This is a genomic window from Rhizobium sp. AN68, assembly GCF_030758035.1.
In the GTDB taxonomy this organism is placed as follows: domain Bacteria; phylum Pseudomonadota; class Alphaproteobacteria; order Rhizobiales; family Rhizobiaceae; genus Agrobacterium; species Agrobacterium tumefaciens.
Genome location: NZ_JARWMI010000001.1, coordinates 1 through 57,671, shown reverse-complemented (window position 1 = coordinate 57,671; position 57,671 = coordinate 1). Strand labels below are relative to the sequence as shown.

Here is a 57,671-nt window from a genome sequence, read left to right as displayed (position 1 = left end):
AAGATCAAAAGTCTGGTGATTATCGCGGCACCGCGCACACTGGGCGAGATGCGCAAGGGCTACCATAAGTCGTTGTCGGACGTTCTTATTGGAGAACTGGATAAAGATCTGACTGGCCATTCTGTGCAGGATATCGAGAAAGCACTCACTATCGCTTAAATCCTGCATAAACGGCGTGATCGGCCCCGCCATCCCCGGCGGGGTTTTTGCTTAGCGGTCGTTGGGAATGTAGCGAATCGGCAACAATGTAGTGTTTCCAAATTTCGCTAGTTTGTTCCTGACAGGAACGACGCCGCGACTTTTTGCTTACGTCTTATTTTAGGAGATGGCGGGACTGATCTGAATAGCCGGTACGGAGGCGCAAAGCTGACGTCACTCCCGAATTGGCCCAAAGGGGAAAAGAAAGTGGCATGCACTCCGACCGTGAGGGCGACGAGACCACAATTGCCCAGCTGCGTCTGAGCGAGGGAACAAACCGGACGAAATCTCCGTTGCTCGTCATAATTGTTTATTTGGAGGCGTGTCATGAAACTCAAGCTGGCTCTGAGCGTGATCCTGGGCGTTACCTTCACGGCAGCAGTCGCGGAAGCGCGGACTCAATGGCATCTTTACGGTACGGTTCCGGTGACGGGTGACTACGTACGTGAGATCGCCTATCGGTCAGCATTCGACAGATGCAGTTTTGAATCTTACCCATCATACCACCCCGTCGGAATTTATGCAGGTGCGTATGGCTCTCCCGAAATGCGCAGATGCATGTACCGTATGGGTTTCATCTTGGAAAATGGTGAGCCTCTCGCATACCCCGTGAGGAAGGCGACCTCCCTGTTAAGGTAATAAGACGCCAAAATATGTAAGATCGAAGCGTCTGACAGCCACCGTTTCAATTACGATTAACTTGATACGTTTACGGCCCCGGTTCCTCATCAAAGAGGAGCCATTTTGGTTTTCTGAGTGACTCGCGTATTGAAATCCGGCTTCCGAATATCGACTTTCAGGATAACCTGGAGGTCGAAATGATCTACATTGTCATCGCGTTATGCGCGCTCGTCACAGCATTCTTTGCTTGCCGGTATTATGCCGCCAAGATTCTGCTTGTCGAACACGATATTGACAAAGCTATCGCACGGAAATTTGAGTCGAGTGGGAAGGCTATTGAGCTCGCGAAACTTCGAGAAGAAAACGCAGTGATGCGAAACCTTTTGCTCGACCTTCTGGAAAACGAAGTGGCTTTTCCGGTGCAGCAGGCAACGGTATCAGTCGACGACTTATTCAGGATGAAAGCAACCAAGATCCAAAGGTATCGCGAGATACTGGCCGAATCCCGGCACGTCTTGCAGCAGCGTGAGGCCAGTCGCGTTTCCGGGCTCTCCAGCTCACTTAAGAGTACCGAGCGCAGGATGTAAGGTTCAACACACACTCAGCGAAAAATAGCAAGAAACCGAGCAACGGGGATGACGGAAAAGCCGACGGCAATTCTTCTTGCGGCAGAGCGTCTCCTGTCGGCCCGAAGGAGACATTGAGATGCGGAACCGGTCGGCCCGCATCCCATAATCGCTGAATGCGTCTCACCAACTCTTTTGCACAAGTTCGCCTGATGGAGCGCAAGCGTAGAACCCTGCTGTCGGTCCATATGCGTGCGTCGTTGCTAGAGCGAATGCGGGGCGTGCGCCATCTTCAGGTGAGTGCCCCGGTCCGTTGCCTGTCATATCAGTCGATGTCAGGCCGGGGTCTACCGCATTCACTTTGATCCCTTCCCGATCAAGCTCCTTCGCAAGCTTGACGGTCAACATGTTCAGTGCAGTCTTTGAGGCGCAGTATCCGCCAAAACCGACCGTCCATGTTTCGCTCCGCATGTCCAAGGCATCCGTCAACGAACTGAGGCCGCTGCTCATCATTACGATCCGGGCCGCCTTCGATTTGCGCAACAACGGCAAAAAGGCTTGAGTGACGCGCATCACCCCGAAAACGTTAGTGTTGAACATTTGCTGAATCTCGTCAATTGACTCCTCGGCAAGAGAGGGAGGCGAACCAAACATGAGCCCGGCGTTGTTGACCAAAACGTCGAGATGCCCGACTTCACTCTCGATAGTTTTGGCGGCACTGGACGCGCTCGCATCGTCCGTAACATCGAGTTGCACTGCACGGGCGTCAACCCCGTTTTCTCTCAGTTCGAAAGCTGCCATCTCACCCCGTGACATATCTCGGCACCCCAGCCAGACCGTGTGTCCGGCTGCGCCAAGCTGCCGTGCGATGGCGAGGCCAATACCCTTGTTTGCTCCTGTGACGAGTGCAGTGGGCGGTGTGTGGGTCATGATGACGTCCCTGATCATTTCGATGTCAGAGACATACTACGATATTCGTAATATTCAACCTTCGTATTTTGCGATCTGTTGGGTAATCCTCAGAAATTCGGTTTGGTCAACGGTATCAAGCGCCCGCAGCATCGCTTTGCAGGAGGCTCGATATCCATCGATATAGCCTGCGACCACTTGCTGCCCCTTGTCCGTGATTGTCAGAGCCACCGACCTGCGGTTTGCCTCTGGCCGCTGCCGTTCAATCATCTCCCGACGGACCAGCCGGTCGGCCGAAGACGACATTGTCGTCAGCGCGACCTGAAGATGCCGGGCTACATCCCCCAGATTACACTCGGGATGCTCATCAATGAAAAGAAGCGCCTGAATGTCGAGGGGGTTGAGCGAGTTTTGCATGACTGCCGCTGCCTCCGCGACCTTGAAACGACGGGTAAAGCGCTCAAAGGCGGTAGCGAGTTTTTCGATTTGTTCGGGCGTAGGTTCTGTCATTCCTGGAATTAAGCATTTCTGCTCGGAGGACGTAAGCCATATACCTTAGAACAGGCATTCCTTGAATTTATGCGATGACCGCTTTTGGCGCTTCCGCGCCAAGTCGGCCGTTGGCCCATAGCAGATGTTGACAGAGGTGTTTCGCCACACTGTACTGGCTGCCATCGCAGATGAATGCAGCCACAAGGTTAGCCAGATGCAAATTAGGAATGCCTCGAAAGAGGATGCGCTCCGGTGCGTGGAGCTTGTCGAAGCAAGACGCAAAGAATACGAGAACTACGAGCCGCGCTTTTGGAAGAAAGCCGCTAACTCAGCTGCTTCGACTCTTTCATGGTTTGAAAAACTGTTCTCTGATGAGCACAACGTGTCTCTTGTCGCCGTTGAGAACACACTGATCGTCGGTTTTCTTATCGCGCGAGAGTTTCCAACTCCGCAAGTATACGATCCGGGTGGGGCGACCGCTTTGATCGATGACTTCTGCGTTGCTGCTAAAGATCGTTGGCACGATGCGGGTGCAGCATTGTTACAGCGCGCAAAATCGGAGCTAAATCGGCGGGGGTTCGCACAATTTGTGGTAGTTGGCGCTCAACGGGATGCCGCCAAAACTGCGTTATTGAGCCAAGCCAACCTTTCATTAGCTTCGACATGGTGGACATCAGAAGTGTAGCATTTCCCGAAATTGCGGGCATTCCTTAACTCCAACGGCACCCAGCCACAAGTTGGACTCTCCGTTGCCGGAACGGCCGCTTCTGGTGCACTCTCGCCAAATTGGCCGCCGCCCCGAGCGGCCTCAAACCTCATCGTTTAAAGAACAGGTTCGAAAACACAGTTGACCACGCCAACGTTTGCCACGAACTTGCAAAGCTCAGACATGGACGGAGTTATGTGATGGTGCGGTCGGTCATCGAGTTGCGGAACGTCGCCGGCACTGAGGCAGCGATGGGTTGGGCTGGCGGCCATACGGTGGTCATCGATCGGCCGGAAGGCAAGGCCGGGGGATTGGGTCTCGGTTTCAATGGCGGCCAAATGCTCGCTCTAGCAATAGGAGGCTGCTACTGTAATGACCTACGCTATGTCGCCCATGAACGTGGCGTGAAAATCGAACAAATTGCCGTAACAGTGACACTTGACCTAGAGGGTGTACCGCTGGTCGCCACCAAAGCCGTGCTATCTGTAAAGTGCGAGACATCGGACGGCTCCGATCCGAAAGCCTTGATCGATCATGCGTGGTCGGTGTGCACAGTCGCCAACTCCCTCAATCGCGGGATCCCGACGATAATACAGGTCGCATGACCGTTTTTGGCGCTTTTCAGCCTTTTCGCGGTACCTGCTACAGATTGAGTTGAGGCCGAAACATCTTCGCTGTCGTCCTACGGTCAATCGTCCCCACTAGACTTTGAGTCCGTCTCGGATGGCGTGGGCAAGATGTGAGGCACCGCTGCGAGAATGACCAAGACGATCGCGGTCGATAAGACGGCCGTCACCTCCATTCCCAGGCCGGCAATTACACCAATCGCGGCTGTCGCCCAGATACTGGCCGCTGTGGTGAGCCCTTCTACCTCCCGCTGCGCCGAGCGGATTATGATAGCACCCGCGCCGAGGAAGCCTATTCCTTGAACGACACCCTGCAGTACCCGTGACAGATCGCCGATCTGCATGCCGCTCTGCAGTGGACCTAAAACGAAAAGTGCAGCACCTACGGCAACCAACATGTGAGTCCGCAAGCCAGCACTTCTGCCCTTGCTCTCGCGTTCGAACCCGAGAACCCCACCGAGTACCGCCGCGATCACAAGGCGCACAGTGATGCGAGTTATGACCGACGCATCTGGAACATCAGAGAATTCTTTGACTAACGTCCCCCAAACTTCGTCTCCCACGGTCGCATCCTTATGTCGTTCGCAAATTTGGCATGTAAACGAGGTGCCATACAAACGCTGCGTTGGCAACTTCACTGCCGCCATCGTCACCCGTGAGGGTAACTTTCGTGCCGATAGGGGGAATAACAGCCGTCTCGCACCGTCAATTGCCGCGGGATGCCTTCCCCCAACCGTCCAGCGGAGCGATTGCTCGTGCGAGCGCAAGCAGCAAGCACCGGGATGTAAAGCCATGTCTGCATTTAGGTACGGGCAAACACGGTGTCTGTGACTGGAATGAAGGCGCGAAGCGGAAGACGACCTTCGGCCCGGAGAGGAAGTCGAGCTCGGTCCTGAACGTCCATTGACAACTGACCCTGTTTGGAGTGGCAAATAATCGCTACTTTATGGGCTCAATTTGGAAAGCGTCCGATAAGATGGAACAATCGCAATACAGCACCGCGTCCCGTTTGCCGACAGTAGAAGAGTACCTGCATCTTCGTTCTGTCGCCGGGCTAAGTGCGTTTTCGCCAGAGGCTGCCCGGTTAGGGCTAACGGGTACGGTTTACTCGGTCGTTGTCATGCATCGAGGCGCGGCAATCGGGATGGGGCGATTGATCGGCGATGGAGGCTGCTTTTTCCAGGTTGTCGACATCGCTGTTCATCCCGACCATCAGGGACGAGGACTGGGGAAAACCATCATGCAGACAATCATGTCGTATGTCTCGCGAAAGCTGCCCGTCTCGGCCTATGTCAGTCTGATCGCCGACGTTCCGGCGAACAAACTCTACGAAAAATTTGGCTTCAAAGAAACTGCTCCGCGATCGCTGGGAATGGCATATCGGGTTACTTCGGCTGAACCTTGAAACGAGCTTGCAAGACGGCCGCAATTGGCGCACAGGTGACGTTTTACGCCGCTGCGAAGCGTTGCCTGCTTTCAGGCGCGTCCCATGATGGCCTCTGTGACCGACACGAAGGCGCTTTGCCGACTGGGCGGAGCCGACCCCATTACCGCCGTTCACTATGCGGGCTGACTTCCCGGAAGCAATCATCGCGGGGGGGCCTTAGCTGTAAAGGTAACGACGCATGCAATAGAGCAGCGTTGCCATTTCCGCGTTCTCGCGCAAGTCGATCGCGCGCCTGAAGAGGAACCGATGGGTCGCCTCGTCGACGCCATTGGTTAGCTCGCATTCAAAGGTGAACCGATGCGTCTGTGAGGATCGGCTGGTTTAGCGAACGAAAGCTTCCGTGAACTTAATGCGGGCCAACGACCGATTGAAGCTGCTTTGCCAGCTTGCCAGACCCGATCCCATTCTGGCCGTTTGGCGCCAGAACGCCAACGCCCAAAAGCCGCCGCGAGCAGCTAATCCAAAAGCTTGCCTTGCGCTCCGTCCTTATGCCGCGCTCGCAGCTTCCCCAAGATCTCGTGTGAGAAACATGACGGTCGCCAAATCGAACGTTCCTCTGGGAAACTCTCCCAGATTGTGCCACTCGACACGAGCATCGGCGGGCGTGCCCTGGAAAGTGGCCTCAGTATTGGCCGAGAGGGCCGAAGCGCTGTAGGGAATTAAGATCCTCTGCCTCATTTTCGTGGTTTGCTCTGGGCCGGCGGTGAGCCGAACTTGCGGGAATAGGCGCGGGAAAATGCGGCGGCGCTGCCGAAGCCGACCCCGGCGGCGACCGATTTGACACTTCGTCCGGCGCGCAGTTCTGCTCGTCCAAGCGCCAGGCGCCAGCTATTCATGTAGGCGATAGGCGACTGGGCAACGGTTTGCGTGAAGGTGGAAATGAATTGTCCGCGCGACATATCCGCTATGGCGGCAAGGTCCGCAATCCGCCAATTTCGCGCCGGATTGTCATGTATGGCCACAAGGCTGGGATGCAGTGCGGGGTGCGCCAGACCCGCCAGTAATCCCGCATCGACCGTGCCGATCGCTATTGCCTTGCGGATCGCAAGCACGACGATGATCTCGCATAGACGCGCCTCGATAGTACCGCCACCACAGCGGGCGACCTCGACTTCGGCCACCATCAGTTGAGACAAACCGCGCAATTCCGGTTCGTTGGCCAGTGAAAGGCACAATTCGTCTGGCAGTGCACCGACCAACGGATTGGCACTACCGCCAAAATCCACTGTGGCGCCAGCGCATATAACTGCGCCATCCGGCAGCGACGCCGTGGATCTGGCGCGATAAAGCAGATGGGTCGGTTCACCTGCGCCATGGACATTGATGATCAGGAGGTTAGCGGCTTCAGCACAATCGCAACGTGATGCGCCAAGATGAAAGGCTTTCAGGAAAGCCGTCAACCGATCATGTTTTCGCCCGGAATCTGAACTTTCAGTCATGTATTTCCTCCCTTTCCTGATCGCAAATCTTGTATCCTCCTTGAGCGAAGCACGCCAGCACGTCTAAACAGACAAGAGACAGCATGACACAGGATTCTGCAGCCAAATTTGACGCCTCCCGCGCAGGGGAATACGCACGACAGAGCAGGATAGCGCTGGCAGGATATGACGCCTGCCACGAGCTTTCCGCCTGCATGCTGTCTGCAGCTCTGGGCGAAGGAACGGCGGCACGTGTGCTGGTTGTCGGGGCCGGCGGTACGGCGGGCGAAATCATCGCCGCCGCTCGGCTGGAACCGCAATGGTCCTTTGTCGCCGTCGATCCTTCAGCACCGATGCTCAACCTCGCACGCGATCATCTGGTCAGGGCCGAAGTGTCTGACCGGGTGGAGACCGTCCTCGGTACCGTCTCCGATCTGGATAGAGCTCCATCGTTTGACGCTGCAATCATGATCGGCGTGCTGCACCATTTGCCAGGGAACGCCGCAAAGCAGGATGTTCTGGCGCAGATTGCAATGCGGCTGTATCCTGACGCGCCCCTGATTGTGGCGGGGAATTATCGGGCATATGCGTCTCAGCCCCTGCTCATGGCAGCCTGGGCAGCACGCTGGCGTATGAACGGCGCCGGGCCTGAAGAGGTCCAGACCAAAATGGGCAAGATTCTGCAGGGCGCGGAGCCACCCCGATCGGAAGACGAGGTCATTTCGTTGCTGGAGGGCGTTGGTTTCAACGAACCGCTTCGGTTTTTTGCAAGCCTGTTTTGGGGAGCATGGCTTGCCCGACACGTGGGGAACGCTAAGTGAGCGCCATAATCTGCTCCATTTGCAGACAGTTTGGATCAAAGAGACAAGTTCACTCTAAGCCATCCGGTATTGGCAAATTGTCAGCCGGAACCCTGATGGCTCAACGTAACGCCGGGGCGAAAAACGCCGTATGAGCACACTCGCGCAGCTAGAGGATAGCTTTCAGGCCTTGAGCGACAACGCGAGCGACTTGAACGAAGGCGTATATCCGGAAAAGGCCGATGCGCCGAAATACACGACCCCGCTCGGCTCGGTGCCCTTGGCTCATATGATAAAAATCGGCGAGGCTGCATGCAACCTCGCCGTATCTGGCCGTTGACCTGCGCGTTCTATTTACGCGTAAAATTCGGGAGCCTTCTTGAAGTTCGCCCAGGCGTCAGGGTCATGGCCGGTGACGACTGTCGCATCGTGCTTTTCGGCATAGGTGCGGAGCTTCTGAACAGAACGGACCGTGTCAACGGTCGAGGCAAGGAAGCCAGGCAAAGCCTTCTCTTCCCAGTGGTCCAGTGTGTAGGCAGCATCGATCGTCAGGAGAAGCGGTTTGCTGTTTGGCAGGCGCACCAGGAAGGACTGGTGGCCGGGCGCGTGACCGGGCGTGAAGATCGTGGTGAGCGTGCCGTCGCCGTAAACGTCGTAATAATCGTCCTGCGTACCGTTGAGGAACTGCCACTTCAGACCCGGCTTGTCGAAGTCCTTGCGGATATAGCCGCCGCCAGCAAACCAGTCGGGCGTAAAGGCATACTCATATTCAGAGCGCTGCACGATGTGGGTTGCGTTGGGGAAGCGACCGATGGCGCCGGTATGATCGAGATGCAGGTGCGACTGCACAACATATTTGACATCGGCCGGATCGAAACCAAGCGCCTTGATCTGGTCAACGCAGCCCTGGTCCTTGTCCAGCACTGGCCAATAGACATCGCAGATGCCGCCCCAATGGCCACGCGGATCCGTTGCAACTTCAATCGCGTTGCCGCCGTCGATCACGGTGTGCCCGGCCGGATGGGTAATCAGGAAAAACGGAACGGGGATCTCATAGTCCGCACCGTTCCCCTGGTTCATCTTGATGTTGTGTACCTTGCATTTCAGCGTACCCGACTGAAGCATGTAAAGTCTGATATCGGTCACTCGTTTTCCTCCCTTGGAACTGAAGATATCGCTGTAAGAAATGGGTCAGAACGCCTCGCGGTAGAGCGCAAGCGCATCCTCTTCGCGGACTTCGACCGGATTATTGACCAACAGACGGCTCTGTTTCATTGCGTCGGACGCAAGCATGGCGAGCGTGTTGTCCGTCACGCCGACATCGCGCAGACGCCGCGGCGCGCCGCTTTCGTCCATCAGCGTTTCCATATGCTGAACGAACGCATCCGAACGGGTTGCCGCATCCCCTTCACCCGGAACACCCAGCACGTCGGCAAGCTCCGCATAAAGCGACGCTGCAGCCTTCGCGTTAAAGCGTAAAACCGGCCCCAGCATCAGGGCATTGGAAAGCCCGTGTGGCACGTGATAATGGCCGCCCAGCGGATAAGCGAGCGCGTGGACGGCGGCCACCGGTGAGTTGGCGAAAGCCTGACCTGCCAATGTCGCACCCAAAAGCATGCCTTCACGGGCTTTCCGGTCGGCCCCGTTCCTGCAGGCGGCGATCAGGTTTGCACCGAGCAGCCGCAGTGCCTCGCGCGCCAGAGCATCTGATAGCGGGTTCTTCTTGTGTTTGCTGGTGTAAGCCTCGATGGCATGCACCATGGCATCGATACCGGTGGCAGCCGTATGGAGCTGCGGCAGTCCCACCGTCAGTTCAGCATCCAGAAGAACGAAATCAGCGTAAAGCTGCGGGGAAACGACCCCCATCTTGGTGGTTTCGCCCGTGGTGATGATCGAGATGTTTGTGACTTCCGAACCTGTACCGGCCGTGGTCGGCACCAGCACGAGCGGCAGGCGTGATCCCTTTACGTTGCCGATCCCGTACATGTCGGCAAGCGTCTGGTCGGAGACCAGAAGGACAGCCACGAGCTTGGCGATATCGAGCGATGAGCCCCCGCCAAGACCGATGACGATATCGACGCCGATCTGCCTTGCGGACTCGACGCAGTCGGCAACGATATGCTCTGGCGGATCAGCAACGACCTTGTCGAAGATCGTGACGTTAAAGCCGCTGGCCGCAAGGGCGTCAGCAATCGGCTTGATGAGGCCGGCCTTGATGAGACCTGCATCGGTAATCAGCAGCGCCTTGCGCGCCTGAAACCTGCCGGAAAGAATCTCTCCGAGGCGATGGGCGCCACCCCAGGCAACCTGCATGGAGGGAACGGTGCGGAATTCGAAAGGGTTGATGGTCATCTGATCCTCCCAGCGTGATCTCAGCCGATGGCCGAGCACAGGTATTTGATTTCAAGATATTCATCGATGCCGTAGTGCGAGCCTTCGCGGCCCAAGCCGGACTGCTTCACGCCACCGAATGGTGCGACTTCGTTGGAGATGAGGCCTGTATTGTGGCCCACCATGCCGTATTCGAGCGCTTCTGCGACACGCCATGTCCGGCGGACATTCTCGGTGTAGAAATAGGCCGCCAGACCAAATTCGGTGTCGTTCGCCATGGCGACCGCTTCGTCTTCCGTCCCGAACCGAAAGAGCGGGGCGACGGGTCCAAAGGTCTCCTCACGGGCAACCTTCATGGCCTGGGTTGCACCAGTCAGAACCGTTGGTTCGTAGAATGTGCCTCCAAGAGCATGACGCTTTCCACCGATGACGATCTTTGCTCCTTGCCAAGGGCATCAGCAACGTGATCCTCGACCTTTGCCACGGCCTCCTGGTCGATCAGTGGACCTATCAGAACACCAGGTTCCGTGCCCTCACCGACGGACAGGCTTTCGACCCTTTTGACCAGCTTTTCCGCGAATGCGTCGTAAACACCATCCTGGACATAGATCCGGTTGGAGCACACGCAGGTCTGTCCGGCATTGCGGTATTTCGACACGATCGCGCCCTCAACGGCCGCATCCAGATCGGCATCATCAAAGACGATGAAAGGCGCATTGCCACCAAGTTCCAGCGACAGTTTCTTGATCGTCGGGGCCGATTGCGCCATCAGCAGACGACCGACTTCAGTCGATCCGGTAAAGGAGATCTTTCGCACCGTGTCGCTTTCGGTAAACACCTTGCCGATATCGCGTGCGGCGCCCGTCACCACCTGGAAGACACCGGCGGGAACGCCCGCTTCTTCGGCGAGAACACCCAGAGCAAGTGCGGTGAGAGGGGTCTGCTCAGCCGGTTTGACGATCATCGCGCAGCCTGCGGCAAGTGCCGGGGCCGCCTTGCGGGTGATCATCGCGGCCGGGAAGTTCCATGGCGTGATCGCGGCGCAGACGCCGATCGGCTGCTTCAGGATGGTAATGCGCTTGTCCGTGGTCGGCGAAGGAATGGTATCGCCATAAACACGTTTGGCTTCCTCCGCGAACCATTCCACGAAAGATGCCGCATAAAGGGCTTCGCCCTTTGCTTCCGCAAACGGCTTTCCCTGCTCGGCAGTCATCAACGCACCAAGATCGTCAGCGTTCGCCACCATGAGATCAAACCATCGACGCAATATGGCAGCGCGGTCCTTCGCAGCACGGCGGCTCCACTCGGAAAATGCCTTGCCTGCTGACTCGACTGCAGCTTCAACCTCATCTGCCGACAATGAAGGAACGTGACCGATGATCATCGAGTTGGCGGGATTTTCCACCGCAATCGTCTTGCCATCCGCGGCTTTCAGCCAGCGACCATTCACCAGGCAGGCATCACGCAACAGCGCCGCATTTTTTAGCTTGATCATCGACCTCTCCCGCATTAGAGTTCAACTAATTGAACTTGAATCATTAGAGTGAACTATGGGCCAAAGGGGCCAAGTGTGTCAAGGAAGGTGCATGGCTGAAGATCAACAATCGTCGCAAATATCAGACACTGTACCAGCACTCAGACGCGCCGTGCGTATTCTGGATCTTGTGGCAGGTTCCCCGCGGGACCTTACAGCCGCCGAGCTGACACGCATTCTGGATTTGCCCAAAAGCAGCGCGCATGGCTTGCTTGCGGTGATGACTGAGCTTGATCTTCTGGCGCGATCTGCCGATGGAACCCTGCGTATTGGACCCCACTCGCTCAGATGGGCAAATGGTTTTCTGTCGCACCTCGATATCGTATCGACATTCAACGACCATCTCGCCCAGCGCCACGACCTCGATCCCTACACGGTGACCCTCACCGTCCGCGAGGGTGGCGAAGTCGTTTACATCGGCTGTCGCAACTCGGCTCAGCCGCTTGGACACACGTTCCGGATCGGTATGCGTCTGCCGGCGCCATTTACGGCCACCGGGAAGATTCTCCTGTCCGATCTGGGGCCTGGTGAATTGAGGATGCTGTTCTCTCAGTTTCCACAGCCTCTGACATCAAGGAGTGTTGCTGGCCTTTCGCAGCTTGAAGAGGAACTGGCTCTGACGCGCGCTCGCGGCTACTCCATCGACGATGGTCAGATCCGCGAAGGTATGCTTTGCATTGGGGCTGCCATACGCGATTACTCGGGAGCCGCATCTGCCGGCATTGCAATCAGTCTGATCCGCAGCGAAGCCAGCGACGAAAAAATCGCTAGCCTTGGTGAGGAGCTTCGCACCACTGCCAACGCGCTTTCTGAAAAGCTTGGGTACCGATCGCAGAAAGACTAGTCGTAACCTGTAGGGGTATGGTCGATGCCGACGAGCCCAGCTTTGCTGTAGGGGCCAGTGCACCAATACCCCAGGTAACCCGCGTGCAGAGTACGGCTGCGCCGGGCGCACTCCGGATCAAAAACAAAAAAATACATCGTTGATGTATTGAGCGCCAAGGGAAAAGACCTCGGTCCGGAGATGCGCCATCCACCGCGTTGCCTGATACCCAACTGGGACGAAGCCGAACAAAGGGTTGTCAACATAGGTCATTGCCCTCCGGTACGGTGCGAAAACCTCGTGCGTGTCTCCACGAACTTGCCAATAATTTCTCGGCAATTGCAGTGCCAGAAGGCAGATGTACGTTCCCGACCCGGGGAAACCTGGCAAGAGTGGAAACGACGCTTATCGTTAGATCGAGGAACTAGAGACGACTCCTTCGGAGCGTGTCCTAGGTGTCTCGCCGGACCGTATGAGGCGGCGTCTGTAAGCTCGGGACCTGTTGCAGCCGATATCTCGGCAAACGCAGTTGAACTGGCTAATATCCGGTCATCTCCAGATAACCTTGTCCCGATGTGCTTCCATCAAACTCTATTGGCCCCTCCCAGTAGGGGGTTGACGTCGCCATCCAGGCTTTCTCGTTCAGGGGCTTCGTTTTTATGTCGAGGCCACGGCTGGGTATCTTCACGCTCCATTCCACCGGAACGCTCTTGCCGTTGATATCCGCGGTTCGCAACGGACTGAGCAAAACGTCGTCCGGATCGACGGGAGACGCCCTGCCATCGGCGGAAATCCAGTTGGCGGAGATGTAGCCGCTTTTGTCGTCACGCAGACGGAAGGCCATGAGTTTTTCGCCGGATGCGAGGTGAAGGGAAAACCAGTCCCATCCCGTCTGGCTCGAGGCTAGCGGTTGCGACGACCATTCCCGATCGAGCCACGCCTCGCCCGTTACCTCATGAGTTTCACCATCAAGAAAGACGCTGCCGCTGACACTGTAGAATGGCTGGGAGTAATAATAGCTTGCTTGGCCCTCTGCCGATTTAACCGAGTAGCCGTTGTCCCCCTGACGCACCAAAGGCCCGTGGGCCTGAAGTTTCAGACGATATCGGAAGCTCTCGCCATTGGCGTTCAAATCGATCTGATCGAGGTCGTCCCGTGCGTCGTCAGTCCCTGCCTTCATTTGCCAATTGTCAATCCAGGCGTCGAAGGGTTCGCCTTTGACCCCCGCCTGCCCCACGCCTCCCCGCGCCAGCCGTTCGGCAACATGGTGGCGGCTCGCAGTCGTCACGGCTGCGTGGCCAATCCAAATTTGAGGGTCGGACCATCCGGGGCGCTCCACAGGTTCAAGCGCAGAACGAAAAAGTGTCCATTGGACGCCCATGCGCTGTCCATCGGCCGTCTGCAGATTTGCAGTAACGTACCACCACTCGATCTTGAAACCGGGATGCGGCTTGTGGTCTTTTGGAAAGACGAGTTCAACGCCGCGTGTGGGAATGCTGAAGCCTTCGGCATTTGACCCGAGGCCCGCAAAGCCTTGCCCCATGACCGGCGTGGGCAAGGAAGTGCATGAAGCGCAAAGGAGCAGGAGAATGGCTTTAGCGTTCACTGGCGAATATCCTCAGAAGATCAGCCGGCGCGGTTTTAGCAAGCCGTCGAACAGGGATCAGGACCGAAATGATGGCGGCAAGCAGGGCAACAAGACCCAGCCTCAGCCAGTCCAGCGGAAACAGGATCAGCGGTAGTCGCCATCCGAAAGCCTCTACATTGATGATTGCCAGCAAAACCCAGGCCAGTCCCAGCCCGACAGGGATGGCGGCAATGAATGTCACAAGCCATAGCGCAAGAGTTCGCAGGAGCTCCAGCATCGCAAGGTCGCGGCGACGAAGTCCAAGTGCCCAGACAGGAGCAAGCTGCGGCAGTCGAAGCGAAGCGAGCGTAAGCTGGCTCGAAAACATCGCAAAACCCGCCACCGCGAGCGTGAGCACATTCAGCGCGCCGGTGACCGCAAACGTCTGTTCGAAGATTGCCGCAGACTGCCGTTTCAGCGAGGCCTGATCGACAATATTGGCTTCGGGCAGGCCGAACTCAGTCATAAGGCGTTGTCTGAAGCCCGCAACCTCCTGTAGCTCCATGCGAAGGCCGTATCTCAGCTTTTCAATGTCCGGGTAGTGCTGGACGAGGGCATCAAGACCAATGATGATCTCGCCCCTCGGATTGCCATAGTCGGAAAACACCCCGACGACGCGGGCTTTCCAGCCACCTGGCATTTCTATCTCTGCGCCGGGCGACGCCTTTCCTGACCTCCAGAACTGTTCGTTGACCAGTGCACCCTTCCCGCTCGCAATCTCGTCCCATGTTGCGGGCGCGCCCGAAATCAACGGCCAATGATCCCTGTATGTCGCATCGTCAGCGACGCCGAAGATGCGGACCTTCTGCCCCGAAATTTCCCCTTCCGTACTCCAGATGGGTAGAACCGCCCTTGCCTGGTGTGGAAACCACTGCCGCAGACGCGCAGCTTCAGCCTCGTCACGGGCCGTCACATAGACCTCTGCGGCCAGGCGCTGATCGAGCCATCCCACAAAGGTTTGCCTGAAGCTTGAGACCATGGTGCCGACCCCGATATTGGCCGACAAAGCGAGCAGCAATGCCATCAGCGCCAGGGAAAGACCCGGCAGTTGCTGGCGCGTATCAGCGAAAAACCAGCGGGTCAGTCCGTGTCCGGAGATGTGTTCGGCCACTCTCATGCCCAGTGCCAGCAAGGTTGGAAGGATGAGTGCAGCGCCCAGAAGAAGCGCTGCAAGCACTGCGAAACCTGAAATGAGCCCGCTACCCCGCAGGACAAGCGCGCCAGATACAAAAAGCAGAACCATCCCGGCGGCCGCCTGATGGAGGAGGCTTTTCGTGGACACCATCGCCCACGCCCTGCCTTGTGCCGTGGACAGTATCGGCATCCGCCAGACGCGGAGGAGATGTTGAAGCGAGGAGAGCCCGGTCCCCACCAGCGCCATTGCAAGGCCGGCGATCCACCATTCAGGCCGCAGCGAGAGTGAACCGGCAACACTGGCCCCGTAAAGGCCACGCAGGGTCGCGGCCACGCCCGGCAATAGAGCCGATGCGACAACGTAGCCGACGACAATGCCCAGCGCTCCCGATACCAGCGCAAAGAGCGCGGTTTCGATAACCAGCATCGCGGTCAGGGAGCGAAGCGAGACCCCGAGCGACCGTATGGTCCTGAACGTGCCACGCCGTTGCTCGAACGACAGGCCCGTTGCGGAATAAACGATGAAGAGACCGACAACGAAGGCAAGAAAACCAAAAGCCGTCAGGTTGAGATGAAAACTGTCCGTGAGGCTTGCGACGTCGGGCCTGCTTTTTGCCTGTTCGAGGGAAAGTTCAGGGGCTATGTTTCCGATCGTCGGAAGATCGGGGTCTTGCGATGGCGAAACGATAAGCCGGCTCAGTTCACCATTGCGTTTCAACAGGCGGTCAGCCGTGGAAATATCGACGAATGCTGCGCCATCGGGGAGATCCGCTCGTGCCTTAAGGGAAAGGCCAGAGGTATCTTTCAATGTAGCGGCCGTTGCAGGCGAAACGATCATCTGTCCGGGCGTCTGGATGAATTCCACCAGCCCGGACGGATCAGATGGTGCAGGCACCATTCCGTCGGATGGCATGGTCAGGGGGTCGATGCCGATAAGCCTGATACGCGTCGTACCAAACCTGTAATCGCCTTCAATGATCGGAGAGACGTGCAAACCTGCCCTTCGAAGCCGGGCATATGTTTGCGAGGAAATTCTGCCGCCGTCCTTTGCCACCAGTTGATCCAGCTGGTTTTGCGCCAGGACCGAGGCCGCCCGGTCATAACTTGCTCTGGCTTCGGCATTGATTGCCTGGACCGCGCACCAGAGGCCGGTTGCAAGCGTGACGCCGACAATGAGGGTGAGAAGCTGAAGCGGTCTGTAGCGCCAGTGTGACAGCAGCGCGCGGAAAGCGGTCCAGTTCATTACGAAACCTTTCCGCCACTCAGCGCGATACGCCGATCGAGTTTTACCGCCAGCCGGCTGGAATGGGTCACCAGGAGGAGTGTGATCTGCGCGGACTTTGTCAGTCTCAACATAATATCGATGACGATATCAGCCGTCGCCTCGTCGAGATTACCTGTCGGCTCATCGGCAAGAATGAGGGGCGGTCTTGCCGCAAGCGTACGTCCGATCGCCACCCTTTGCTGCTGACCGCCGGAGAGCTGTTCGGGATAGCGTGCAAGCAGCTCTCCGATCCCCAGCGCCTCGACCAGGCTTTTTTCCCAGACCGGGTCGAAACGGCCCGCCAGCCGGGCGTGAAACGAGATATTGGATCCGACATCGAGGCTCGGAATGAGATTGAACTGCTGGAAGATTAAGCCCACCTCCCGGCGTCGGAAGCTCGCTCGACCGGCCTCGTCGAGATCGGTTATTTTCCGACCCCCCACCGTGATGATGCCACTGTCGGGCAAATCAAGGCCGCCGGCCAGATGCAAAAGCGTACTCTTTCCGCTGCCGGATTCCCCCGTCAGGGCAAGACTTTCGCCGGCTTCAAGTGAAAGGTCGACGCCGTTCAGGACCGGGATATTGCCTTCGGCTGTCTGGTAGGATTTCTTGATGCCGGAAAGTGAAAGGACCATGGCTCTTCGATCTCTGCTTCGTCCTATATGGACCGATATGCTGGCGGATCTCAACCGGTTTAGATACCGATATTCCGCGCGCAGCCTAAACGACCGCACGGTTTCTGGCTGTAAAGTCGCCCTCCCCTCTGGCGTCTACCCCCTCCCGTTCCGAGCGTGAGATGGCACCCGACACAAAAAACACTCGCCGTAGCCTTCCGACAGTCATGGTGGCTCCAGGGGGCCGCATTGACCGACGAACTACATGATCAACGTGACGGTGTATGTCGCGGCACCTTAGATCATTTCTGAGCCGGCACCATCCGGACAGTGGACTACACAATGACGGGTTCATCGTGCGAAAATCTCTTCTGCATAAAAGAGAGACGCGACGTCTGAACCCGCTCTTGCTCTGCTGTGGTCTTGCGAACGCGGTGACGCGGTCTGCGCAGGCGCCCAAAGAGAGCCGCCTGCGCATCCGCTCGCAGCGTCAAGGAAGGTGCCTTGGCGCCCTCGGTTTTTTCAGCGTATCCATGAGTTCCAGCGCTGCACCAGCATGCCCATGTTCGCGTTGATCCATTGTGCATCAGGGACGATGATCCGGTTTTCAACATCTGCCGCAGATGGGAGGGTGGCGCGAGCCTCAGATGACATCTGCGAAATCGCTTTCTGACTTGGAGGAGTGCAAGAAAGCGTTTCGCAGGCTTTGGCCTGCGCCGCAGGATTCCTTAGCCAGAACTCAATGAGCTTCAGCGCATTTTCCCGATCTGGTGCGCCACGCACGAGCGCTATGCGATCGCCCACAAGAAATGCGCCATCGTAACTCCAGCCTATCTTGTAGCCTTCTGCTTTCAAGGCCTTCGCGCGCGTCAACCAGATCTGTCCAACGCGATACTCGTCATTGCGAAACGCCTGAACGCTTTGATCTCCCGTCCTCCACCAAACCTGTACACTGTCCCTGACTTCGTCAAGCTTGCGAAATGCTCGATCTACATCAAGTGGGAAAAGTTTTTCTCTCGGCACTCCGTCCGCGAGCAATGCTGCGGCCAACACTCGCCATGGATCGTCAAAATTAGGAAAACTTCGAGCACCCGGAAACTTCGCCAGATCCCACATGTCAGCCCAAGTTTGAGGGTTGCTGCCGTTCTCATTAAATTTGTAAGCCAAAAGGGTGGAGGTTGACTGCAATTTCGCCCCGCCGCGCGTACAAGAGTCGGCCAGCAGGTCCGTGCTGTTAATGAACTGCTTGCAAAAGTCTGACAGGTCTTCCGTTATGGCGAAGTGTGCGTCGGATCCAGCTTGGATTTCGCCATCCAGATAAAGGTCCCAGGTGACGTTGCCTGTTTGAACCATAGCAGTGACCTTCGCCCGCTTCTCCGCATCTGTTCCAGAAACAGTGACGACTTTTATTCCTGTCGCTTTCGTGAAGGGCTCGAACCACGCTTCACGCAGGGCCTTTTCGTAGGTACCTCCCGTAGTAGCAATGACCACACGTTGCTCGGCACTCGCCTTTTCAAGCCCAAGAGCGAACATGAGAGCAAAGGCGACGAACACGTAAAACGCGGATTTCAGGCAAGCCTTCGGCGTCTGATCCGATCTGATCATTTCAAATCCTCTTCAGTTAATATGGAGTTAGTGTCTGCTTCGAGTAGTCAGAAGTTGCGCCGCCGTCATGAGCACGAGCGAGATCGCGACGAGCACGGTTGACGCGGCGGCGATCACTGGCGTGAGATTGAAATCGATATCTTCGAACATCTTGCGCCCAATCGACTTCCCGCCAATGTCAGAGATGAAGAACGAAACCGTCGCGTCATCGAACGACGCCAGAAATGCAAACACCGAAGCCGCTGCGACGCTCGGGCCAATATTAGGCAGAATCACGAGGAAAAAGCTCTGGAATCGATTTGCGCCGCAGTTGAGAGCCGCGAGTTCGAGCGAAGGGTCAAACTTCTGAACCGCAGCACCCACCACGATCATGACATAGGGGATGGCTAAAACTGTGTGCGCGAGAACAAAGCCTGCAAACGTCCCCGTGACTCTCCACGGTGAGAACACCAGGTAAAGCGATACACCCAGAACCACGTGCGGGACGATCATTGGCCCAAGCGCAAGGCTCTGCAGAAGCCCTTTAAAAGGCAATCTGCTCTTTGCGAGCGCTAGCGCTGCTGTCGTGCCAATGGTTGTTGCCACGATAGCTGTCGCGAATGCGACCTGCAGGCTGAACAATGTTGCCGACATCCAGTCAGGATCAGAGAAATACGCCCTATACCATTTTAAAGTGAGGCCTTGCGGTGGAAACGCAAGGTAGCTGCCGTCATTCAGGCTCATCGGGATGACGAGAAATGTCGGCAGGATCAAGAATACCGTTATCAGGAAGACGAAGAAGCCTGCGGTATAGATCCGTACGATATTGCGATACCGTCCGACGGCATTGCGCAGTGGCCGCGCCAAAGAAGGCCGGACCGGAAATGTTGAACTATCAGATGCCACTGTTCAGCCCCTTGCTTAGCGAAAGTGTTCTTCGAAATATGATTACGACGGCAAGTGTGACGACCAACAGTGAGGTTGAGAGCGCAGCCGCAAAAGGCCAATCGAGCAGGACAGTCGTCTGTTGACCGATGAGCGTTGCCATCATGAGCGATCCTGCTCCCCCTACCAACGCCGGGGTGACGTAGAAACCGAGTGCAAGAACGAAACTGATAACGCAGCCCGCAAATATCCCAGGAAGGCTCAGAGGAACAATGATTGCGCGAAAGGCGTGCAATCGAGTTGAGCCAAGATTCATTGCCGCCTGAACGTACTCCGGAGGGATAGCCCGCAGTGCCGCAAAAATAGGCATGATCATGAAGGGAAGAAGGACATGGGTCATTGCGACGATGACCGCACCCTGTGTGTAGATCATGCGCAGGGGCTCGTCGATGAGCTTACTCGAGAGAAGTGCCTGGTTGATAATGCCGGTTCTCTGAAGCAGCACAATCCAGGCATATGATCGGACCAGGACCGATGTCCAGAGCGGAATGAGCACGCATCCCGTCAATATGAGGGCCCAGGAGTGTTTGAGCCGGACCATCGCGTAGGCTACAGGAAAGCCTAGGAGCAGGCAGCAGCACATAACCGCAAGTGCCACGACCGTCGTGGAGAACAGGACGTTTAGATAAAGCGGGTCGCGAAAGATGCGGATGTACAGCTCGAGGCTCATGTCCGGCATACTGAGTGCGACGAGCCTTGCCAGAGGATAAACGAACCCTGTCAAAAGCATGAGTGCAGCTGGCAGAAGCAAAAGCAATGCGCCTGCATGGGAATATGTTTTTGCAGAGGGCGTAGAAAACATCACACTTTGTAAATTGGCGAGTGCTCTGGAAGCGGGTGAAGAAGCGCTCATGCCGCAGACGTCTCCTCTTTTGCAAAAAAGCTTACAGCCTGCGGGTCGGGTACGAGATCGACCGTATCGCCGGCGCGGAAATTTACCTCACTTCCGGTCACGACCTGAACCTCCACCAGCGGTGATCCAGGCAGGTCCAGACGGACCATGAACGCATGGAATGATCCAACGAATGCAAGACTCTCGATCTGAGCTGGTATTGCCCCAAAACCTCGAGGACCTCGTTTTTTCACGGCGATCCTCTCGGGACGCATGGCAAGAATTACCTCGTCACCAAGCCGGAGTGCCGCCCGTGCCGCATCGACAGAAGCGGTCCGGACAAATACGTCGTCGGCCAATCGCACGAGCATCCCGTCGTCTTCAAAAGAAACAATCTCTCCTCCGACGAAGCTCATTTTTCCGACAAAATCAGCAACAAAACGGGTTGCGGGCGCATGGTAAAGACTGGAAGGAGCCCCTATCTGGACGATATTTCCGCCCTGCATTATCGCAACGCGATCGGACATCGTCAGCGCTTCTTCCTGATCATGCGTTACATAAAGGACGGTTGCTCCCACCTGTCTCTGGATGCGCTTGATTTCGAACTGCATGGCTTCACGCAATTTCTTGTCAAGCGCGCCGAGGGGCTCGTCCATCAGCATAACGGGCGGCTCAAACGCAAGCGCTCGTGCGACCGCCACACGCTGCTGCTGGCCACCCGACAGTTCAGAAGGAAACCTGTCAGCAAAACCGGCCAGGTGAACGAGGTCAAGCATGTCGTCTGCCCGCTGCTTCCATCCGGAGCGCCACCGCGATCTGAGCTTTAGCGGGAAAGCAATGTTCTGACGGACGGTGAGATGGGGGAAAAGCGCGTATTTCTGAAAGACCATCCCGATATTTCGCTTATTCGGCGCAAGGTCGGTCACGTCTCGGTCGCCGATCACGATCCTGCCTGCAGTGGGACGCTCAAAACCGGCAATCATCGTCAGGACGCTGGTCTTGCCTGACCCAGATGGGCCCAGCACTGACACGAACTCGCCTGGCTCCACGCGGACGTCAACACCAGCGACTGCAACGACGTTGCCATAGCTCTTCGCGAGCCCGTCAAGATTTAGAGTCTCACCTATCAATACCTCACCCCTCCGTTTTTTAATGCCGCGACGAACGTGAAAACGAGTGCTCGGAGCAGCTTTCAAGATTATCTTGCCAAGCCAGCGACGCGTAACAGATTAGATGCTAATAGCGTTTATGATGTCACATAGCGTTCGCAAAAACTTTGCATTCCATTTTTGTGACATCAAAAATGTGGTGAGTCAACGGAACAAGAGGGGAAAATGATCGACATTTTACGTGATGAGAGCGATACCGGCGCCCAAGGCCAGCGAATGGGGAGCATGGTTTATGACGTGCTACGGGAGAGAATGATCCGCGGCAGCTACCCTCCCGGGCACAAGTTTACTGTCCGGGGGATAGCCAGCGAACTCGACGTGAGCACGACGCCTGCGCGCGACGCGTTGAACCGCCTGACAACCGAATCGGTACTTGTTTTTTCCGGCCCCAAGACGCTCATCGTTCCGACGCTCACAAAGGCGGAATTACGCGATATCACCGTTACGAGGATCGCCCTAGAAGGAACCGCTGCGGAATACGGAGCAAGGAATCCCGACGAAGCAACAAATAGAAAACTCATTGATATACAAAGAGTTATAAACGATAATTTAGCGGCGGGCCGGTATCACGATGCTCTGTGGCACAACAAGGAATTCCACTTTGCCATCTATAATCTATCCGGACTGACCGGCCTGCTCAGCATGATTGAAACTCTGTGGGCGCGCATTGGCCCTACACTTCTCAACCTCTACCCCGAGTACGCGCAAAACCGCCAGGGTGTCCACAATCACATGGTCGCGATTGAGGCTCTTATTGACAAAGACCCGGCCGGCGTGCGGGCGGCGATAGAGAACGATATCAGGGAGGGTTACCGCAAACTTCGCAACGCCGTATCGGTGACAGACGAATTATAACCTGAACTTAAAATTGACGTCACATATTGACTCATCAAATTTTTGTTGCAACAAAATTGCAAATGACGGGCGCAGTGTGCCTGTCTTCCTCCAGGACAAGGGTTTTATGGTTCAATGCTGTCATCGTCGAATACCCCGCTAACAGGTCCCACCGACCGGCAAACGTCCATCGCGTTCTTTGAACGCGCCTCCACCGTTTTTCCAGGCGGTGTCACACGCGCGACAATTGAGCTGGATCCCCACCCGATCTTTGTTGCCTACGGGGAAGGCGCGTTTGTGACCGACGTCGACGGACACCGTATGCTGGATCTAAACAATAACTTCACGACCCTGATCCACGGACATGCCTATCCCCCGATAACTGAAGCGATCGCCGGACTACTAAGAACAGGCAGTTGCTTTGCTAATCCGATGAACCATGAAATCGATCTGGCCGAATTGCTAGTAGGCAGGATTCCGGCTGTTGAGCAGGTCCGCTTCGTCGCGAGTGGAACGGAAGCCGTCATGTTTGCCATCAAAGCCGCTAGAGCAACGACCGGCCGGGTCGCAATCGCTCGGGTGGAGGGTGCGTACCACGGCGCATATGACTGGGCGGAGGCGGGCCAGCACGCATCGTCGAATACGCCCTGCGCCGCCTATCCAGGCATGCCAGCAAGCGTCATAGATGACGTCGTGCTCCTCCAATTTAACTGCCCCGCGCAGTTGGAGCAACAGATCGCGATGAATGCCGGGCGCCTTGCGGCTATTCTTATCGATCCGATGCCCAGCCGGGCAGGTCTCATAGAGCCGACACAGGAGTTCATCGCAACAATCAACAAGGTGGCGAAGCAACATGGGATCGTCATTATCGCGGATGAAGTACTGAACCTCCGCCAGGGCTTCGCTGGAGCGTCAGCGCGCTACGGTCTGGAGCCGGATCTCGTCACAATGGGGAAGATCATCGGCGGTGGCTTTCCAGTAGGGGCAGTCGGTGGACGTCAGGAGATCATGTCGGCCTTTGGCAAGCAAGGAAGCAAGGCACCATTGACGCAAGGCGGAACCTTTTCTGCAAATCCCGTGTCGATGGTCGCTGGCCGTCTTGCGATGGAAGCCCTGACGCAAGATGCTTTCCAACGTCTCGAACATATGGGCAACCTAGTTCGCGAGGGGTTGAGGTCACGCATCGAACGACACGGCGCAAATCTAAGCGTGACGGGAGCGGCTTCGCTTTTTCGAATACACGCCAAGAAAGTGGCACCGGTTTCTTACCAGGACAGCATTCCGACAGCTTCGGAAGACGTCGTTCTGAAACTGCTGCGCAGGCACTTTGCAAACAATGGGGTCTTGATGCCCTACGGCGCCGCTGCGTCGCTATCAACGCCCATGACGGACAATGACATGGGTGACATTGTTTCCGTCTTTGACGATTTCCTCGTGAATCTCGATCGACATGCCTGGGAGGCCGCATAATGGATACTGCAGTTCATGAAACAACCGTCGCTGAGCGTATTGCCCAAGCGTTGAGGCGCCATGATGTGGAGGTGATCTTTGGACAAAGCCTTCCGTCGGCGGTCATTTTGGCGGCCGAAAAGATCGGTATAACGCAGATTGCCTATCGTCAGGAAAACATGGGTGGCGCCATGGCCGATGGTTACGCCAGGCGTTCGGGCAAAATCGGCGTCGTGGCAGCCCAGAACGGGCCTGCGGCCGCGCTGCTGGTTGCTCCGCTGGCTGAAGCACTCAAGGCTAGCGTCCCGGTCGTTGCACTTGTCCAGGATGTGGAGCGTGATCAGACTGATCGGAACGCGTTTCAGGACCTCGATCACATCAGCCTCTTTCAGTCATGCACAAAATGGGTTCGTCGTGTTTCCGTGGAAGAGCGGGTAGACGATTACATCGATGCCGCGTTCACCGCCGCCTCGTCTGGCAGAGCAGGTCCCGCAGTCCTGCTTCTTCCTGCGGATCTTTTGCGATCCGTATCTACTACCCCTTCAAGGAGAAGAACGAACAATCTCGGCCATTGGCCGCTCGACAGATCACGTCCCGCCGACAAAGATCTTGATATCGCTGCGAAAGCGATTGCGAACGCACGCGCACCTGTCGTGATAGCAGGCGGCGGCATCCACGCCTCCGGGGCTGCCCAGCAGTTGCGACTGCTGCAGGACGAATGCTCGATACCTGTGTTCACAACGAATATGGGCAAGGGCGCAGTTGATGAGTGGCACCCTCTTTCAGGAGGCGTACTGGCATCTCTTGTCGGTCCGAAGTCACTGGGTCAACACACGGTCGAGATCGTTCGCGAAGCGGATCTTGTCGTCTTAATCGGCACGAGGACGAACCAGAATGGAACAGACAACTGGCGCCAGTATAGTCCCGATGCCCAGATTATTCACATAGATACCGATCCACAGGAGGTCGGCCGGAATTTTGAGGCAATTCGTCTTGTTGGTGACGCACGGGAGACCTTGGCCGGCCTACGCGAAACGATCAGGCTTTGTGACTTGCACCTCAGAACCGTTTCCCGAGAGGCCGTCTGCAACCGTCTTCGGGAAAGCTGGAGGAAATTCAATGATGATCGCCGAGTCTATTACAGCTCTGAGGCCTCACCGCTTCGTCCCGAACGGATTATGGCCGAACTTCAGGGAGTTATCGATGAAAACACCACAGTGGTGGCGGACGCAAGTTATTCATCGATGTGGGTCCTCGGACAACTCAGAATTTCTTCCGAAAGGACACGTGTGCTCACCCCCGGGGTCTTGCAGGACTTGGGTGGGGAGTTCCCCTTGCAATCGGAGCCAAGGTCGCCGCACCTGAGAGCGATGTTGTAGCGCTGGTGGGAGATGGGGGATTTGCGCACAGCTGGGCCGAGCTTGAAACACTGGTCCGCATGCAAATTCCGATCACGATCATCGTGCTGAACAACGGAATTCTTGGCTTCCAGCGTGATGCCGAAACTGTAAAATTCGGAAAGTACACAACCGCCTGCCATTTTGCAGAGGTCGATCACGTCAAGATTGCACACGCGTGCGGATGCGATGCGGTCCGGGTCACGCAACCGCAGGACCTCAAGGCCCATATGCAAAAGGTCAAGAAAAGAAAGTTGCCGTTGCTGATAGAGGTTATGACCGATCCCGAAGCTCACCCGGCACTTTCTCTCTTTGCTCAGATGGACAGTGCGGCATGACGAGAGATCGCCAGAGCCGAGTCGCAGTGGTCGCCGGAGGCACGTCAGGTATCGGACTGTCGGTTGCACGACATTTACTCGGTATTGGCCACAAGGTCGCGGTTTTTGGGCAGACAGAAAGCGCGGCGAAGGCCGCGCGTTCGTCCTTCGAGGCTGAGATAATATCTAACCAGCTATTGGTCGGTTGTTGCGACGTCAGAAATCCAGGCGAGGTTGCCGATTTCTTTCGCGATGTCGAAACCTTGTGGTCGTCCACTGCGCTACTGGTTTATTGCGCGGGCATTTCGCCGAAAGCAACAGACGGTGTGGCCAAGCGATTTACCTCGGTTGACCTGGACGAGTGGAATGATGTCCTGGACGTGAATTTGACGGGCGCCATGCTCTGCTGTCAAGCAGCCTTACCAAGTATGGTCGACAAGGGATTTGGCCGGATTGTCCTCATCGGCTCGCTTGCAGGTCGAACACGGCCTATGATCGCCGGCGCGGCATATGCAGCATCAAAAGCCGGGCTCGCTGGCCTGGCCCGTGCGCTCGTCAGCGAATTTTCAGCCGACGGTATCACAATCAATGTCGCCGCTCCGGGTCGCATCTTGACGCCAATGGCGGGAACCGCGGCGACGCCAGTCAATCTCGACGCAGCAAAACGAATACCCACTGGGCGACTAGGAGAGGCTGAAGAAGTGGCACGGCTGGTCGGCTTTTTAGTCTCCGATGAAGCCGCTTTCATCAATGGAGCGATCATAGACATCAACGGCGGCGAGTACACGCCCGCCTAACCCACAAATTGTCAGACGCAGAAAACAAAGCGAAGGGAGATGCTCGTGCGCCACTCGATCTTAATCCACACGACTGACCCGGAGCTCTACCTGATTTTGCGTTACATTCTCGAGCAGGCCGGCCACGACGTCGACCTGCTGCCGAGTCTCGACATGTTTTTACCGGATGATGCCAAGAGTCAGCCACAACGCCGAACGTTACTGATCTGCCTTGCAATGGACGATCTGCTCCGCTCAGCGGTTCTTGTAAAGAAAGAACAGCCGGACATTCGAGTTGTCGGCTTCCCACTTGACAATAAAAAGATAGACGGCGTTCAGTCGCCCGTATTTGACTATCTGGTGAAGCGCCCTTTTGACCCGGGCAACCTGCTTGAGTTTCTCAAGTTTGGCCTGCGGTGCAACACAACTGCACCAACTGATGTCAGCGTTTTTCTCAATGACGTGGAAATCAATGTTGCATCCGTCCGGGTCCGGCGGGGTGAGACGCACATCAGTCTTTCGCCCCTGCATTTCAGGATCCTGTTGTATCTTGCAAGAAACACAGACAGGGTCGTCAGCCGTGACGAACTCATCCGGAATTGCTGGCCCGAGGATGCCGATGTCGAACCGCGTACGGTGGACATTCACATCGGCAAAATAAGACGGTCTTTGAACCGACACGGCCACAACGTCATCAGAACCGTGCGCTCCGCAGGATATTCGGCCACAAAATTATAATCCGGCGCGCACAATTCATCCGTCAGTAAGCGACCGAAAAACTCTGGCCCAAAAAAGAAAATCGCGATTCCTCCCGTCGAGACGTGCATCAATAGCACTGAAGGCGACGGCGAGCGCGGCATCTGTACCGAAAATCATTCTGGCAATTGCCGTGGCGTCGGCTTCATCGCAAGACGTGAGAATGTCATCGCCGGCGCTATCGGCAATGCCTGCACTTTTCCAACTACGCATGTAACCTCCGAGCCACCCGGCGCGGAACAACGAATATGCCGGGCGTTCAGGCTCGTTTCAGAGATGCAGAGCGCAGCGCCCGCATGTTCGCCCATGGCTATTCGATCAGGTTACGGCTTTCCCGCCCATAAAGCGCAATGGGCCTCAAGAAATCATCTTATGATGTCACATAATATGCTCCGACTTCAAGCGACCTGGCGGAATATCGAGGATAATTTGCTGATTATTCTATTTTAAATAGATGACTACCGGTGATTGCATTATTTTTTGTGACATCATATGAGGGCTAGGAACAGACGTTATGCATTGAGGATCTGAGATGGAGCACGGGATAGAAACCAAAGCCGCAGTCGCAATTATTACGGAGAACGCGGACTATTTTTCGATGCTCAAGCACATTCTCTCTACGGAGGGCACGCGGGCGGTTCTCTGCGATAGAAACGAAATCGGCGACAAAGTTGCCCAGCCGGACATCGTCGGACTGATCCTCGATGTGGATGGCGATCACCATGGGGCAGCCATCATCTGCCAACGCATCAAATCGTGTGACAAGACGCAAAAACTGCCAGTACTTGCCATCATTCCCAACGGCGACACAGAAGCCTATATGGAACTCATGCGGGCAGGCGCGGATCAGTGCCTGATCCGCCCATTCTGGCCGCCACATCTGCTGGGCTTTCTCGGAGGCATAAACCCTGTACGGCAACAACCAGTTGCGACACCGTCACAGAACGCATCCCTTAAACTAGGAGAAATCGAACTTTGGCCAGAACGCAAACGCGTTTCGGTTAGCGGCATCGAGCTCACTTTGGGGCCGATCGAATTCAAATTGCTCGAACACCTTCTTACAGCTCCAGGGAGAGTGTTCAGTCGAGACGAGTTGATAACAGCGGCGTGGCCGAATGAGGTCTACGTGCAACCGAGGACGGTTGACGTTCACATTGGCCGTATCAGGCGGCATCTTAAGAAAGTGGCGGGCTTCGACATCATCAGAACTGCGAGATCAAGCGGCTACGCCATCGATGTAGCCGCGTAGCCGGCATATGCGCCGTTCTGGTTTATGACGTCAAAGGTTTACAGAGATTTCTCAAAATCTTCCGAGAGCGTTTGTTGATCGTTGCGATAATTTGCCGATCCTGCATGCATCTTTTTGTTTAGGGGACCTGAGAAATGTCGACCGACAAAACGCAGCAGCACGCAAGCCGAAACACCGGGGGATTGATAGATCATGCCGAAGACTACTTCAACGCGGCTCACCAGCAGGGCTTGATGGCCCTATATGCGCGGCCAAGGGCTGCAAGGCAGGTAGACATTGTTTTTGACGGCTTTCCATCAAAGCGCATCACTGATTTCGTGCGTTGTTCATATCTGGGCCTCGACAATCACCCGCTCGTCATAGACGGCGCGATCAAGGCGATTGAGGAATACCGGGCACTGCACTGGTCATGTGCAAGGACCCGACTGAATTTTGCAATCCTCCGCGACTTGGAAAGTTCGCTTTCAGATCTCTTCCAGGCGAGGGTCATCACCTACACAACAGTGCTGGCGGCGAACATGGGGGCATTACCCATCGTCGCCTCCGGACACCTCACCGGCGGCATCAGGCCGATGATGGCTTTTGACCGCCACGCGCACGCAACACTCGCCTTTCACAAGGGCACAATCGCTCTGGAAACGCAGGTCCGTACGTTGGCCCATAATGATCTAGACGCATTGGAGGAGTTGTGCCGGTCCAACAGGGCCGTGGCTTACGTTTGCGACGGCGTCTACTCGATGGGTGGAAATGCGCCCATTCGGGATCTGCGCTACTTGCAGGATCGATACGGTCTGTTTCTCTACATCGATGACGCCCACGGCGTATCAATCTGCGGGAAGAACGGTGAAGGATTTGTCAGGTCACAATACGGAAACGAACTCGGCGAGCGAACTATCATAGCCGCATCGCTCGGAAAGGGTTTTGGCGCCTCGGGCGGAATGTTGATGCTTGGTACGGCGCGTCAGGAAGAACTATTCCGTCGTTTTGCTGTCGGGCACGCTTTTTCTGCGTCACTGAATGTTGCGGCAATTGGTGCAGTTTCAGGTTCGTTGACAATACACCGCAGCGACGAGCTTTTGCGAAGACAGCTGTCTCTCAGTTCCAATATCGAACTTTTGGACTCGAGGTTGGCAACAGAGCAGAGCGGAGCACCCTTGCCAATTCGGACGGTGAACCTTGGCACTGAAGAGCGCGCCGTCAACGGGACCCGGGCGCTGCTCGATCGGGGAATTTACGGCTCGGCGATATTCTTCCCGACAGTTGCGAAGGGGAAGGCCGGCATTCGCGTTTGTGTCACCTCGGACCATACACCTGAGGAAATCAAGGCACTTTGCGCAGCTCTGTCAGAGATCATGGATGACCAGGCAATATCGTAGGTCCGCATCGGGCTGCAGTCTCTCAGAAGGCCGGCCTTGCGAAGAGAATGAGCGGCGGGTTTGCGGATAGCAACATTTGTTGCCAGCAAAGTGTGATGTAAACTACAGATTGAGGCGGACGAATCCAGCCTGTTGCGGAGAAGAGAAGACATTTGCCGACCATGAAAACATCGCTCGATCATATTCCCCCGCAAATACAAACGGAGCTCCAGCGCGCGCTGGAGATTATTCACGAAGAATTCGAGGATGCCCTGGAGGGCGGCACGGCGAAATTCAAAAAGCGTGGCCGCATCCTGAAGATCATCCTCTTCGGATCCTATGCCAGGGGTACGCAGGTGGACGAACCGTTCACATCCAAGGGGTATAGATCTGATTTCGATCTTCTTGTGATCGTCAACAACCGCAAGCTGACGGATTTTGCGGAATATTGGTTTAAGGCTGCCGACAGGTTGATCCGTGACAAGATGATAAAGAGACCCGTGCAGATCATCGTCCACTCGCTGCGAGAAGTGAACACATCTTTGCAGGCGAGCCAGCATTTCTTTTCCGACATCCGCAAGGAAGGCATCGCTCTCTACGAGTTGGACGATAAACCTCTTGCCGAACCCAAGATGTTGACACCGGAAGAGCACTTGCGAGTGGCAACAGAACATTTTGAGAAGCGTTTTGGTGCGGGAAGAAACTTTGCGGCGCTTTCTGAAGCCGCTTTACAAAAAGACATGATCAGTGAAGCTGCATTCCTCCTCCATCAGGCGATCGAGCAGGCCTATGCCAGCGTTCTTTTAACGCTGACGAACTACACGCCGGCTTCTCACAACCTGAAGGTCCTGCGATCCTTCGCAGAAGAACGGGATCGTCGACTGATCGAGGCCTTCCCTCGCGATCACCATCGGGAAAGAGCGTGGTTCAATACGATCAACGAAGCATATGTAAAGGCACGCTACTCAAGCCAGTACAAAATCAGTCGCGAAGCGCTTGACTGGATTGGCGAGCGAGCAACGGTACTGCTTGGTCTGGTGGATGAGGTGTGCCGCGACCACATATCGAGGCTTGAGGCAGACGCCGGTCGTGAGATTGCCGAGGAAGGCGTGGCTGAAGAATAGCGGGCTAAAGCGCTTTCCCAAATTACCTTTGACTTGGTGGTGGACCTTGGCGGCTAGCTGCACTGTCGGTCATCAGTCGCGCATTGGTGGAGTTCCGAATGAAGAATCCGGGAAGGAATGATGACCGTCAAACTGTTGTTGACGTGACTTTGACCGTCTGTTGCGTCGCGTACGAGACTTCATGCAGCATCCTGGCTATCGTTGGAGGAAAACTGCGGGTACGTGAACCACATTATAGCCCACCCGTGTTCGCGTCACGCGCTGCGGCTGCTCCGGCCTTGCTGTTTGCGTGACCGGTCGCCGAGAATTTGTTATGGCCAAACACATTTCCGAAACGTTCGTGTCGATCCCGGGTTCGGATCGGACTATCGATCTGCTGTGTGCTATCCTGCGCGGCTGGTCTTTTTCAACCACCACCAATCATTCCGAACGACTTATTGCCTTTGACGATGGGCGAGTCATCATCACCAACTCGGACGGCAGCCTTCACCTTCGTGTGGAGGCCGAGGATCGGTTAACACTCCTCGGGATCCGGTCCGTGCTGCAAGTAGCTTTCTCACAGGTCCCTACACTTCAAATCTTGGAGCTCGAGTGGAATCCTGCCGTGACGAGCCACCCGAGTGATCTGCCCCCAGAGAGGGCGCGCCCGCAACGGATCAAGTAGCCCCTCAACTTCCCGGAAAGATAAGCGAGTTAAGGGCATAACCGACCAACTTGTGAAGTCGCCTATCCCCGCCTTCCGGCAAATCGCCGGCACCGGCACGCCGCGGTCGACCTGCCTCAAAATGAAAGAGGTGGTTCGGTTTGTCTGAACAGTTTCGGGCGTTTCGCTAAGTGGATTTCCGCCTCGATTATGCTGCCACCATCATTGGTGCCAGCGCGTTAAAGTAGGCCTGATCCTGCGTCTGCCGGTCAAGGGATGAATGTGGGCGTCGGCTATTGTAGAAGGTCAGATATTGGCTGATGCCGACGTGGGCCTCGGATACTGTTTCGTTGGCGTGGAGGTAGACTTCCTCGTATTTGATCGAACGCCAGAGCCGTTCGACGAAGACGTTGTCCCGCCACGCACCCTTGCCATCCATCGCGATGGAAATCTCAGCCTTCTTCAGCACGGCGGTGAAGTCCATCAAGGTGAACTGCCATCCCTGGTCGGTATTGAATATGTCGCGTTTGCGATAACGGGCCAGCGCATAATCGACTGTTTCGATGCAGACGGCTGCTTCCATCGTGATCGACAGTCGCCACGACAGCACCCTCCGGCCGAACCAGTCCACGACGGCACAGAGGTAAACAAATCCGCGAGACATAGGGATATAGGTCAAGTCCATCGCCCACACCTGGTTGGGTCGGGGGCGGCCAGCGCCACTTTTGCCTTGAAAGTCGGGCTATGGTTCCGGCGCCGTCGTCTCGTCTTGGTCACTCCTGTTCCCGGCATTTAAGCCGAAGTCAGGCAGAAATTCCACTTATCCCCGCTGTCCAGATTTCCCGAGCCAGCTCTCTTGACCGGATCATCGAGGAACGCGGCAAACCCAGGATGATCGTCAGTGACAATGGCAGCGAATTCACCAGCAACGCGATCCTGCAATGGACGGATCGGACCAAGGTGGATTGGCACTACATCGCGCCTTGAAAACCCATCCAGAACGCTTTCATTGAAAGCTTCAATGGACGGCTGCGAGACGAATTCTTGAATGAAACTCTCTTCTCGTCACTGACCCATGCTCGATCAGCGCTTTCAAACTGGCGCAGCGACTACAACGATCATCGACCACACTCTGGACTTGGCTGGCTGACACCTGCCGAGTTCGCTCAGACAATCAACCCGCGACGTGATGCGGTGCGCAGCCGAAACGGCTCCGCACCGCAACCCGCCGCTACCGACGCAAATACGACAACCCAAAACCGCTGGAGCGAACTCAAAACTGGATAAAACTTGGGGGCAAGGTCAAATTTACTCGCTCAAAAACAGTTTGCCGTGTTTCGGATAATAAGTCCGAACCTCAAACATTGATATTCCGAATTCTCTCTATTTCACTTCCGATCCTCAAACGAACGCGCTCCGGGACATGATCAGCCTGTGACATAAACAACGCCCGGTCGAAGTAATCCTCTGATTCATTCGAACCATACCGTTTATGCGCGTCTGCCAGAGTCAAGCTGAGCGTGATACGAAGATAGTCCGTTTCGAGACGTCCATCGGCGTTTTTTTGCAAAATCGCCTCTGTGGCCTTAAGTCGCAAGATCGCAATGGACAGAGCTTTTTTATTGGATGGCATCCGGGCGAAAATGCAACTCGCCAACCCGGCCTGAGCTTGGACGCTTCCGATAAGCCGTGCCGAACATTCCTCGTAGAATTCTGTTGCGGTATCGTGGTCCAATCCGATCAATGCCGTCAGTTTGAAAATACAAAAATCAGTTTCATCCGAGACTGATGGCAGCTCACGTTCCATAATTTTGATGATTTCAAGCGCCTCGTTAAAGTCTCCGAAGGCAAGTCTGTCAAACACATCTCTGCCTAACTGGAGCTTGCGAACATCGCTGATCGCCACCCGTGACGCCCATCGGTCCCGCGCGGCGTCGACATTCCAACATCCGTCGAAGATGGATGGAAGATCCGCTTTTAGATCGTTCGGGTCTCCCATCCAGATAATCGAGTTCGAACTGTCGATCACAAAACCCGCGGGCAAGCTGCCTTGTCCACTCGCCTCCAGCCACGTCCTCATGACTGATCCGCGGAATAACGCTGAATTCAGCGGGCCGGGTTGCTCAATGGCAAGCATCGCTTTTAACGGCCCTTGCTCGATAGCAAAAGCGCACGCGTTCGTATCCCGTACCATCACCGCGACGCCGTGACACGGCACGTTATGTCCAGCACCGATCTCAGCGAGTTCCTGAACGATTGGAAGGCATCCGCCGCAGTCAAGATTCCACAAAACTACGAAGCTCAATCGATCGAATTTTGTTGGAATGGCTGCGGGGCCACTTACTCTTAGCGGCGGAGCCTGATCCTTCGGCAGAAGACGGGTAGTTCGCACGGGTCGCTCCTGCAATTCAGAACTCAAAATAAGCAAACGTTTCCATATGGCCCACCACTGGGAACACAAAAGCAATCGGCGGTCATCCCGCAATTAATAGACCAGTGGCAGGGTTGACCTTGCGGGCACAATGCCATCGCTCTCGGCATGTCTTCGTCCTCCTGTTGAACATCAACATCGGAAGAATCATCTGAACGCGCCGCTACATTGTGAACCAGTGATTCCGAAGCGACCAAAATACCGGGTCCCTTCAAAGGTGACGCAATCATTTGCTCTCTAGGTGCTGCCATCTGATTTCCCGGCACGTGGGGCAATTGTTTCAGGTTGTTGACGCTATAGGAAATCACGCCGCCATCATTTTGCGTATCGATGAGCCACATTTTCTTGCCCAACTCGGTCGTCAAATTCAGGTCACGATAGTCATCAGTCAGGCCGTATTTTACCCTCAGCGCTGATATTTCGCCCGAAAAACCAATTGGGCCACCGATCTGGGTATAAGTTAGGATGTTGTTGCTTACGTTTAGGGTAATCCCTTCATCAAGACGGATCTCTCGTTTTCCGTCAGTTTCAAAACGATACGTCCGGATTGTCCCGTAGAAGTCCAGTGATCGTTGAACCGTGTACTCTCGGTGAACGGTCGAGTTCGGTTTGGAATATGAGAGCATGAGCCATGTCGTCCCCGGAAGTCCCTTTTCCCATTTTTTCCCTATCGTTCCGCAGGAGGCGTATTCTGAGCGCGTTCCATCCAGCACCGCTAGTCGCACCGTCGTCATATTATCCTGTGGGACTGATTTGATGAGAAATTGGTCATTCACGTCGAGGAAGGCGTATTCTTTTTGCTCGTCCAATGTCGAAAGGAACTCATTCTTCTGCCATTGGATGGGCTTGTCAGCAGTCGAGGAATTTAGGGAACTAGTCGTCTGCGCTACTGACGGGGTAGCCAAAGCCATCGATGTGGCTAAGGCAAAAGCGATGTGGATGAGCGACATAAACTTTACGCGAGCCATAGTATTCCTCCGTGTTGAGAGATTACAAACTCAAGCGAGACACTTAGAAATGGTATTTTGCGCGCAAAACGAATAAAATCACAGTTTTTGCAATTTGTGAATGCATATGTCCGGGGCCATTCACAGATCGGCTTTAAATACCTGAGTAAAAAGGGAAGTTTTTTGAATGGGCTTTTTTCGCGGCGTCCGTCAGACGTCGTTTGGATGAATCCCACACCGCATTGCTGGCGAGTGATCAAACAAAAGACAGGAAAGAACCTCTGCTATTCACCCACCAAAGATACCATCTTGAGCTGTTCTTATTCATAAATTTTGCTATCTATAGTTTTAATTCTATATGATAATATGCCGGTGCGAGGGGCCGTTAGGACCCTCTTCTTTTTATGGAGAGCTGCAATCATGAACGTATCAACCGCCCCACCCTCACCTCGACACCCGCCGTCACCCTGCCCTGCCCGGTCATCATCCTCGGCCGTGACGACAACCGCAGGCCCCACGCATAATTCTTTCCCCCCACCGATATCCACCTTAACCGAGCTTGGCGCATTACTGTTCAAGGCCCTCAGGCCCCGTCTACGACGCCATTTGCCCAACCGTCAGGTGGTGTTGCCGGAACAGGCCAGCAAGTGCCTGCAAACCGCAATGTGATGCTTCAAAACCCGCCACCGAAGTCAGCCGCAGCCACCACCGCCTCAACATCAGCGTGGACCTTTGGACAACGCGAGGAGGATTTGGGCGATACGTGTTTTGTGGAAGTGAAACACGGCGACGTAACGGTCGGCTTTAACCAGGTATCTGGGTGAGAACGAAAAAGTTACGCTCAACCTTTTCGGTAAAGAGGCGCTCAACATTCGGCTTGAAGGCGTAGTGGTTCTTAATCTCATCAGGGCCTGGAAAGGCAATGATGACCGCCGGATTGCCCTGCCCAAGGTCCCACCGGTAATGGATGTTTCCGTTGCTCAAGATGACGAAGCGGGCATTCTGAGAGCGGGCATACTTGCGCGCCTACTCCTTGCCTATACGAGGATCTTCATCTTGCGATTTCGCTTCCAAGACGATCAGCGGCTTGCCGTCGTTACCCAGCAACAAAAAATCGATGAATCCCTTCGCGCTTTTCTCAAAGTCCGCGCCGAGACTTTCGATGTGCTCAGGCTTCAGCATGACGTTCGGCTCAAGAACGACATTCGCGGGACCGCTCTTGTCATCGAAGAAGCGCCAGCCAGCGGCCTCCAGCAGCCGATTGATTTTGATCCTCGCCGTCGCCTCCTTGCGTAGTAGCAACGCCCATCCCCCGACAAAAATTCAGCCATCATTGCGCCTTCGGAATAAACCCCACAGTAAATCCGAACAATCGGCCAATCTTCCCTAGAGTTTCGAGCGTTGGGTTCGCCGTCCCGGCTTCGATCTCAGCAACTTGGCGCCTGGTGAGCGATAGCGTCTTGGCGAATTCGTCCTGCGTCAAACCAAGCCCTCTTCGGATTTCAACAACAGCCTCAGGTAACCTCAAGTCGCCAGTCCGAGCGCGTTCCGCCAGTGTTCGCCGGTTCGCAAGAATTTCCTCTTTCGTTGGCTTTCTCCATCGAGCCATTTAGCTGTCCTCCGGCATCACTGGCACGCCGCCAGAACGCTCTCGGCGATTTCAATGCAGCGGCCCATTGCACGCTCCAGAATTTCCGGAGACCCACCCATATCTTTCGCCATAGCCGGCGTTTGCCGGAGGTAACCGGCAAACACGGAAAGCTCAGCTGCGAGCGCATTCTGCTCATCAGGATCGTGGATCAGTTCAGCGCAAATGCGTTTCCAATCGGGAAGGTGATCGCGACCACCGTCCCTCATCATGGCCCAGCGGGTGGAACGAACGATCCCCTCTTTGGCGAGCCGCATTGGCGCGAAATCAAAGAGCGGAGACAGGCGGATCGTTCCGTCCTGGTGCTTACTCAGTGCAGAATTTCGGCCGTGATTATCGGGATTGCCGAGCGCCAAATTGGCGATGTCCCGCTTCAGGTATTCGACAATGTCCGCGAAGGGATTGGCAGAATATTGGCGCAAAACGTCGATGTAGGCCTCGTGCGAGCCGACATGACCGAAATCAGCAACCCCGATCGCGGATACCAGGCTTTCTTGGCCCAGCCTAACGGTTCCGCCACCTTCTTTTTTCTTCCGGTCAAACCGAGGAATGATCAGGACACTTTCGGCATAGGTCGAAGGTTCGTGCACATTCAGGCCGATCTCTTGAGCGATCCGCGAATAGAGGGCTTCGCCTTCGAGTATAAGGCGGTCCACAGGCTCGCTGCTGCGGACCAGCTTGACAATGACGTGGCGCACGGCCTCATCATCAGTCACGAAGCTGTCGGGATAATAGAGACCGTCATTCGCTTGGGTCATCGAGACCTTAGGCCATTCGCCTTGCAGGCCGCTTGAGCCAGAGGCGAGCATTCCGAAGCGATCGGCGACTTCCATGAAACGATCCGAGCGCTCAAGGATTTCCGCTTCTGTAACCCCTTGGCGCTCAACACCGCGCAGCCGTTCCGTCTCGGCCTCTGCAGCTTCTTTGATCCGGATATTGCCTATGCCGCCCGTCGCCGATCGCAGAAGCAGCGGGAGATCAGAAGCGCGCGAGCCTTCAGCAAGACTGAGGTGCTCGGCAAGCTTTCGCCTTGCATGCCCCTGGGGCATGAGATCCAAGAGGAAGGGCGGCCAGCTGCGGCTATATCGATTTTCGAGATCAACGGGATATCGGACAGATAACGCGCGATGGTCGCGAACCGTTTTTCCACCCGCGAACTCCGCAGATGCAACTGTGACGAAATAGTCGAGATCGTAATCGACGATGGACGCGCCCTGGTAGCCGGCCGCGTCGTCCTTAAGTTCTAGCGTCGCGGCGTGGTGCCACTGCCCATAAAAATGAGTTTGGAGCGTTAGGCGCATTAATTGACCCTTTCAATGGTTCAATTAATGCATATTTTCAATTTATTCAACCCATCAAAGTGGGTTGAATAACTGCCCTTGGAACTGCCAGCTACTGAAGCGGTCATTAAAACTCCTGATCCGGCTGACCATCTTCCGGCCACGCAACGCATTGCCGTAAGCGAACAGCATGAGGGACAAGCCCAGCACAGGTGTTAGCCATTCATTGGTTAAAGAGGATAACGCCGCGGGCGCGGCCTAGTACACGCCGGTGGCGCTCTGCTACGATGTTCTGGCTTGCCTGCATGCGGACAACCTGCTGCAGCACCTTCAACTGTTCCCGCATTACCTCAAACGCACGGCGCTGAGCAGGCGGCACGCGATTGATAACATCCAGCTCTCCACGCAGGATAGCATTGCGGCCGAAGCGCTCGTCGAGGGCGCGGCTGACGGTTGCAAACTCCTTACTAATGGCGGGATCGAGCGAGCCGGCAGCGACGTCGAGCCTGCCGTTCTTTTTCTTCATCGCCACTGAGAGTTCTCTCAGTGCATCTTCGGCGGACGGCGACAGTCCCGGGATGGCAATGCTCATGCGCTGGCGCTCCTCATTGATCGCCTCCCTCTCTGCATCAAATGCGGCCGTAAATGAGGTGGCCAATAACCGCACACGGCTTGCCGCCTCCGGGACGGCACGGAAAGCCTCCCGCCGCTCCAGGCCGACAGCGAGCAATTTGTCCATGATACGGCCGGAGCCTCGCAACGCGCCGTAGGCAGCGGGATCATTGCTGATGGCCGCAGCGATCCGCTCACCGGCAAAGCCCTTCAGGATCAGATCTTCAATCTTTCCGACAGCACCTGCCGGATCGCGCCAGATACGCGCTGCCGCGTTCGCAAGGGCGGCGCGATTCTGACTGTAGTGAGGAACAGCTCGCGCCCTCTCCCGCGCCTCGTGGTCGATCGGGGTTTCAAACTCCATTACAGCTGCAAGCATTGGCAACACCGGCACCGTCTCTTTCCCAGGCACGACGCTGGCGCCGGTAACGATCCTGGAGCGATCCTTCCTTTCGGCAAGATGCTGTTCTTCGGCAAAGCGGCGTATGGTGGTAAAAAGACGATTGAGCTTTTCGCGCCGGTCGAGGTCAAGGTCGTCCGGCATGCGCTCGATCATGTTGCGCTGGGCAACAGTGTCTGCCTTGTCGGTGAAGGCGGACCAGCCGAAGCGAGCGTTGAGAGCGTCGTTGACCCCCCCTCACCTCTTGAACAAAAAGGCGATCCTCCGCCGCGTAAGCGAAGGCCGTCTTGTAGGCATCCTTGCCACCGCGCTCGCGTACGGCTTCGATTTCGGCAAGGAGCGCCATAGCCTGTTTGGAAAGCGCCGGGATCGACAACGACATATGCGCGCGCCGTTGCTCCTCTCGCATGCCGAAGCGTTCGACTTGGCGGCGGAACTCTGTGGCATGGGCACGCGCCAGCGGTAGCAATTCGGACAAGGCCGACACCGCCGCATCGCGCTCGGAGCGGGCCGCGCGGCCATCGACAAGAAGATCCGATCCATGCAGACGGCCGAGGCGCTGCGGCGAGGCCTCAAGGTCGTCGGCAAGCTCGCGGGGCGCAATCCGCGCGTCGGAGGCAAGCGTGTTCAGTCTGGCAAGCGCGCCTTCGGGATCGCGATAGATCTTTTGCAAGGCTGGGCGAAGAATGGCGTCGCGTTCCTTCCAGTGATCCGAGCGAAGCTGCGCGCGGCGGGCATCCTCGCCGACACCACGGAAAAACAATGTTTTCGGCGGGATGAGATATTGTCGATCCGTCGGAATTTTTGCCGTCCGGGTTTCGGCTCGTTCCTCACTATAGGAAACACGCTTCTCGCTTTCGATCGCGAAGCCGAGCGCCACGCTCGCCCGCTCCCAAAGCTTCGCCACTTGCTCGCGCTTCTGCGCCAGCCACGCCAGCTGCCGCGCCGCTCCGTCCTCCATCCAGGCTGCGACCCCAGAGAGCGTATCGATACCGCGACGCTGGGCAAAATCGCGGGCGTGCGCCCGGTAGCCGGCCTCGCTCTCGAAATCGAGGGTCGTCGTCTTGGCGCCGGAGCGGCCAAGACGCTCCACCAGTTGCTTGAACAGTTCCGGCCGATGGCTCTCCTCCTCGAGGCGCTGCCGGCGAACCTCTGTCGTTTCAATCCGTTTGGCAGTCCAGACGTTTCGATGGACCGTCCGTTCCTCGAGCCTCTTCTTTCCCGTTTTTTCGTCGATGACGGGTACCATCACCGTCACCCGTTCGACACCGTCCTTGCGCAGCGTCACCGTGTCGCCTTCCGACACGCCGGCCTCCTCCAGGGCCTTCGGAAGGCTTACGCCCCAGAGCCGATGCACGCTTCCGTCGTCCGTTTTCACATCGGCGTAGGGGCTTTTATCGGCATCCTCGTCTTGCGGCCTGAACTTCGCATTGCCGGTTCCGACCAACTCGCCCGTGACGCCTGCGGCGTGATCAACCCGGGATATTTTGCCCCATCCCGGCTTCGGCTCAAAGTCCTCGCGAGCGGCATAAAGATCGGCCCGGTCGCGATGGCGTGTCATCGACACGTACGTCAGGTGCTGATCCATCAGCCCGGTTGCGAGCACGAATGTCCTGTCGACGGTCGCACCTTGGGACTTGTGAATGGTCGCAGCATAGCCGTGATCGACATTGCGATAGCTGTCTTCGCTGATGATGACATCCCGGCCATTATCGAGACGGACCGATAGTAGTGGGCCGCCGTGCGTGTCGCCGGTGGAGACGACCGTGCCGAGCATGCCGTTCTTGACATATTGAGGCCCAAGCCTTTGCGCGCGCGGCTCGAGGAACCGGGCGTTTTGGAGGAAGATGATCCGGTCGCCGACGGCGAACTCCCGCACGCCTCGCTCCGTGTAAAATTCACGAGAGACGGTCAGGGCGCCTTCATCTTTCATGACGATGCGTAGCGCTTCATTGAGCCGCCTCACGTCGTCATTGGTATGGGCGAGAACGAGCAGTTCGTCACCACGCAAGCGGGCCGGCTGTTCTTTATCGGCATGTTGCTGGATGAGGTCGCGGCGAGCGCGCGTCCAGTCTGCAACGATGCGCTCAACAGCTTCAGCCCGGCTCTCCGCCTCAACGATACGCCCCCGCTGCGCATAGGCATCCAGCCCCTCCTCGACCTTGCCGCGGGCGAAAAGACGGGAGGCCTCTCGCGCCCACTCTTCACGCTGGCGCCGCACACCGGCAAGTTCGGCAGAACCGATCCGTTCGGAAATCGCCCGAAAGGCTGCGCCGGCGTGGATCGGTTGAAGCTGCATTGCATCGCCGACCAGAACCACCTTGGCTCCGGCCTCCTCGGCGCGCTTGAGCACACGCGCCATCTGCTGCGACGAGACCATGCCAGCTTCATCGATGACAAAGATGTCCCGCCGGTCGAGGAGATCGCGTCCGTTCTCCCAGGCAAGTTCCCATGAGGCGAGCGTGCGCGATCTGATGCCGGAACTATCCTCAAGCCCTTCGGCCGCCTTGCCAGCAAGCGCCGCCCCGAAGACGCGGTAGTTGCCGCTCTCCCAGGCGATGCGCGCCGCGGCAAGCAGCGTCGATTTTCCCGCACCGGCATGCCCGACCACAGCGGCGATGCCAGTGTCGCCGACGACATGATGGACAGCCTCCACCTGTTCGCGATCAAGCGTGAACGGATTTTCCGGATTGCCGGTTTCTATGGTTCTGACAGCCGCCGCAATTTTCGCGTTGGCGACGCCGAAGCCCTTGCGCCGGGCCAGAACTTCCGCCGACTGCGCCATGTCGTATTCGGTGCGCAGGATATCGCGTGTGGTGAAGACCGCAGGTTCGGCCACCTTGCCGGTCTGCAGGTTCGCCTGTTGCGGCTTCAACAGTACGAGATCATTAGAGGCCATCAGCTTGGAGCGTATGTTGGCGAAATCAGCGGGATCGTCGACATAGCGGTGCAGTGCCTTGGCGATGTCCCGTTCATCGAAGGTGGAGCGCTCGTTGCCGAGTTGTTTCAGGAGTAGGTATGGATCGGCCAGCAGCCGGTCGGCCATCTCCTGCCGGCGCGCGAGATCGGCCGGCGCGAAATACATCGCGACACCCTTGCGGGCGAGCGCTGCCTTTTCCGGCCCGAGATGTTTCTGGGCAATCCCGTCGAGCCCCTGTTCGACATAGGAACGCCCGTCGAGGCGGATCTCATGGCCGGCAAGCGCCAGATGCCGATCGGCCGTATCCGCCCAGGCGATCTTCCAGCCCTTCATGGTTTCCTTGTCGCCGGCCCAGAGCCTGTAGACGATCTTGCCCTTCGGTCGGTCCGGGGTGACGACCCGCAACGGCTCGCCGTCGGTGCCAAGCACCGGCACTTTCTTCGGCCCGAAACCCTGTTCCGTCAGAGATCGAAGCGCGGTCATCAGGTGGATGTGTGGATTGCCTTGCCTGTCATGATAAACCCAGTCGGCGATCATGCCCTTGGACGTCAGGTTGTCCCGGACGAACTCGCGCACAAGGGCGATGTTCTCTGATCGCGTCAACTCTTCCGGAAGCGCGATGATCAACTCGCGGGCAAGCTGCGCGTCGGCACGAGTTTCGAATGCGTCCACAGCATTCCAAAGCGCCTCGCTGGCCGCAACGACGCTCTTCCCATCGATGGCCGCGCGCAGCCAGGCCGGTACCTGGTCCGGCAGCGCCAACTCCTCGTGTTTCAGTTCGGCGCCGCCGCCACGGTAACTGAAGGAGGTTCCGGCCTGTTCGTCCATCATCCGCGCCCGATGACGATAGGCGGCGGCCGAAACGATACTGCGTCCCGCTCCCCTGCTGATCACCTGCGCTCTGACGAACATGATCGCCACTAACGTCTCCACTCCTTCCAGGCACGTCGCGTCAGCGACGTATATTGCGCCCTCAAATCAATCGGCCTGACAAGACCGATGCTGCGTTTCCAGAAGACGGCCCTGTTGGGATTTCCATTATCGACGTTTGGGGGGGCTTGTGTACGGTAGCGTATTTGACTAACATTTTCTAGTCAGTTAAACGACGGGATAGAAATTTCCAAAGACGTTGAAAGGACTTGCCCATGGCCACCAAGCCTGCGCTCATGGATATTGATGCTCAAATCGAGAAGCTTCGCGAACGAAGAAAAACTTTAATAGTAAAATCAGCTGATCGTTTCGCGCGTGCCGCGACGAAGTCGGGATTGGCGGAGATGGAGATCGCTGACGAGGAGGTGGATCGCATCTTCGACGAGATCGCAGCGCGATTTCGCAACGGCGAGAAGAAGCAGGCCGCTGGCTCACCTGCTTCGCCGCGTGGACAGGCAAATGGAGCGACTGGTTCGGAAACGGAGGCTCCACATGACAGCTGACCGAAAGAAGGGAGCGAGAGAAAAGTTCTTGCTCGGCGACATTGTCGTTCGCGCGGGCCTGTCGAACGCCGATCGGGCTTTCCTGCTTGGCGGGCTTCTAGAAATGAAGCGGGTCGTGCAGGGGACACCTGAACATCGGCGTCTGTGCGATATCGGAGAGCTGGCCTTCAGAGATGCGGCATCCAACGGCGGGTTAGAACGCTTTTTGAAGGTGGCGGAATGAAGGGAAAGGCCAAACAGCATCCGAGCCTGTTGCTCATGATCATTCCCATCGCCGTCACCGGATTTTCCTTTTACGTCGCCCACTGGCGTTGGCCTGAATTGGCGACCGGCATCACAGGCAAGACGCAATACTGGTTCCTTCGGGCGTCACCGGTGCCCGTGCTTTTGTTCGGGCCGCTGGCTGGATTGCTGGCGGTCTGGGCGCTGCCCCTCCATCGGCGAAGACCCGTGGCGTTGGCAAGCTTTCTCTGCTTTCTCCTGATGGCCGGCTTTTACGGGTTGCGCGAGTTCGGGCGGCTTCAGCCGCTCGTAGAGAGCGGAATGCTGACCTGGGATCGGGCGCTCTCATTCGTCGACATGATTGCGGTCGTTGGCGCAGCGATGGGATTCATGGCGGCCGCGGTCGCGGCGCGCATCTCCAGCGTCGTGCCCGAACAGGTGACGCGCGCCAGGCGCGGAACATTCGGAGATGCAGACTGGCTGCCGATGTCGGCGGCGGCACGGCTGTTTCCCGATGATGGCGAAATCGTCATCGGCGAGCGCTACAGGGTCGACAAGGAACTCGTCCATGAGCTGCCGTTCGATCCGAACGATCCGGCCACCTGGGGACGTGGCGGCAAAGCCCCGCTGCTGACCTACGCCCAGGATTTCGATTCGACCCACATGCTTTTCTTCGCGGGCTCTGGTGGCTTCAAGACCACCAGCAACGTCGTGCCGACGGCGCTCAGATATACAGGCCCGCTAATTTGCCTGGATCCGTCCACCGAGGTGGCCCCGATGGTTGTTGACCACCGAAGAGATAAACTCGACCGAGAGGTCGTTGTGCTCGATCCGGCAAATCCGGTCATGGGATTTAACGTGCTCGACGGCATCGAGCACTCGCTAAAAAAGGAAGAGGACATTGTCGGCATCGCGCACATGTTGCTCTCGGAAAGCGTGCGCTTCGAGATCGTCGACTGGCTCTTACTTCCAATCGCAGGCGCACAATCTGCTGACCGGTCTTCTGTCGCATGTGATGCTGTCACCGGAATATGCAGGACGACGAAACCTGCGCAGCCTGCGCCAGATCGTCTCCGAGCCGGAAACCTCCGTGCTCGCCATGCTGCGCGACGTACAGGAACACTCCGCGTCCGCCTTCATCCGCGAAACGCTCGGCGTCTTTGTTAACATGACCGAGCAAACTTTCTCAGGCGTCTATTCGACGGCATCGAAGGATACGCAATGGCTGTCGCTCGATAATTACGCGGCACTGGTTTGCGGCAACACGTTCAAATCGAGCGAGATCGCTGGCGGAAAGAAAGACGTAATTCTCAACATTCCGGCGTCGATCCTGCGGTCCTATCCCGGTATCGGTCGGGTGATCATCGGCTCGCTGATCAACGCGATGATCGAAGCGGATGGTGCGTTCACGAGGCGAGCGTTGTTCATTTTGGACGAAGTCGATCTGCTTGGCTACATGCGCGTGCTTGAAGAGGCGCGCGATCGCGGTCGCAAGTATGGCGTCAGCATGATGCTGATGTACCAGTCCGTCGGGCAACTGGAACGGCACTTCGGAAAAGACGGTGCGGTGTCGTGGATCGACGGCTGCGCTTTCGCGAGCTACGCAGCAATCAAGGCACTGGATACCGCCCGCAACGTCTCAGCCCAATGTGGAGAAATGACTGTCGAAGTCAAAGGCAGTTCTCGCAATCTCGGCTGGGGTACGAAAAACAGCGCATCGCTCAAATCAGAAAACATCAATTTCCAGCGCCGGCCGCTCATTATGCCGCACGAAATCACCCAATCGATGCGCAAGGACGAGCAGATCATTATCGCCCAGGGCCATAGTCCGATCCGCTGCGGGCGGGCGATCTATTTCAGGCGGAAGGACATGGATATGCACGCCAGGCCCAACAGGTTTGCCAAGCTGGGACCTTGACGGCCCAGGCGTTTTCTTGCGGACCGTATTCGGCTTCTATTGGCCATTTCGTTGCCTTCATCAGCGCCAGTGCCGCGTCGATCGCGTTCTAGCGCTTCGATCAGGTCGTTGTGTCTCGTTGAAGGATGAGCATGGACACCGAAGAATTGACGATGTGCTAGCTCAACCCGTCCTAATTCTTCTCCAGTGTAGATGACAGATGCTCCTGTATCGTAGTCGTCGCGGCCGCCGCTTCCTCAAAGGGTGACATTTGATCCTCCTTTTTCGAAAACATGCGATGCCTGAACATGGACATACTGACGACCGGAAGCGGAGACAGCTCGCCATCTGATTTACCGGCTGTGCTCACCTCGACGATCGCGCCCGGGCGTATCGTTCAGACCGGGAAGCTTGATCCCGTGAGGATGATCGGACACTGCCGAAATCGCAACAGGCATCCATCACAGAAATGAATCGGAACCGACCTTTCGATTCATAAGTCTCGTTGGACCAGATCGCGAGCATCGCCGATCATGCGGGGATGGGAACACACCACTACCAGCTTTATTGCCAGAGGATCGACGCCAACAGGAACATGGCCCGATATTACGCGCTCGCGATCCGGCCAACCCTTTTTGGCGAAATAGCCGTCGTGCGAAGCTGGGGACGGATCGGCAAGGCTGGCGGGGAGATGACCGAGGTGTTCGGCAATGAGAATGATGCGATATCGCGCTTTCTCGAACTGGTACTGCAGAAGCGCAAAAGGGGCTATCAACCGGCAAGAAGCTGTGGAAACCCCTGCAGGAGCGCCAGTGTGAGGACAACGCCGCATGACAACGTAACGATCGCCTGAAAGGGTTTTCCCGTCTTTAACGAGGAAACCGTCATGACCACAACCAATGAAATCGCCGAAAAGATCGCATCCGAACAGAACCTGACCAAAGCCCAGGCGAAATCGATCGTCGAAACCGTCTTCGCGTCGATCACGACGGCAGCCACGTCCGGAGCGGAAACATCTATCCCGGGATTCGGCAAGTTCAAGATCAAGGATACCCCGGAGCGTGAGGCTCGCAATCCGGCAACCGGCGCCACCATCAAGGTTGCCGCTGCGAAGAAGCTTACGTTTCAGCCTGCCAAAGCACTGAAAGATGTGCTGAACAAGTGAGCCGCACCGCGGTAAGCGGGGTCATCAGGGGGAGCCGCCAAAGGCAGACGGCGCAGCATCATCGGCGCTGCTTGCCATCACGCTTAAGCTGATCTCGATCTCGATGGCAATCGGACGGTGGTGGCAGCATTGCGGGTGTATGCCACCCTCAGAAGGGCGGCACGGCGTCAACGGAACCGTCCTGCTCGGCCATGATAACGGCCAGTTCGGCCAGAGCCAGTTCCAGCTCCGCGGCAATCTGGCGACGCTCGTCTGGGTGGCAATGGTTCATCTCGGCGCGCAGTTCTTCGATATGTTGTTCCAGTAGCATCGTCATCTCCTTGACGTTTGAGAAAGATGACGCCGCGGGGCGTGAGGAAATGACGGGGTCAGGGATCGCGTCGGCGACCGCCAGAGGCGGCGAGTGGGGTGCCGGTTTTGTTGAAGCGCAGGGAACCGGAGCGGAAGCAAAATCGGGGGGCTACGCGAAGTCCTTGAGGCCGGCATTTGTTCGCGGCACGATTGGTCACTCTGAGCAGACCCCGCCTCTCCGTATCGCGACCAGAAGAAGAAGCGGGCTAGATGCCCGGTTCCTTCTTGGTTTGAACAAGGGAAAAGCCCCGCCGTTTCCGGCAGGGCTTCGTCTTTGATCAGGCGTCGCGCTTCGGGCGGTTCCAGACCAACGTATAGTCGCCTTCCCTCTCGGTCGGCCAAAGTGCCGCATTGATCGGGGCCGGGAAGCTCGGATCGTCGAGCTTGACCGAAATGTAGGGCTCTCCGTCGCCGGAAACCTGGCTCCAGGCGGCGCCGACTTCGGCCGCTCCGGACATGATCCGGAAGTCGGGAGCGTCGCGGGATGTGCGTTCGATCGGGTTCAGGCGGGCCTTCATGGAGACCGTCAGAGTGCGTACGTGGCCGAGGATGGTGTTGCCGTTGGTGGTGAATTCGCCGATGATTGCCATTGTCGTGATCCTTTCGGTTTGATCGGGCCGCGACCATCGCGTCCTCGATGACTGTCGATTTGATCGGGGACGATCGGACCGCATCCTTAAGGGACCGGAATGCAATGGAGGGCGGCGGGAGACGGCTTTCTTGGACCGCGAGGAATGCGAACGCAGGTCGCAGGGGGAAGAAAGGGGGCGATGCCGTTGCGGGAGAACGATCGAGGCGCAGCCGCTCTTCGATCAGACATGTCAAATCGAGGCCGCGTTGGCCGCGCCCACTTCCTATGCCCGAATGGATGGCAGCAATGGCCACATCGATCGTTTGGGCATTGCCGGGCCAATGCGACAAGTCCGGTGAGCGTCGCCGAACTTTCCTTCTCGATGGCGGCTCCGGTTTTTCAATCGGGCACATGTCGCCCATGCTTGCTCGTATCCGCAAACATGACCTGTTGCTGATGCGCAACGCATGAGGGCCAGTCGCAGCAAAACTGGCTCGCGCCCGCACGGAACAAGATCGCCTTCGCTTTCCTCCCGAACGGTCAATCCGCGCTGCCCGGATTCAGATTTTGGGAGCAGTACCAAAGGACGCTCCAAAAAGAGAGGGGCGCTATTACACTGCCTCCCTCGTCGCGCAGGCATCCGCCCTTGGCTGAAGACCGTGGAGATAATTGACCGCCCGCTGCGCATGCGCGGCCGCCTGGAAAATTGCCCGTTTGTCGTTGGCCAGCACCGAGAGCCATGACTGCAGATAGGACGCGTGATCCGGCCGCGGCTCAAGTTCCGGCGCGATACCGAGGTCAGCGCAGAGGAAGCAACTGCCAAGTTCGGCAATGAGTTCTTCCCGCGCTCGCTCCGTCCGGTCCTTGGCATAGCGCGACAGGTCGCGTCCCACGCGATGTTCCGCCGCCGTCCAGTGGGTCGCCTCATGGCTGAGGACTGCCGCATACCCGGCGGCATCGCGGAAGGCTTCGAACGGTGGCATCTGGATATAGTCCATGGCCGGAGAATAGTATGCCTGGTTGCCGCCGTGCCGAATGACTGCGCCGGTATTGCGGAAGAACTCGTCGGCGTGACCGATGCGCTCGATCGGGCTCAGGAGCGGTTCGGGTACGCCATGATAGTGGTCAGGCAGGCCGTCGATCTGCGCCACGTTGAACACCGTGTACGATTTAAGGAACGGAATATCGCGCTCCACCTCGCCGCCATTGCTGTCGGTCTCCGACTTGGTGAAGCGGCTTGCATAGATGACCGTCGTTCCGGTCTCGCCCTTGCGAACAGCTCCATCCAGCTGCAAGGCCTGTTTGAACGTCATCCATGTCGGCGAGACATAGCCCCTCGCTGTGCTCTCCGACCACAACAGCAGCACGTTGAGACCGCTATAGGCTTCGCCGTTGTGGCGCAGCGGCCGGGTGATCCGTCCGGTCGTGTTTGCGGCCGACCAGGGCTTCATCCACGGACGGACGCCTTTTTCCAGATCCGCAACGATCCTGTCGGTGATCCGCGCATAGAGATCGGCGCGCTCGCCCTGCCCTTTTCTTTTCATATCCTTGAACCTCCGTTTTCGGAGGTCGCGACCATCGCGACCCCGTCACGTCGGTCAAAAGCCGGGGAGATCAGGGATGAGCGCACGCGGAACGCGCCGTAACAACGTGAAGGAGGGCGAAGCCCTTGCGCGAGACCCTCGGCCCGGCAGACCGAAGGCGGGACGGGGTCGCAATGGACAGATTCCCGATCTTCATCCGCAGCCAATGCGAGGGCTTCGCCAGCAGGACCACTTTCTGCCGCACGGTAGCCGATGGAATCTTAGCAACGGCGCGGTTGAGGTTGGGACCTTCTGTCGACGCATTGAAGTCGCGTCCCGTCGTTGATCCGAAGCGGTGGCCGGCACAGGCCCTCGTGACTTCGAGCTGACGAGAACAGGACACCTTCGTCGACGTGAACAAAGGCGGGGCCGGAGCCCCGCCGTGATGGATGTTATTCGAAGGCTGACAGCTGGACTGCTGCCGCCTTGCGGTCTAGCGTCTGGCCGGGATTTTCGACCGGCCGGTCGAAGGGTTTCCATGTTTCGCCCACCACCTGCTCGTAGGCTGCGACAGCGCCGACGGCCGCCATTCTGAGCGCATGTGCCTGGATGCCCATGTCGGCTGCGAATTCGCGCTTGCGCTGGGCGGCGCTCTCATAGCCGACCGGACCGTGGAGATCCTCGTCGCGGGCATCCGCAGCGCTCTTGGCGGTGGCGTTCCGCGCCTCGGTGACGGCGCGGGAGTAGAACTGGCCGGCGCCATGGGCCGATCCGACATAGGCCCCGACGATGCGCTGCAGATGGATCTGCATCGCCCGGTCGCCAAGGCCATCGGAAAGTGCGGTGGCGGTTTCGACGATCAGGCGCTCGTGCATGCCACGGATGCCATCGCTGTCGACAATGGCGATCCCGAAGCTTTCGGCGATCCGAAGCGCCTGCGTTTCATCGGGGCATGAAAGGCGGACCATTTCGAGGGTGGCGCCTCTGCGCAGCGGCACGACGCGGGCGGATTGGCGGATTGATTGACGGGATTGGGTTGCTGACTTTGCCATGGTGGTCTCCTTTGCTTCGCCGAAGTGTCGGCCCCCTGGCCGTTCTGTCCTTCGGTGCGGTCGAAAGGAACAGGCGCAATCCGGGCGGATCAGGGCCCGGGCAGGCCAGATCGAGCGAAGCAGGCAGGCGGTCAAGCAGGGGTGACAAGCCCTTGCGAAGCCCGCGTGCCTGCTTTGTCGAGAGCGGCATGATCGGCCGCCCCGCGGCGCGACAGCGGCCTTGAACCGAACGGGCGCCGGTTCAGACGCCACAAAACCGAAGGACGGAACGGCCAGAGGCAAACCTCGGATGCCGAAGCTGAGAGGAAACCACGCTAGACCTGCGCCAGGCCGCGCCGATCCAACGTCCAAGCCGCAGCTTGCCCAGTCATCACAACCGCCGACGTCACTATCGGCTCGTGGTCCCGTTTGGCCTGAGCCACCCGGCAGATGTGCACGGGCACGCAATGATGCGATTGCATCCTCCTGTCGCGCGAGCGTTCACGAAAGTCCATCGACGGAGGAATTATGCCGCATAACCGAGACAATCGTCCGCAGTGCGCGACCAAATATGTTCCAGCTTCTCGTCGTGCGTCATCACAAGGGAGGGCCTGGATTCGCGTTCGATGACAGCGCTTTGCATGCGTTCGGGCGAGCTCTTGTCGGCCAGGTCGCAATAACCGCGGAAGTGCCAGAGGCACCCGTCGACCGGCAGAGAGAAGAGGATGCTGGTGACCAAACCGTTCGGGAATTCGCGCATGGCGAATATCCCGGCCTTGATCGAGAGCGGCGGCAGTATCTCAAACGTGTAGTCGCGGGATGCGTCGGCGATCTCGAACCATTCGCCGCTGTAGAGCGCGCTGTCGTCCCACTCCCATACATGCTCAGCCTCGTTCGGTAATGATCGCGCTGATGTGGCACCCATGGCTGCACGCCAACTCTACTGTTTTCCAAAAAAATGCTGCGGGGGCCCTCGAGGGACGCCAAGCGGCGCGGCTCCCGGGATAGCGAAAAATCACTGAAAATTCCTGCTCTTCACCTTCAGCGTATCGATATGAAGATCAGGCGTGAACATATCCCGCGGGACGACCGGCCTCGGCCGATCGCGAGAGTCCGGCCCACCGCCCCCATGGGCAAACTCATCGCCTCGCCCCGTTGGCAGCCTGAATTCGACATCCCGATCGGCCAGGCCAACGAGATCGCCTGACAGATCGAATAGTTGCTGCGCGACGAGGTGCACGACCTCCCCTTCCCGCTGAATCCGCCCATTGATTGCCATCATCGAGGATCCGAACACCACGCTCCTGCGCTTCTCGAACAGTGACGGCCAGACGACGATGTTGGCAGGGCCTGTTTCGTCCTCGATGGTGATGAACATGACACCCTTGGCCGACCCGGGCTTCTGGCGCACCAACACCAGACCTGCAGTATAAACCCATCGCCCATCCCGAGCATTCATCGCCTCCGCACAAGGGATGATGTTGCGTGCCGACAGGTCCCTGCGCAGGAACGCAACCGGATGCTGCCGTAGCGTCAAGCCCGTATGGCTGTAATCTTCGATGACGTTGTGCCCGTCCGTCATCTGCCGAAGGGCGACCTCCGGCTCCTGCTGCTCAGCAATTGCCGCCATCTCGCGCTCAGTCGCGGCGGCAAACAACGGCAATGGCTCATCACGCAGCGCCTTGATGGCCCAGAGCGCGTCGCGCCTCTCGAGTTCGAGCGATGGCAGAAAGGCATCGGCCTCTGCCAGCTGGACAAGGGCCTCCGTCGGCACGCTGGACCGGCGCCACATGTCATCGACGGATAAGAAAGGACTATTCATGCGTGCCGTCACGATCCGCGCTGCGTCAGCGACAGCCAGTCCCTTTACCTGCCGAAACCCAAGCCGGACAGCATGCCGATCAAGGCTGCCGATCTTTTCCAGAGTGCAGTCCCAGCGCGACCGGTTGACGCACACGGGTCGCACCTCGACGCCATGCTTGATCGCATCACCAACGATCTGGGCGGGCGCATAAAAACCCATCGGCTGACTGTTGAGAAGGGCGGCACAAAAGACATCCGGATAATGGCATTTGATGTAGTTCGATGCATAGGCGATCAGCGCAAAAGATGCCGCGTGACTTTCCGGAAAACCGTAGCTGCCGAAACCTTCGAGCTGGGAAAAGGTCTTTTCGGCGAACTCCGCCGAATAACCGTTCTTGACCATGCCGGAGACGAGTTTTTCCTTGAAGCGGGAGACCCCGCCGGTGAACTTGAAGGTGGCCATCGACTTGCGCAGCTGGTCGGCCTCGCCACCGGTAAAACCGGCGCAGACCATGGCGACGCGCATGGCGCTCTCCTGAAACAGCGGCACGCCCAGCGTCTTGCCGAGCACGGCCTCAAGCTCGGGTGTGGGATATTCGACCGGCTCCTTGCCTTCGCGGCGGCGAAGATAGGGGTGCACCATGTCGCCCTGGATAGGACCGGGCCGGACGATCGCCACCTGCACGACGAGATCGTAGAAGGTGCGGGGTTTCAGGCGCGGCAGCATCGCCATCTGGGCGCGGCTTTCGATCTGGAAGGTCCCGAGCGTATCGGCTTTTCGGATCATTGCGTAGGTGGCTGCGTCTTCCTGCTGGATCGTAGACAGATCGAGATCCTCGCCCTTATCCTCACGGATGAGATGAAACGCCTTTGCCATGCAGGTGAGCATGCCGAGTGCGAGCACATCCACCTTCATGAACTTCAGCGCCTCGACATCGTCCTTGTCCCACTCGATGATCTGGCGGTCCTTCATCGTTGCCGGCTCGATCGGCACGAGATCGTCCAGCCGGTCATGGGTGAGGACAAATCCTCCTGGATGCTGGCCAAGGTGGCGTGGCGCACCCATCAGCTGCTGCGCCAGTTTCAGGGTGAGCGCTAAGCGCCGGTCGTCGGGGTTGAGATTGAGCTCGCGGATGTTTCGGTCGGGCACTTCCTCCGACCAGGACCACATGCCTGATGACAGCGCCTTGATCACGTCTTCCGGCAGGCCGAGCGCCTTGCCGACATCGCGGATCGCTCCCTTGGCACGATACCGCGTAACGGTGGCGCAGAGGGCTGCCTTGTCATGTCGGTAGGTCTTGTAGATCCATTGGATGACCTCCTCGCGCCGTTCATGCTCGAAGTCGACATCGATATCCGGCGGTTCGTCGCGCTCCTGGCTGACGAAACGCTCGAACAGGAGGTCGTTGGTCGAGGGATCGATAGAGGTAATGCCAAGAATATAGCAGACGGCGCTGTTGGCCGCCGATCCCCTGCCCTGACAGAGAATGCCCTGGCTTCTGGCGAAGCGCACGATCGAAAACACGGTGAGGAAATACGGCGCGTATTTCATGGTGCGGATGAGATCGAGCTCGTGCCGAACGGTCTTTAAAACATCCGGTGGCAGGCCTTCCGGATAACGGTCAGGCGCGCATTCCCAGACATAATGCTCCAGCGATCCCTGAGCATCCTTGCCCGGCACAATGGCTTCCTCCGGGTACTGGTAGGTCAGTTCCTCAAGCGAGAACTTGCAACGACGCACGATCTCCATGCTTCGTGCCAGGGCCTCCGGATAGCGCGGAAATAGGCGAGCCATTTCTTCCGGAGGCTTCAGATATCGGTCGGCATGACGCTCGCGCTCGAAGCCGACATCGTCGATCGTTGTGTTATGCCTGATGCAGGTGACGATGTCCTGCAACTGCCGCCGACCCGGCTCATGAAACAGCACGTCATTGGTGACAACGGTTTTGACCCTGAACCGTGCCGCCATGTTGGAAATCTCATGGAGCCGCATCTGGTCGTTGGGTCGCCGGCGCAGGCACAGCGATACATAGGCTCGATCACCAAAAACGTGCGCCAACTTGCGAAGCTGCGCGGCGCATGTGGTGTCCGGCAGATCCGGCACCAGAATGCCGATCATGCCTTCCGAGTAAGCCATGACATCGTCCCAGTGCAAAATGCAGTTGTTCTTGCCGCCGCGCGACTTGCCAAGCGTGATGAGCCGGGTCAGCCGCGAATATGCCGGACGATCCATCGGATAGACCAGCAACGACATACCGTCGGCGAGGTCGAGGCGACAGCCAACGACGAGGCGGAGACCCGTCGCGCGGGATGCTTCAAGGGCGCGGACGATGCCTGCGAGCGAATTACGATCGACGACGCCGATCGCACTGATCCCAAGGAGTTTTGCAGTATCAAACAACTCCTGCGCCGACGAGGCACCACGCAGAAACGAAAAATGTGTCGTGACCTGGAGCTCGGCATAGCTCATGCGAATATCCCGTGGCAGAACCAGCGGTGTGACCCGGTTTCCGGATCAATACCGTCGCCGGAGCGGAACACCCACAAGCGCTCGCCTGCTTCGTCCTCGATGACAAAGTAGTCGCGCACGGCGTCCATTTCGGCATCTCGCTGCCACCATTCCCCGAAAATGCGTTCCGGGCCGTCGGCACGTTTGACCTTGCGGCGTTTGCCACGCCAGACGATGGAGACTGGGGGCCGGTCCGGCATCAGCGCGATCGCCTCGATCAACTCAGGTCTCGGCAAGAGACGAACGGGGCGGCGCCAATGGCTGACCCAGGCAACGGCGATCGGTTCGGCGACGGGGCTGATGCGCTGGACAGAGCGTTCCGGCACATCGGAGGCGACCGGTGCGACGCGATAGACCCTCTGCCCCCGGTTTCCATAGAGGTCGATCAGCGGCGTGACATCAGTGACCTCATCCTCGACCAGAGCAGAGGCTTTCTGAGCCTCCTCGAGAGGCTCGGCTATCACGGCGAGCAGGATCAGCTTTTCGATTCCGAAGCCCGGCTCGATCTTTTCCGTCCGGTCCCGAAACAGTTTTGTCAGCCAGGCGACATCGCGGGCGGGCCTGGCGGTTCCGGCGCGGATGGCCTGTCTCGTGCCATCGACCTTCTCGACGATCAGGTCGGCACGGCGAACGCCAAGCCCGCGCTGCTGGAGTTCGTCAACGAGTTGGACGACTAGACGGCCAACATATTTATTGATTGTTTCCGCAGCCCCGATCGGTTCGGCGAAGGCCTTGGAGACTTCAACCAGCTCTGCCGTCCGGATGGGCTCGATCGGCTCGGCGACACGACAGAGCATCTGGTCGAGACGGCGACCGACCTCCGGACCGAAGCGCAATGTCAGCGGGGCCCGCGGGGTGTTGGCAAGCTCGCCGATTGTCTGGAAACCGAGAATGCGCAGATCAGAGACGATCTTTGACGGCAGGCGCAGAAGCGAAATCGGCAGTTTTTCGACGGCACGGGCCGTCTCGCCCGGAGGAACGACAATCGTTTCGCGATTGATTGCGCGGGCGCAAGCATGGGCAGCACCCCAGCTGTCGGCAACCGCCACGCGCGCCGTCAGTTTTCGGGCAAGAAACTGGTTGGCGATCTTCGTCACCATCGGCAGTTCACCACCCTGCAGATGATCGGCGCCTTCCGTATCCATGACGATACCATCAATCCCGTCGACGGCGACGATCGGCGAATAGATCGTCAGCGCCCAGAGCGTGATGCGCTCCAGCGCGGCTTGATCGGCTTGCAGATCTGCGTCAACCAGCATCAGGCCGCGAAACAGCGACTGCGCCTTTGCCGCCGCCATGCCGGCATGCACGCCCGCCTTTCTGGCAGCCGGATCGGCAGCAGACACCCATCGCTTCGAACCGCTTCTCGCGATCACGGCGATTGGCTGTTCAGGCGGAATAGACGGATCGGCCCGACGAATGCGATCCGTCGGCAGATCCGGAAGATAGATCGAGACGACCCTTGTCATCGCACGCCCTCACGAGAAACTCAGCACACTCACCCGCTTTCACGCGCATCAATTCCAGAAACCATTGAGGTCTGCCCACCCCGGGTACCGGCAACTCCTCTGACGGCATCACGCTGACACGCCACCGCGTGGTCGAGGCCGTCGGCTGCCCAAAGTCATTGGCCTCCGTCTGTCGCCGCCATCGGCGAACGCCAAGCGCCATGGTCCCGGTTCGCTCGGCTGCAAGCTGCAGGCGGCGGGAACTGACCATAGGCAGGCGAACAAGTTCACCGACGACGGCACCAAGTCCGCCAAAGGAAAGGCCCTCCTCCATATTGGCCAGCACATCCTCTTCCTTGTCGGATTCAACAAAGATGACGCGGTCGGGATGCAGACCCACATGGGCAAGAGCTGGAAAAAAAGATCCGGCCGCGTCAGACACCAGATGACGGGGCCTTTTGTTCTTGCGGCAATGCCGGCAACACAAAGGGCGGCCGCTGCACCATCGACAGTACCGGAGCCACCGCCTGCAAACTCGTGCAGCGCGCCATAGGCGAGGCCCCCGCCAGGCAAGGCCGCATCGATCTCGGAAACGCCAAAAGAAAGTGTTCCGGCCCGCTTCGCGGATACCCCTTCCATCGACGCGATGCGGTCTCGCAAGTCGCAAATCACCCTCTGGCGGGCAGCAGTCATCGTTCACGGCTCCCTTCAAGGTCGTGTTCAAAGGATCGACATTATGTCGTACGGGCTATATGTTCATTGTTTGTTCTCGTAATGCAAAAGAGTCAAGCACCACATGGTTGAGGAATATTATCCCAGTATTAGCAAAGTCGAAGATTCGAAAAGGATTCAAGGAGGTAAGGGGAAACAGAAATTTTTGCAGCCCTTGCGTCCGTCGGGTTCAAAACGGTGGATAGCGGGGATAGATGAACGGCGTCACAATCTTCTTAAGGTTTTCGTGCTGAACTCGTTTGCATGACGAAGCCACCGAGATCAAAGCCGCTCCTTCGTGATACCGAAGCTCCGCTACGGTCAAAGCCGCGTCGGAAACGCAATCCCGCACAGCCACAGCTGCTGTTTGATCCGATGCCCGATCGCGTCGAGCCGGCGCTAGCCCAACTGAAGGCGCACCCTCCACAAGGCGACCAATGGAGCTGGGAGCTGAAATGGGATGGCTATCGCCTGGCTATCCACATCGAGCCGACAGGGGTCCGCATCCTCACGCGTGGTGGCCATGACTGGACGCACCGGTTTCCGGCGATCGAGCAGGCTGCCCGGGCGCTTGGCCCGGCAACGATGATCATCGATGGCGAGGCGGTTGTGCTTGACGATGAAGGGCGGCCGGATTTCGGGCTGCTGCAGAAATCGTTGGGTGCGTCTGGAAAGACGGCTGGCAACCGAGCTTCGGACGCCATCCTCTACGCGTTCGATCTTATTTATCTCGACGGCCATGACCTGCGCAACGCGGAGTACCGTTCGCGCCGGCATCTTCTCGAGGATACGCTGAAGGGGCACGACGGCGCGATCCGCCTTTCGGAAACCATTGACGCCAATCCCGCGATCCTGCTGGAACACGTTGGCAGCCTTGGTCTCGAGGGCATTGTCGGCAAGCAATTGGATCAACCCTATCGCTCCGGCCGGACCGGCGGCTGGGTCAAGATCAAGTGCGTTAAGAGCGAAGCCTTTATGGTTGTTGGCTACGAGCCATCGACGGCATCTCCCGACGGCTTCGGCTCTTTGGTGCTTGCTGCCTATCGCGGTGACGAGCTCGTTCATGTCGGGAACGTCGGGACGGGCTTCAGGCAAGCCGAGATGAACAGGCTGCGCAAGATGATCGACAGGCTGCGCTGGAATCGGAAACAGCCGCCTGTTCCCTATGCCGAAAAGGCAGACATCGTTTGGGTCGAGCCGACTTTGATTGCCGAGATCGAGTTTCGGGC

48 protein-coding genes and 7 pseudogenes (1 of these 55 running past the window's edge) are annotated in these 57,671 nt (G+C 57.4%); 25 read left to right on the top strand and 30 right to left on the bottom strand.

The features are described 5' to 3' along the window. Both RBH71_RS00275 and RBH71_RS00270 read left to right on the top strand, forming a co-directional pair. A protein-coding gene (locus RBH71_RS00275; RefSeq protein WP_025591460.1) for a host attachment family protein crosses the window boundary here: on the top strand, window positions 1-159 show its end. The gene continues 246 nt to the left of window position 1, outside the view; only the last 159 of its 405 coding nucleotides appear in the window; the start codon falls outside the window, past its left edge; the stop codon is at window positions 157-159. An 857-nt stretch (window positions 160-1,016) separates the two neighbouring features. Next, entirely contained in the window at window positions 1,017-1,406 is a 390-nt protein-coding gene (locus RBH71_RS00270) for a hypothetical protein (RefSeq protein ID WP_025591457.1), read from the top strand. 162 nt (window positions 1,407-1,568) lie between these two features. On the opposite strand, the gene RBH71_RS00265 is transcribed toward RBH71_RS00270, so the two are convergent. Next, complete coding sequence (locus RBH71_RS00265; RefSeq protein ID WP_010974415.1) at window positions 1,569-2,315, bottom strand: SDR family oxidoreductase; 747 nt, start codon at window positions 2,313-2,315, stop codon at window positions 1,569-1,571. 54 nt (window positions 2,316-2,369) lie between these two features. Then, window positions 2,370-2,711 carry a MarR family winged helix-turn-helix transcriptional regulator gene (locus tag RBH71_RS00260; RefSeq protein ID WP_313594923.1) on the bottom strand — a complete coding sequence of 114 codons (342 nt, stop codon included), beginning with the start codon at window positions 2,709-2,711 and terminating at the stop codon, window positions 2,370-2,372. 217 nt (window positions 2,712-2,928) lie between these two features. On the opposite strand from RBH71_RS00260, the gene RBH71_RS00255 reads away from it, so the two are divergent. Beyond that, on the top strand, window positions 2,929-3,471 hold the full coding sequence (locus RBH71_RS00255; RefSeq protein ID WP_097169955.1) for a GNAT family N-acetyltransferase: 543 nt from the start codon (window positions 2,929-2,931) through the stop codon (window positions 3,469-3,471). A 221-nt stretch (window positions 3,472-3,692) separates the two neighbouring features. Then, window positions 3,693-4,097 (top strand): OsmC family protein, encoded by a 405-nt coding sequence (locus tag RBH71_RS00250; RefSeq protein ID WP_003517291.1) that lies wholly within the window; start codon window positions 3,693-3,695, stop codon window positions 4,095-4,097. 83 nt (window positions 4,098-4,180) lie between these two features. Here the strand turns inward: RBH71_RS00250 and RBH71_RS00245 are convergent, their stop codons facing one another. Continuing rightward, window positions 4,181-4,681: an MgtC/SapB family protein gene (locus tag RBH71_RS00245; RefSeq protein ID WP_323686943.1), complete on the bottom strand. Its 501-nt coding sequence runs from the start codon at window positions 4,679-4,681 to the stop codon at window positions 4,181-4,183. A gap of 413 nt (window positions 4,682-5,094) precedes the next feature. Here RBH71_RS00245 and RBH71_RS00240 point away from each other — a divergent pair, with 413 nt between their 5' ends. Continuing rightward, window positions 5,095-5,523: a GNAT family N-acetyltransferase gene (locus RBH71_RS00240; RefSeq protein ID WP_026330850.1), complete on the top strand. Its 429-nt coding sequence runs from the start codon at window positions 5,095-5,097 to the stop codon at window positions 5,521-5,523. Window positions 5,524-6,239: 716 nt separating this feature from the next. Here the strand turns inward: RBH71_RS00240 and RBH71_RS00235 are convergent. Then, a complete protein-coding gene (locus tag RBH71_RS00235) occupies window positions 6,240-7,004 on the bottom strand; it encodes an AraC family transcriptional regulator (RefSeq protein WP_112401587.1) in 765 nt (254 codons plus the stop codon). A gap of 83 nt (window positions 7,005-7,087) precedes the next feature. Here RBH71_RS00235 and RBH71_RS00230 point away from each other — a divergent pair, with 83 nt between their 5' ends. Continuing rightward, window positions 7,088-7,804 carry a class I SAM-dependent methyltransferase gene (locus RBH71_RS00230; RefSeq protein WP_097169959.1) on the top strand — a complete coding sequence of 239 codons (717 nt, stop codon included), beginning with the start codon at window positions 7,088-7,090 and terminating at the stop codon, window positions 7,802-7,804. 130 nt (window positions 7,805-7,934) lie between these two features. Then, complete coding sequence (locus RBH71_RS00225; RefSeq protein WP_097169960.1) at window positions 7,935-8,123, top strand: hypothetical protein; 189 nt, start codon at window positions 7,935-7,937, stop codon at window positions 8,121-8,123. A 14-nt stretch (window positions 8,124-8,137) separates the two neighbouring features. Here RBH71_RS00225 and attM read toward each other — a convergent pair whose 3' ends face one another. The 3 genes and pseudogenes from attM to RBH71_RS00210 all read right to left on the bottom strand — a co-directional run bounded on the left by attM (window position 8,138) and on the right by RBH71_RS00210 (window position 11,609). Next, window positions 8,138-8,929, bottom strand: coding sequence for an AttM family quorum-quenching N-acyl homoserine lactonase (attM, locus tag RBH71_RS00220; protein ID WP_003517310.1), 792 nt, complete (start codon window positions 8,927-8,929; stop codon window positions 8,138-8,140). Window positions 8,930-8,974: 45 nt separating this feature from the next. Beyond that, complete coding sequence (locus RBH71_RS00215; RefSeq protein WP_323686942.1) at window positions 8,975-10,135, bottom strand: iron-containing alcohol dehydrogenase; 1,161 nt, start codon at window positions 10,133-10,135, stop codon at window positions 8,975-8,977. Window positions 10,136-10,155: 20 nt separating this feature from the next. After that, window positions 10,156-11,609: pseudogene (locus RBH71_RS00210) on the bottom strand (NAD-dependent succinate-semialdehyde dehydrogenase). Window positions 11,610-11,664: 55 nt separating this feature from the next. Between RBH71_RS00210 and blcR the strand changes: the two are divergent. Next, window positions 11,665-12,492 (top strand): IclR family transcriptional regulator BlcR, encoded by an 828-nt coding sequence (gene blcR, locus RBH71_RS00205; protein ID WP_010974399.1) that lies wholly within the window; start codon window positions 11,665-11,667, stop codon window positions 12,490-12,492. A gap of 517 nt (window positions 12,493-13,009) precedes the next feature. Here the strand turns inward: blcR and RBH71_RS00200 are convergent. The 7 genes from RBH71_RS00200 to RBH71_RS00170 all read right to left on the bottom strand — a co-directional run bounded on the left by RBH71_RS00200 (window position 13,010) and on the right by RBH71_RS00170 (window position 21,601). Then, window positions 13,010-14,077 (bottom strand): lipocalin-like domain-containing protein, encoded by a 1,068-nt coding sequence (locus RBH71_RS00200; RefSeq protein ID WP_010974398.1) that lies wholly within the window; start codon window positions 14,075-14,077, stop codon window positions 13,010-13,012. After that, complete coding sequence (locus RBH71_RS00195) at window positions 14,067-16,475, bottom strand: ABC transporter permease (protein ID WP_162763669.1); 2,409 nt, start codon at window positions 16,473-16,475, stop codon at window positions 14,067-14,069. The genes RBH71_RS00200 and RBH71_RS00195 overlap by 11 nt, the downstream gene beginning before the upstream one ends. Further along, window positions 16,475-17,131, bottom strand: coding sequence for an ABC transporter ATP-binding protein (locus tag RBH71_RS00190; protein WP_113556321.1), 657 nt, complete (start codon window positions 17,129-17,131; stop codon window positions 16,475-16,477). Before RBH71_RS00190 ends, RBH71_RS00195 begins: the two co-directional genes overlap by 1 nt. A 501-nt stretch (window positions 17,132-17,632) precedes the next feature. Beyond that, on the bottom strand, window positions 17,633-18,715 hold the full coding sequence (locus RBH71_RS00185; protein WP_323686941.1) for an ABC transporter substrate-binding protein: 1,083 nt from the start codon (window positions 18,713-18,715) through the stop codon (window positions 17,633-17,635). A gap of 27 nt (window positions 18,716-18,742) precedes the next feature. Continuing rightward, window positions 18,743-19,600 carry an ABC transporter permease gene (locus RBH71_RS00180; RefSeq protein WP_113556318.1) on the bottom strand — a complete coding sequence of 286 codons (858 nt, stop codon included), beginning with the start codon at window positions 19,598-19,600 and terminating at the stop codon, window positions 18,743-18,745. After that, window positions 19,590-20,492 carry an ABC transporter permease gene (locus RBH71_RS00175; RefSeq protein ID WP_113556317.1) on the bottom strand — a complete coding sequence of 301 codons (903 nt, stop codon included), beginning with the start codon at window positions 20,490-20,492 and terminating at the stop codon, window positions 19,590-19,592. Before RBH71_RS00175 ends, RBH71_RS00180 begins: the two co-directional genes overlap by 11 nt. Further along, entirely contained in the window at window positions 20,489-21,601 is a 1,113-nt protein-coding gene (locus RBH71_RS00170) for an ABC transporter ATP-binding protein (protein WP_113556316.1), read from the bottom strand. The genes RBH71_RS00175 and RBH71_RS00170 overlap by 4 nt, the downstream gene beginning before the upstream one ends. Window positions 21,602-21,805: 204 nt before the next feature. On the opposite strand from RBH71_RS00170, the gene RBH71_RS00165 reads away from it, so the two are divergent. The 5 genes and pseudogenes from RBH71_RS00165 to RBH71_RS00145 all read left to right on the top strand — a co-directional run bounded on the left by RBH71_RS00165 (window position 21,806) and on the right by RBH71_RS00145 (window position 27,151). Further along, the gene (locus RBH71_RS00165) at window positions 21,806-22,495 is read left to right on the top strand and encodes a GntR family transcriptional regulator (protein WP_113556315.1); all 690 of its coding nucleotides are present in this window, start codon (window positions 21,806-21,808) and stop codon (window positions 22,493-22,495) included. Window positions 22,496-22,609: 114 nt separating this feature from the next. Continuing rightward, complete coding sequence (locus RBH71_RS00160) at window positions 22,610-23,944, top strand: aspartate aminotransferase family protein (RefSeq protein WP_080850416.1); 1,335 nt, start codon at window positions 22,610-22,612, stop codon at window positions 23,942-23,944. Next, a pseudogene (locus RBH71_RS00155) lies at window positions 23,944-25,658 on the top strand (acetolactate synthase catalytic subunit). The gene RBH71_RS00160 and the pseudogene RBH71_RS00155 overlap by 1 nt, the downstream one beginning before the upstream one ends. Then, window positions 25,655-26,434, top strand: a complete 780-nt coding sequence (locus tag RBH71_RS00150) for an SDR family oxidoreductase (protein ID WP_113556313.1) — start codon at window positions 25,655-25,657, stop codon at window positions 26,432-26,434. Before RBH71_RS00155 ends, RBH71_RS00150 begins: the two are co-directional and overlap by 4 nt. A gap of 39 nt (window positions 26,435-26,473) precedes the next feature. After that, window positions 26,474-27,151, top strand: coding sequence for a winged helix-turn-helix transcriptional regulator (locus RBH71_RS00145; RefSeq protein ID WP_113556312.1), 678 nt, complete (start codon window positions 26,474-26,476; stop codon window positions 27,149-27,151). Window positions 27,152-27,166: 15 nt separating this feature from the next. Here the strand turns inward: RBH71_RS00145 and RBH71_RS00140 are convergent, their stop codons facing one another. Further along, window positions 27,167-27,382 carry a hypothetical protein gene (locus RBH71_RS00140; RefSeq protein WP_097169977.1) on the bottom strand — a complete coding sequence of 72 codons (216 nt, stop codon included), beginning with the start codon at window positions 27,380-27,382 and terminating at the stop codon, window positions 27,167-27,169. 319 nt (window positions 27,383-27,701) lie between these two features. On the opposite strand from RBH71_RS00140, the gene RBH71_RS00135 reads away from it, so the two are divergent. The 4 genes from RBH71_RS00135 (at window position 27,702) to RBH71_RS00120 (ending at window position 31,561) form a co-directional block, all read left to right on the top strand. Then, complete coding sequence (locus tag RBH71_RS00135) at window positions 27,702-28,418, top strand: winged helix-turn-helix transcriptional regulator (protein ID WP_097169978.1); 717 nt, start codon at window positions 27,702-27,704, stop codon at window positions 28,416-28,418. Between the two features lie 134 nt (window positions 28,419-28,552). Then, window positions 28,553-29,794, top strand: a complete 1,242-nt coding sequence (locus RBH71_RS00130) for an aminotransferase class I/II-fold pyridoxal phosphate-dependent enzyme (RefSeq protein ID WP_097169979.1) — start codon at window positions 28,553-28,555, stop codon at window positions 29,792-29,794. Between the two features lie 161 nt (window positions 29,795-29,955). Next, window positions 29,956-30,897 (top strand): nucleotidyltransferase and HEPN domain-containing protein, encoded by a 942-nt coding sequence (locus tag RBH71_RS00125; protein WP_097169980.1) that lies wholly within the window; start codon window positions 29,956-29,958, stop codon window positions 30,895-30,897. Window positions 30,898-31,210: 313 nt separating this feature from the next. Then, window positions 31,211-31,561: a DUF2218 domain-containing protein gene (locus tag RBH71_RS00120; RefSeq protein WP_111795135.1), complete on the top strand. Its 351-nt coding sequence runs from the start codon at window positions 31,211-31,213 to the stop codon at window positions 31,559-31,561. 187 nt (window positions 31,562-31,748) lie between these two features. Here the strand turns inward: RBH71_RS00120 and RBH71_RS00115 are convergent. Next, window positions 31,749-32,246, bottom strand: a pseudogene (locus tag RBH71_RS00115) (IS3 family transposase); the annotation flags it as partial. Window positions 32,247-32,386: 140 nt separating this feature from the next. Between RBH71_RS00115 and RBH71_RS00110 the strand changes: the two are divergent. Then, window positions 32,387-32,827: pseudogene (locus tag RBH71_RS00110) on the top strand (integrase core domain-containing protein); the annotation flags it as partial. 70 nt (window positions 32,828-32,897) lie between these two features. Here the strand turns inward: RBH71_RS00110 and RBH71_RS00105 are convergent. The 6 genes and pseudogenes from RBH71_RS00105 to traA form a co-directional block, all read right to left on the bottom strand. Continuing rightward, on the bottom strand, window positions 32,898-33,932 hold the full coding sequence (locus RBH71_RS00105) for a hypothetical protein (protein WP_323686940.1): 1,035 nt from the start codon (window positions 33,930-33,932) through the stop codon (window positions 32,898-32,900). A 23-nt stretch (window positions 33,933-33,955) separates the two neighbouring features. After that, the gene (locus RBH71_RS00100) at window positions 33,956-34,939 is read right to left on the bottom strand and encodes a hypothetical protein (protein WP_323686939.1); all 984 of its coding nucleotides are present in this window, start codon (window positions 34,937-34,939) and stop codon (window positions 33,956-33,958) included. Window positions 34,940-35,944: 1,005 nt separating this feature from the next. Then, window positions 35,945-36,220 (bottom strand): hypothetical protein, encoded by a 276-nt coding sequence (locus RBH71_RS00095; RefSeq protein ID WP_323686938.1) that lies wholly within the window; start codon window positions 36,218-36,220, stop codon window positions 35,945-35,947. 28 nt (window positions 36,221-36,248) lie between these two features. Next, a complete protein-coding gene (locus RBH71_RS00090; RefSeq protein ID WP_112155431.1) occupies window positions 36,249-36,527 on the bottom strand; it encodes a helix-turn-helix transcriptional regulator in 279 nt (92 codons plus the stop codon). A gap of 17 nt (window positions 36,528-36,544) precedes the next feature. Next, a complete protein-coding gene (locus tag RBH71_RS00085; RefSeq protein ID WP_113556308.1) occupies window positions 36,545-37,867 on the bottom strand; it encodes a type II toxin-antitoxin system HipA family toxin in 1,323 nt (440 codons plus the stop codon). A gap of 202 nt (window positions 37,868-38,069) precedes the next feature. Continuing rightward, window positions 38,070-42,699: pseudogene (gene traA / locus RBH71_RS00080) on the bottom strand (Ti-type conjugative transfer relaxase TraA). 224 nt (window positions 42,700-42,923) lie between these two features. Here traA and RBH71_RS00075 point away from each other — a divergent pair. From RBH71_RS00075 to RBH71_RS00055, 5 genes and pseudogenes are all read left to right on the top strand, one after another. After that, window positions 42,924-43,211: a TraC family protein gene (locus RBH71_RS00075; protein ID WP_065687562.1), complete on the top strand. Its 288-nt coding sequence runs from the start codon at window positions 42,924-42,926 to the stop codon at window positions 43,209-43,211. Beyond that, complete coding sequence (locus tag RBH71_RS00070) at window positions 43,201-43,434, top strand: conjugal transfer protein TraD (protein WP_003517392.1); 234 nt, start codon at window positions 43,201-43,203, stop codon at window positions 43,432-43,434. Before RBH71_RS00075 ends, RBH71_RS00070 begins: the two co-directional genes overlap by 11 nt. Then, a pseudogene (gene traG, locus RBH71_RS00065) lies at window positions 43,431-45,351 on the top strand (Ti-type conjugative transfer system protein TraG). The gene RBH71_RS00070 and the pseudogene traG overlap by 4 nt, the downstream one beginning before the upstream one ends. 520 nt (window positions 45,352-45,871) lie before the next feature. Next, a complete protein-coding gene (locus RBH71_RS00060; protein WP_113556353.1) occupies window positions 45,872-46,183 on the top strand; it encodes a WGR domain-containing protein in 312 nt (103 codons plus the stop codon). A gap of 33 nt (window positions 46,184-46,216) precedes the next feature. Further along, entirely contained in the window at window positions 46,217-46,495 is a 279-nt protein-coding gene (locus tag RBH71_RS00055; RefSeq protein ID WP_003517400.1) for an HU family DNA-binding protein, read from the top strand. Between the two features lie 148 nt (window positions 46,496-46,643). Here RBH71_RS00055 and RBH71_RS00050 read toward each other — a convergent pair whose 3' ends face one another. Both RBH71_RS00050 and RBH71_RS00045 read right to left on the bottom strand, forming a co-directional pair. Further along, window positions 46,644-46,805: a hypothetical protein gene (locus RBH71_RS00050; protein WP_019565695.1), complete on the bottom strand. Its 162-nt coding sequence runs from the start codon at window positions 46,803-46,805 to the stop codon at window positions 46,644-46,646. A gap of 319 nt (window positions 46,806-47,124) precedes the next feature. Then, window positions 47,125-47,436, bottom strand: a complete 312-nt coding sequence (locus RBH71_RS00045; protein ID WP_003517402.1) for a DUF736 domain-containing protein — start codon at window positions 47,434-47,436, stop codon at window positions 47,125-47,127. A gap of 287 nt (window positions 47,437-47,723) precedes the next feature. Here RBH71_RS00045 and RBH71_RS00040 point away from each other — a divergent pair, with 287 nt between their 5' ends. Next, window positions 47,724-47,888, top strand: coding sequence for a hypothetical protein (locus RBH71_RS00040; protein WP_162763668.1), 165 nt, complete (start codon window positions 47,724-47,726; stop codon window positions 47,886-47,888). 140 nt (window positions 47,889-48,028) lie between these two features. Here RBH71_RS00040 and RBH71_RS00035 read toward each other — a convergent pair whose 3' ends face one another. The 6 genes and pseudogenes from RBH71_RS00035 to RBH71_RS00010 form a co-directional block, all read right to left on the bottom strand. Further along, window positions 48,029-48,961: an ArdC family protein gene (locus RBH71_RS00035; protein ID WP_111800579.1), complete on the bottom strand. Its 933-nt coding sequence runs from the start codon at window positions 48,959-48,961 to the stop codon at window positions 48,029-48,031. A gap of 431 nt (window positions 48,962-49,392) precedes the next feature. Continuing rightward, on the bottom strand, window positions 49,393-49,992 hold the full coding sequence (locus tag RBH71_RS00030; RefSeq protein ID WP_035200993.1) for a hypothetical protein: 600 nt from the start codon (window positions 49,990-49,992) through the stop codon (window positions 49,393-49,395). A gap of 505 nt (window positions 49,993-50,497) precedes the next feature. Continuing rightward, window positions 50,498-50,896: a DUF1419 domain-containing protein gene (locus tag RBH71_RS00025; RefSeq protein ID WP_035200994.1), complete on the bottom strand. Its 399-nt coding sequence runs from the start codon at window positions 50,894-50,896 to the stop codon at window positions 50,498-50,500. Between the two features lie 90 nt (window positions 50,897-50,986). Further along, the gene (locus tag RBH71_RS00020; protein ID WP_323686937.1) at window positions 50,987-54,244 is read right to left on the bottom strand and encodes an error-prone DNA polymerase; all 3,258 of its coding nucleotides are present in this window, start codon (window positions 54,242-54,244) and stop codon (window positions 50,987-50,989) included. Further along, window positions 54,241-55,752, bottom strand: coding sequence for a DNA polymerase Y family protein (locus RBH71_RS00015; RefSeq protein WP_323686936.1), 1,512 nt, complete (start codon window positions 55,750-55,752; stop codon window positions 54,241-54,243). Before RBH71_RS00015 ends, RBH71_RS00020 begins: the two co-directional genes overlap by 4 nt. Continuing rightward, window positions 55,673-56,424: pseudogene (locus RBH71_RS00010) on the bottom strand (ImuA family protein). Before RBH71_RS00010 ends, RBH71_RS00015 begins: the two are co-directional and overlap by 80 nt. A gap of 282 nt (window positions 56,425-56,706) precedes the next feature. On the opposite strand from RBH71_RS00010, the gene ligD reads away from it, so the two are divergent. Further along, window positions 56,707-57,671, top strand: a 965-nt coding sequence (ligD, locus tag RBH71_RS00005) for a non-homologous end-joining DNA ligase (RefSeq protein ID WP_323686935.1), incomplete at its 3' end; no start/stop codon positions are given.

Excerpts from the sequence above, each read along its gene's own strand:
- RBH71_RS00270 (WP_025591457.1), top strand. The coding sequence starts at position 1,017 with ATGATCTACATTGTCATCGCGTTATGCGCGCTCGTCACAGCATTCTTT.
- RBH71_RS00265 (WP_010974415.1), bottom strand. The coding sequence starts at position 2,315 with ATGACCCACACACCGCCCACTGCACTCGTCACAGGAGCAAACAAGGGT.
- RBH71_RS00260 (WP_313594923.1), bottom strand. The coding sequence starts at position 2,711 with ATGCAAAACTCGCTCAACCCCCTCGACATTCAGGCGCTTCTTTTCATT.
- RBH71_RS00255 (WP_097169955.1), top strand. The coding sequence starts at position 2,929 with ATGTTGACAGAGGTGTTTCGCCACACTGTACTGGCTGCCATCGCAGAT.
- RBH71_RS00250 (WP_003517291.1), top strand. The coding sequence starts at position 3,693 with ATGGTGCGGTCGGTCATCGAGTTGCGGAACGTCGCCGGCACTGAGGCA.
- RBH71_RS00240 (WP_026330850.1), top strand. The coding sequence starts at position 5,095 with ATGGAACAATCGCAATACAGCACCGCGTCCCGTTTGCCGACAGTAGAA.
- RBH71_RS00235 (WP_112401587.1), bottom strand. The coding sequence starts at position 7,004 with ATGACTGAAAGTTCAGATTCCGGGCGAAAACATGATCGGTTGACGGCT.
- RBH71_RS00230 (WP_097169959.1), top strand. The coding sequence starts at position 7,088 with ATGACACAGGATTCTGCAGCCAAATTTGACGCCTCCCGCGCAGGGGAA.
- RBH71_RS00225 (WP_097169960.1), top strand. The coding sequence starts at position 7,935 with ATGAGCACACTCGCGCAGCTAGAGGATAGCTTTCAGGCCTTGAGCGAC.
- RBH71_RS00215 (WP_323686942.1), bottom strand. The coding sequence starts at position 10,135 with ATGACCATCAACCCTTTCGAATTCCGCACCGTTCCCTCCATGCAGGTT.
- blcR (WP_010974399.1), top strand. The coding sequence starts at position 11,665 with ATGGGCCAAAGGGGCCAAGTGTGTCAAGGAAGGTGCATGGCTGAAGAT.
- RBH71_RS00195 (WP_162763669.1), bottom strand. The coding sequence starts at position 16,475 with ATGAACTGGACCGCTTTCCGCGCGCTGCTGTCACACTGGCGCTACAGA.
- RBH71_RS00190 (WP_113556321.1), bottom strand. The coding sequence starts at position 17,131 with ATGGTCCTTTCACTTTCCGGCATCAAGAAATCCTACCAGACAGCCGAA.
- RBH71_RS00185 (WP_323686941.1), bottom strand. The coding sequence starts at position 18,715 with ATGATCAGATCGGATCAGACGCCGAAGGCTTGCCTGAAATCCGCGTTT.
- RBH71_RS00175 (WP_113556317.1), bottom strand. The coding sequence starts at position 20,492 with ATGAGCGCTTCTTCACCCGCTTCCAGAGCACTCGCCAATTTACAAAGT.
- RBH71_RS00165 (WP_113556315.1), top strand. The coding sequence starts at position 21,806 with ATGATCGACATTTTACGTGATGAGAGCGATACCGGCGCCCAAGGCCAG.
- RBH71_RS00160 (WP_080850416.1), top strand. The coding sequence starts at position 22,610 with ATGCTGTCATCGTCGAATACCCCGCTAACAGGTCCCACCGACCGGCAA.
- RBH71_RS00150 (WP_113556313.1), top strand. The coding sequence starts at position 25,655 with ATGACGAGAGATCGCCAGAGCCGAGTCGCAGTGGTCGCCGGAGGCACG.
- RBH71_RS00145 (WP_113556312.1), top strand. The coding sequence starts at position 26,474 with ATGCTCGTGCGCCACTCGATCTTAATCCACACGACTGACCCGGAGCTC.
- RBH71_RS00140 (WP_097169977.1), bottom strand. The coding sequence starts at position 27,382 with ATGCGTAGTTGGAAAAGTGCAGGCATTGCCGATAGCGCCGGCGATGAC.
- RBH71_RS00135 (WP_097169978.1), top strand. The coding sequence starts at position 27,702 with ATGGAGCACGGGATAGAAACCAAAGCCGCAGTCGCAATTATTACGGAG.
- RBH71_RS00130 (WP_097169979.1), top strand. The coding sequence starts at position 28,553 with ATGTCGACCGACAAAACGCAGCAGCACGCAAGCCGAAACACCGGGGGA.
- RBH71_RS00125 (WP_097169980.1), top strand. The coding sequence starts at position 29,956 with ATGAAAACATCGCTCGATCATATTCCCCCGCAAATACAAACGGAGCTC.
- RBH71_RS00120 (WP_111795135.1), top strand. The coding sequence starts at position 31,211 with ATGGCCAAACACATTTCCGAAACGTTCGTGTCGATCCCGGGTTCGGAT.
- RBH71_RS00100 (WP_323686939.1), bottom strand. The coding sequence starts at position 34,939 with ATGGCTCGCGTAAAGTTTATGTCGCTCATCCACATCGCTTTTGCCTTA.
- RBH71_RS00090 (WP_112155431.1), bottom strand. The coding sequence starts at position 36,527 with ATGGCTCGATGGAGAAAGCCAACGAAAGAGGAAATTCTTGCGAACCGG.
- RBH71_RS00085 (WP_113556308.1), bottom strand. The coding sequence starts at position 37,867 with ATGCGCCTAACGCTCCAAACTCATTTTTATGGGCAGTGGCACCACGCC.
- RBH71_RS00075 (WP_065687562.1), top strand. The coding sequence starts at position 42,924 with ATGGCCACCAAGCCTGCGCTCATGGATATTGATGCTCAAATCGAGAAG.
- RBH71_RS00070 (WP_003517392.1), top strand. The coding sequence starts at position 43,201 with ATGACAGCTGACCGAAAGAAGGGAGCGAGAGAAAAGTTCTTGCTCGGC.
- RBH71_RS00060 (WP_113556353.1), top strand. The coding sequence starts at position 45,872 with ATGGGAACACACCACTACCAGCTTTATTGCCAGAGGATCGACGCCAAC.
- RBH71_RS00055 (WP_003517400.1), top strand. The coding sequence starts at position 46,217 with ATGACCACAACCAATGAAATCGCCGAAAAGATCGCATCCGAACAGAAC.
- RBH71_RS00050 (WP_019565695.1), bottom strand. The coding sequence starts at position 46,805 with ATGCTACTGGAACAACATATCGAAGAACTGCGCGCCGAGATGAACCAT.
- RBH71_RS00045 (WP_003517402.1), bottom strand. The coding sequence starts at position 47,436 with ATGGCAATCATCGGCGAATTCACCACCAACGGCAACACCATCCTCGGC.
- RBH71_RS00040 (WP_162763668.1), top strand. The coding sequence starts at position 47,724 with ATGGCCACATCGATCGTTTGGGCATTGCCGGGCCAATGCGACAAGTCC.
- RBH71_RS00035 (WP_111800579.1), bottom strand. The coding sequence starts at position 48,961 with ATGAAAAGAAAAGGGCAGGGCGAGCGCGCCGATCTCTATGCGCGGATC.
- RBH71_RS00030 (WP_035200993.1), bottom strand. The coding sequence starts at position 49,992 with ATGGCAAAGTCAGCAACCCAATCCCGTCAATCAATCCGCCAATCCGCC.
- RBH71_RS00025 (WP_035200994.1), bottom strand. The coding sequence starts at position 50,896 with ATGGGTGCCACATCAGCGCGATCATTACCGAACGAGGCTGAGCATGTA.
- RBH71_RS00020 (WP_323686937.1), bottom strand. The coding sequence starts at position 54,244 with ATGAGCTATGCCGAGCTCCAGGTCACGACACATTTTTCGTTTCTGCGT.
- RBH71_RS00015 (WP_323686936.1), bottom strand. The coding sequence starts at position 55,752 with ATGACAAGGGTCGTCTCGATCTATCTTCCGGATCTGCCGACGGATCGC.